The 41784-nt window shown below is 70.8% G+C and carries 36 protein-coding genes and 1 tRNA gene (1 of these 37 running past the window's edge); 18 read left to right on the top strand and 19 right to left on the bottom strand.

Annotation, left to right across the window (positions count from 1 at the left end):
- Both VGK78_RS08080 and VGK78_RS08085 read right to left on the bottom strand, forming a co-directional pair.
- Positions 1-495, bottom strand: the 5' end (the start) of a protein-coding gene (locus VGK78_RS08080) for a glutamine synthetase family protein (protein ID WP_331527080.1). It extends 894 nt beyond the left edge of the window; the window shows 495 of its 1389 coding nt (coding positions 1-495); it begins with the start codon at positions 493-495; its stop codon lies off the left edge, out of view.
- A 25-nt stretch (positions 496-520) separates the two neighbouring features.
- On the bottom strand, positions 521-1252 hold the full coding sequence (locus VGK78_RS08085) for a FadR/GntR family transcriptional regulator (protein ID WP_331527082.1): 732 nt from the start codon (positions 1250-1252) through the stop codon (positions 521-523).
- 127 nt (positions 1253-1379) lie between these two features.
- Here VGK78_RS08085 and VGK78_RS08090 point away from each other — a divergent pair, with 127 nt between their 5' ends.
- From VGK78_RS08090 to VGK78_RS08105, 4 genes are all read left to right on the top strand, one after another.
- Positions 1380-3008, top strand: coding sequence for an amino acid permease (locus tag VGK78_RS08090; protein ID WP_331527083.1), 1629 nt, complete (start codon positions 1380-1382; stop codon positions 3006-3008).
- Positions 3009-3024: 16 nt separating this feature from the next.
- Entirely contained in the window at positions 3025-3984 is a 960-nt protein-coding gene (locus VGK78_RS08095) for an LPS biosynthesis choline kinase (RefSeq protein ID WP_331527084.1), read from the top strand.
- Positions 3977-6466, top strand: a complete 2490-nt coding sequence (locus tag VGK78_RS08100; RefSeq protein WP_331527086.1) for an FAD-dependent oxidoreductase — start codon at positions 3977-3979, stop codon at positions 6464-6466. Before VGK78_RS08095 ends, VGK78_RS08100 begins: the two co-directional genes overlap by 8 nt.
- Positions 6467-6608: 142 nt before the next feature.
- On the top strand, positions 6609-8054 hold the full coding sequence (locus VGK78_RS08105) for a glycosyltransferase (protein ID WP_331527088.1): 1446 nt from the start codon (positions 6609-6611) through the stop codon (positions 8052-8054).
- Here the strand turns inward: VGK78_RS08105 and VGK78_RS08110 are convergent.
- The gene (locus VGK78_RS08110; RefSeq protein WP_331527089.1) at positions 8039-8989 is read right to left on the bottom strand and encodes an ABC transporter ATP-binding protein; all 951 of its coding nucleotides are present in this window, start codon (positions 8987-8989) and stop codon (positions 8039-8041) included. The genes VGK78_RS08105 and VGK78_RS08110 overlap by 16 nt on opposite strands.
- 123 nt (positions 8990-9112) lie before the next feature.
- Here VGK78_RS08110 and VGK78_RS08115 point away from each other — a divergent pair, with 123 nt between their 5' ends.
- A complete protein-coding gene (locus VGK78_RS08115; RefSeq protein WP_331527090.1) occupies positions 9113-9658 on the top strand; it encodes a TetR/AcrR family transcriptional regulator in 546 nt (181 codons plus the stop codon).
- 6 nt (positions 9659-9664) lie between these two features.
- On the opposite strand, the gene VGK78_RS08120 is transcribed toward VGK78_RS08115, so the two are convergent.
- The 3 genes from VGK78_RS08120 to VGK78_RS08130 all read right to left on the bottom strand — a co-directional run bounded on the left by VGK78_RS08120 (position 9665) and on the right by VGK78_RS08130 (position 12144).
- Positions 9665-10504 (bottom strand): ABC transporter permease, encoded by an 840-nt coding sequence (locus VGK78_RS08120; RefSeq protein WP_331527091.1) that lies wholly within the window; start codon positions 10502-10504, stop codon positions 9665-9667.
- Positions 10497-11294, bottom strand: a complete 798-nt coding sequence (locus VGK78_RS08125) for an ABC transporter permease (RefSeq protein ID WP_331527092.1) — start codon at positions 11292-11294, stop codon at positions 10497-10499. The genes VGK78_RS08120 and VGK78_RS08125 overlap by 8 nt, the downstream gene beginning before the upstream one ends.
- Positions 11295-11604: 310 nt before the next feature.
- A complete protein-coding gene (locus tag VGK78_RS08130; protein ID WP_331527093.1) occupies positions 11605-12144 on the bottom strand; it encodes a YbhB/YbcL family Raf kinase inhibitor-like protein in 540 nt (179 codons plus the stop codon).
- Between the two features lie 92 nt (positions 12145-12236).
- On the opposite strand from VGK78_RS08130, the gene cobA reads away from it, so the two are divergent.
- Together cobA and VGK78_RS08140 are read left to right on the top strand one after the other, a co-directional pair.
- A complete protein-coding gene (gene cobA, locus VGK78_RS08135) occupies positions 12237-13505 on the top strand; it encodes a uroporphyrinogen-III C-methyltransferase (protein ID WP_331527094.1) in 1269 nt (422 codons plus the stop codon).
- On the top strand, positions 13493-14296 hold the full coding sequence (locus VGK78_RS08140; RefSeq protein WP_331527095.1) for an RNA methyltransferase: 804 nt from the start codon (positions 13493-13495) through the stop codon (positions 14294-14296). Before cobA ends, VGK78_RS08140 begins: the two co-directional genes overlap by 13 nt.
- Positions 14297-14328: 32 nt before the next feature.
- On the opposite strand, the gene VGK78_RS08145 is transcribed toward VGK78_RS08140, so the two are convergent.
- Positions 14329-16023 (bottom strand): APC family permease, encoded by a 1695-nt coding sequence (locus VGK78_RS08145; RefSeq protein WP_331527096.1) that lies wholly within the window; start codon positions 16021-16023, stop codon positions 14329-14331.
- A gap of 297 nt (positions 16024-16320) precedes the next feature.
- Between VGK78_RS08145 and VGK78_RS08150 the strand changes: the two genes are divergently transcribed.
- Positions 16321-17994, top strand: coding sequence for an APC family permease (locus tag VGK78_RS08150; RefSeq protein WP_331527097.1), 1674 nt, complete (start codon positions 16321-16323; stop codon positions 17992-17994).
- 20 nt (positions 17995-18014) lie between these two features.
- Here VGK78_RS08150 and def read toward each other — a convergent pair whose 3' ends face one another.
- Positions 18015-18641 carry a peptide deformylase gene (gene def / locus VGK78_RS08155; RefSeq protein ID WP_331527098.1) on the bottom strand — a complete coding sequence of 209 codons (627 nt, stop codon included), beginning with the start codon at positions 18639-18641 and terminating at the stop codon, positions 18015-18017.
- A 114-nt stretch (positions 18642-18755) separates the two neighbouring features.
- On the opposite strand from def, the gene VGK78_RS08160 reads away from it, so the two are divergent.
- On the top strand, positions 18756-20159 hold the full coding sequence (locus VGK78_RS08160; RefSeq protein ID WP_331527099.1) for an acyl-CoA dehydrogenase family protein: 1404 nt from the start codon (positions 18756-18758) through the stop codon (positions 20157-20159).
- Positions 20159-21385, top strand: coding sequence for an acyl-CoA dehydrogenase family protein (locus VGK78_RS08165; protein WP_331527100.1), 1227 nt, complete (start codon positions 20159-20161; stop codon positions 21383-21385). The genes VGK78_RS08160 and VGK78_RS08165 overlap by 1 nt, the downstream gene beginning before the upstream one ends.
- A 95-nt stretch (positions 21386-21480) precedes the next feature.
- Here the strand turns inward: VGK78_RS08165 and galK are convergent, their stop codons facing one another.
- From galK to VGK78_RS08195, 6 genes are all read right to left on the bottom strand, one after another.
- Positions 21481-22575 (bottom strand): galactokinase, encoded by a 1095-nt coding sequence (galK, locus tag VGK78_RS08170; RefSeq protein WP_331527101.1) that lies wholly within the window; start codon positions 22573-22575, stop codon positions 21481-21483.
- Between the two features lie 30 nt (positions 22576-22605).
- Positions 22606-23187, bottom strand: a complete 582-nt coding sequence (locus VGK78_RS08175; RefSeq protein ID WP_331527102.1) for a LysR family transcriptional regulator substrate-binding protein — start codon at positions 23185-23187, stop codon at positions 22606-22608.
- On the bottom strand, positions 23180-23731 hold the full coding sequence (locus tag VGK78_RS08180) for an isochorismatase family cysteine hydrolase (RefSeq protein WP_331527103.1): 552 nt from the start codon (positions 23729-23731) through the stop codon (positions 23180-23182). Before VGK78_RS08180 ends, VGK78_RS08175 begins: the two co-directional genes overlap by 8 nt.
- 12 nt (positions 23732-23743) lie before the next feature.
- Entirely contained in the window at positions 23744-25054 is a 1311-nt protein-coding gene (locus tag VGK78_RS08185; protein WP_331527105.1) for an OmpA family protein, read from the bottom strand.
- Between the two features lie 193 nt (positions 25055-25247).
- Positions 25248-26306 carry a TRM11 family SAM-dependent methyltransferase gene (locus VGK78_RS08190; RefSeq protein WP_331527106.1) on the bottom strand — a complete coding sequence of 353 codons (1059 nt, stop codon included), beginning with the start codon at positions 26304-26306 and terminating at the stop codon, positions 25248-25250.
- A gap of 21 nt (positions 26307-26327) precedes the next feature.
- Positions 26328-26416 (bottom strand) — tRNA-Leu (locus tag VGK78_RS08195).
- Positions 26417-26658: 242 nt separating this feature from the next.
- On the opposite strand from VGK78_RS08195, the gene VGK78_RS08200 reads away from it, so the two are divergent.
- Positions 26659-28005 (top strand): M20/M25/M40 family metallo-hydrolase, encoded by a 1347-nt coding sequence (locus tag VGK78_RS08200; RefSeq protein ID WP_331527108.1) that lies wholly within the window; start codon positions 26659-26661, stop codon positions 28003-28005.
- A 3-nt stretch (positions 28006-28008) separates the two neighbouring features.
- Here the strand turns inward: VGK78_RS08200 and VGK78_RS08205 are convergent, their stop codons facing one another.
- On the bottom strand, positions 28009-28239 hold the full coding sequence (locus VGK78_RS08205) for a DUF5703 family protein (RefSeq protein WP_331527109.1): 231 nt from the start codon (positions 28237-28239) through the stop codon (positions 28009-28011).
- A gap of 3 nt (positions 28240-28242) precedes the next feature.
- Positions 28243-29190, bottom strand: a complete 948-nt coding sequence (locus VGK78_RS08210) for an aldo/keto reductase (RefSeq protein ID WP_331527111.1) — start codon at positions 29188-29190, stop codon at positions 28243-28245.
- Positions 29191-29302: 112 nt separating this feature from the next.
- Between VGK78_RS08210 and VGK78_RS08215 the strand changes: the two genes are divergently transcribed.
- Positions 29303-30130, top strand: coding sequence for an undecaprenyl-diphosphate phosphatase (locus tag VGK78_RS08215; protein ID WP_331527112.1), 828 nt, complete (start codon positions 29303-29305; stop codon positions 30128-30130).
- A 6-nt stretch (positions 30131-30136) separates the two neighbouring features.
- Here the strand turns inward: VGK78_RS08215 and corA are convergent, their stop codons facing one another.
- Positions 30137-31117 (bottom strand): magnesium/cobalt transporter CorA, encoded by a 981-nt coding sequence (gene corA / locus VGK78_RS08220; protein WP_331527113.1) that lies wholly within the window; start codon positions 31115-31117, stop codon positions 30137-30139.
- Positions 31118-31196: 79 nt separating this feature from the next.
- On the opposite strand from corA, the gene VGK78_RS08225 reads away from it, so the two are divergent.
- The 4 genes from VGK78_RS08225 to mshC are packed head-to-tail and all read left to right on the top strand — an operon-like array spanning position 31197 to position 34591.
- Entirely contained in the window at positions 31197-31928 is a 732-nt protein-coding gene (locus VGK78_RS08225) for an MSMEG_4193 family putative phosphomutase (RefSeq protein WP_331527114.1), read from the top strand.
- A gap of 43 nt (positions 31929-31971) precedes the next feature.
- A complete protein-coding gene (locus VGK78_RS08230) occupies positions 31972-32526 on the top strand; it encodes a DUF3090 domain-containing protein (RefSeq protein ID WP_331527115.1) in 555 nt (184 codons plus the stop codon).
- 13 nt (positions 32527-32539) lie between these two features.
- Complete coding sequence (locus tag VGK78_RS08235; protein ID WP_331527116.1) at positions 32540-33313, top strand: SCO1664 family protein; 774 nt, start codon at positions 32540-32542, stop codon at positions 33311-33313.
- A gap of 42 nt (positions 33314-33355) precedes the next feature.
- Positions 33356-34591, top strand: coding sequence for a cysteine--1-D-myo-inosityl 2-amino-2-deoxy-alpha-D-glucopyranoside ligase (mshC, locus tag VGK78_RS08240; protein WP_331527117.1), 1236 nt, complete (start codon positions 33356-33358; stop codon positions 34589-34591).
- Between the two features lie 72 nt (positions 34592-34663).
- Here the strand turns inward: mshC and VGK78_RS08245 are convergent, their stop codons facing one another.
- On the bottom strand, positions 34664-35512 hold the full coding sequence (locus tag VGK78_RS08245) for a PAC2 family protein (protein WP_331527118.1): 849 nt from the start codon (positions 35510-35512) through the stop codon (positions 34664-34666).
- 46 nt (positions 35513-35558) lie between these two features.
- Positions 35559-36932 (bottom strand): aspartate aminotransferase family protein, encoded by a 1374-nt coding sequence (locus VGK78_RS08250; RefSeq protein ID WP_331527119.1) that lies wholly within the window; start codon positions 36930-36932, stop codon positions 35559-35561.
- Between the two features lie 174 nt (positions 36933-37106).
- Between VGK78_RS08250 and VGK78_RS08255 the strand changes: the two genes are divergently transcribed.
- Both VGK78_RS08255 and metH read left to right on the top strand, forming a co-directional pair.
- A complete protein-coding gene (locus tag VGK78_RS08255) occupies positions 37107-38117 on the top strand; it encodes a hypothetical protein (RefSeq protein ID WP_331527120.1) in 1011 nt (336 codons plus the stop codon).
- A 149-nt stretch (positions 38118-38266) separates the two neighbouring features.
- On the top strand, positions 38267-41784 hold a 3518-nt coding region (metH, locus tag VGK78_RS08260; RefSeq protein ID WP_331527121.1), incomplete at its 3' end, for a methionine synthase.

Below are 41784 nucleotides of genomic sequence, written 5' to 3' on the forward strand. Positions count from 1 at the left end.
GCGGTAGCGCAGCCGACCCGCGTCCTCGTACGACGTGTTGAACGCGATGAACTCCAGCTCGGTACCGGCCAGGGCGACCAGGTCGCGCTGCGCCAGTGCGTCGAGCTGCGCCTTGAGGATCGACCGCGGCGACTGCACGACGGGCGTGTGGTCGAGCCAGACCAGGTCGCACTGCACCAGGGCCGTCGCGGGCAGGTGGGGGAGCAACCGGATCGTGTCCCAGTCGGGGACGAACTCCATGTCGCCGTACCCCCGATCCCACGAGGAGATCGCATAGCCGTCGACGGTGTTCATGTCGATGTCGACCGCGAGCAGGTAGTTGCAGCCCTCGGTGCCGTGCTCGACGACCACGTCGAGGAAGTACTGGCCGTGCAGTCGCTTGCCCTGGAGGCGCCCCTGCATGTCGGTGAACGCCAGGATCACGGTGTCGATCTCGCCGTTCTCGATCCGCTTGCGCAGCGCCTCGAGGGTCAGGTAACGGTCGTTGGGTGGCATCGGGTCTCCCCCTGTCTGTGGTGCTTCAGCCGAGCAGGCCGCGCAGCAGCGCGGCCGTGTCGTCGCAGTGTTCTTCCATGGTCCGGCGCGCCTTCTCGGCCTTCCCCTCCAGGACGGCGCGGACGAGCGTCGCGTGCTGGGCGTCGGAGTGCGCGATGTTGGTCCTCATGACGGGGATGGCGCTGAGCATCTCGTGGAGGCTGACCTGGACCGAGGTCACCGCCTCCACCATCCGTGGCGAGCCGGTGATCGCCGCGAGGGTCAGGTGCAGCCGCGAGTCGGCCTGGCGGTGGCGTGCGCGGCTACTCGCCTTCGCGACCGCATCGTGCGCCGCCTCCAGCCGGCTTCGCGCCTGGGGCCCGAGCTCGCTCGACGCGGCCTGGTAGGCCGCGCCGGGCTCGACGACGCGACGGAACTCGAGGGCGTCGAGCCAGGCGGCGCGCTGCTCGGGTGTCGTGCGGGCGGCCCGGCGCGCGGACGGCGTCTGCGGCTTCATCGTCACCACCGTCCCGCCTCCCCGCCCCCGCCGCGTCTCGACGAGGTCGGCTGCCCGGAGCGCGGCCATCGCCTCGCGCAAGGTGGCCCGGGACACGTTCATCCGGTCCGCGAGATCTCGCTCGGAGGGCAGCGTGCTGCCCAGGGGGTAGACCCCGAGCCGGATCGCGGTGGCGAGCTGTTCGACGCACGACTCGAAGGCGTGACCGCGCACCGGTCGCAGCACGACGTGCGCCAGGTCGGGCAGCTGCTCCGCGGTCACGCCGGTCAGCGTAGGGCAACTGTCAATGGTCTGGCTTCATACCGAATTTCGGTCTCACTCTTTACGACCGATTCCGCGCGGGTCTAGCCTCCCGCCCAACCGGTTCAGCTTCCGAAAGGGACAACTCATGGCCGAAGCGTTCGAGGCAGCCCCCGGGCCAGCCACCGGACTCAGCGACGACGAGGCGCATCTGGCCAAGCTCGGGTACCGCCAGGACCTGCACCGCTCGTGGTCCGGTTTCTCCAACTTCGCGATCTCGTTCTCGATCATCTCGATCCTCGCCGGCTGCTTCACCAACTACGGCGCCGGCTTCAACAACGGCGGGCCGATCTCGATCTCGTGGTCGTGGCCGATCCTCAGCGTCTTCATCCTGATCATCGGCTTCACGATGAGTGAGCTCGTCTCGGCGTACCCGACCTCGGGTGGCATCTACTGGTGGGCCTCCAAGCTCGGCGGCCCCAAGGCCGGGTTCTTCACCGGCTGGCTGAACCTGATCGGGCTGGTCGCGGTGACGGCCGGCGTGGCGTACGGCTGCGCGACGTTCATCGACCTGACGATCAGCACCTGGTCGTCGTCGTACGAGAGCAGCTACTCGCTCACGCGCGTCTTCATCACGTTCCTGATCGTGCTGTTCCTGGCCGGTCTGCTGAACATCTTCAGCGGTCACCTGATGGCCCTGATGAACAACGTGTCGGTGTGGTGGCACGTGGTGGGCGCCAGCGCGATCGTGCTGATCCTGGTGCTGGTGCCCGACCAGCACCAGTCGTTCAGCTACGTGTTCTCCCATCGGTTCAACAACTCGGGGTTCAACGGCGGAACGTCCAGCTTCGGCTTCTGGTTCGCGATCATTCCCTTCGGCTTCCTGCTGACGCAGTACACGATCACCGGGTTCGACGCGTCCGCGCACCTCTCCGAGGAGACCTCCTCGGCCGCCAAGGCCGCAGCCAAGGGGATCTGGCGCTCGATCTTCTACTCGGCGCTGGGCGGCTACATCCTCCTGCTCGCCGTGACCTTCGCGATCCCGAACGCCTCGAACGGGCAGCCGGACGACGCGGGCGTCGGCGCCGGCGGAGTCGCCTACATCTTCACCCAGGCCATGGGCACGAACTGGGGCGGTTTCGTACTCTTCATCTCCGCGTCCGCCCAGTTCTTCTGTGCCACGTCGTGCATGACCTCCGCGTCGCGGATGACCTTCGCGTTCAGCCGGGACGGGGCGATCCCGGGCTCGAAGCGCTGGTCCGCCCTCACCCCCAGCCGGGTGCCGGCGAACGCGGTGATGCTGGTCGGGGTCGTGGCGGCGATCGTCACGCTGCCGGCCTTGATCAAGGTCAACATCGGGACGGCGGACTCGCCCCTGATCGTGCCGGTGGCGTTCTACGCCGTCACCTCGATCGCGGTGATCGGGCTCTACCTCGCGTTCGCCATCCCGATCTGGCTCAGGTTCCGGCACGGCGAGAACTTCGACGTCGGCTCCTGGAACAACGGCAGCAAGTACAAGTGGATGAACCCGATCGCGGTCGCCGAGATCATCATCGTGTCCATCTACCTGATGCTTCCCTTCGTGCCGGGTGCCGTGCCCTTCCACGACGGCTTCGCGTGGAAGTTCGTCAACTACGCACCCATCGTCACGCTGGGGGCGCTCCTCCTGCTGTTCATCTGGTGGTCGACCTCGGCCAAGCACTGGTTCACCGGGCCGAAGCACACGATCGACGAGGCTGTGCTCGCGGCCTTCGACGACAAGCTGACGGCAGACTGAGCCGCCACCCGAGGGAGTGACCGACGAGCACACGGACGAGCACACCGTCCCGGACCGCCCCGGGCTGGACAGGCTGGCCTGTCTGGCGGGGCGGTCCTGGCGTGTGTCCGCGCTGCCGGGCGGACTGACCAACACCAACTTCCGGGTGCAGGTCGACGACGACCTCGGGCGACGAGACCTCGTCGTCCGGTGGGGTCATGCCGACGTGACGCTGCTGGGCATCGACCGGGACGCCGAGCACGCCAACACGGTGGCGGCGTACCGGGCGGGGGTCGGAGCCGAGGTGGTCGAATACCGCCCCGACCTGTCGATGCTGGTGATCGGCTTCCTGCCCGGGACCGCGCTGGTCGACAGGGACTTCGCCGACCCCGCCGTGATGCGGAGAGCCGCCGACGCCGTACGCCGGCTCCACAGGGGCCCGCGCTTCACCGGCGACTTCGACATGTTCGCGCGCCAGGCCGGATACCTCGAGGTGGTGCGCGAGAAGGGGATCAGGCTGCCCTCCGGGTACGCCGACCATGCCACCGCCTGGGAGGACGTACGCCGTGCCCTCGCCGCCGCGCCGCGGCCGACGGTGCCGTGCAACAACGACCTGCTGGCCGCGAACTTCATCGACGACGCCACCTGGAACGGTGAAGGCCAGGTGTGGCTGATCGACTACGAGTACTCCGGGAACAACGACGCCTGCTTCGAGCTCGGCAACACGACGACGGAGTGCAACTTCTCCGAGGACCAGGTCGACGCGTGGTGCGAGGCGTACTTCGGCGACCCCACCCCGGCCGACCGGGCGCGCGTACGCGTGCAGGCGCTGTGCAGCGAGTACGGGTGGTCGCTGTGGGGCTTCATCCAGGAGGCGACCAGCTCGATCGACTTCGACTTCCACGCCTGGGGGATGGAGCGGTACGAGAAGGCGGCGGCGACGTTCCGCGGCGGCGGGCTGCCGAGACTCCTGGAGCAGGTGGCCTCCGGTGGTTGACCTCCCCTCCCGCGCGCAGGTCGTGGTCGTCGGCGGGGGAGTGATCGGCTGCTCGGTCGCCTACCACCTGACCAAGCTCGGCCGAACCGACGTCCTGCTGCTCGAGCAGGGCCGGCTGTCGGGCGGTACGACGTGGCACGCGGCCGGGCTGGTCGGCCCCCTGCGTGCGACCGAGGCGGGCACCCGGCTGGTGCAGTACTCGGCGGAGCTCTACGCAGCCCTCGAGGCGGAGACCGGCCTGTCGACCGGGTACCGCAACGTCGGCGGCGTGATCGTCGCACGGACCGAGGACCGGATGACCCAGCTCCGGCGTACCGCCGCCAACGCCGTCGCCTACGACCTCGACTGCGAGCTGGTCAGCCCGGGCCGGGCGCAGGAGCTGTGGCCGCCGATGCAGGTCGACGACCTGCTCGGCGCGATCTGGCTGCCGGGGGACGGCAAGGTCAACCCCGCTGACCTCACCCAGTCGCTGGCCCGCGGGGCGCGGCAGGGGGGCGCCCGCGTCGTCGAGGGGGTCCGGGTCACCGGGTTCGACGTGGCGGACGGTCCCGCCGGTCGCCGCGTGACCGGGGTCCGGACGGACGGTGCCGGCGGTGCGGGTGGTGAGCAGCGCGTCGAGTGCGAAGTGGTCGTGAACTGCGCCGGCCAGTGGGCCAAGGCGCTCGGCGACCTGGCCGGCGTCACCGTGCCGCTGCACTCAGCCGAGCACTTCTACGTCGTCACCGAGCGCGTCGAGGGCACTCACCCGGACCTGCCGATCATGCGCGACCCGGACGGCTGGACCTACTTCAAGGAGGAGGTCGGCGGCCTGGTCGTGGGCGGGTTCGAGCCGAACGCCAAGCCGTGGCGTGCCCCGTCCGACCTTCCCCACCCGTTCGAGTTCCAGCTGCTCGAGGAGGACTGGGAGCACTTCTCGATCCTGATGGAGCAGGCGATCGTCCGGATCCCGGCGCTCGCCGAGACCGGCGTCCGGAAGTTCTACAACGGTCCGGAGTCCTTCACGCCCGACAACCAGTTCCTGCTCGGCCAGGCGCCCGGCCTGCTCGGGTACTTCGTCGGCGCCGGCTTCAACTCGGTCGGCATCGCCTCAGCGGGCGGCGCCGGGCGTGCCCTCGCGGAATGGGTCGTCGAGGGCGAGCCGACCAGCGACCTGGTGGCGGTCGACGTACGCCGGTTCGCGCCGTTCCACGGCGACGAGACGTGGCTGCGCTCCCGGGTCGCGGAGATCCTGGGCCTGCACTACGAGGTGCCGTGGCCGCTGCGGGAGCCCGAGACCGCCCGGCCGCAGCGCACCTCACCGCTCCACGAGCGGTTGGCCGAGCGCGGGGCGTGGTTCGGCACGAAGATGGGCTGGGAGCGGCCCAACGTCTTCACGTCGCATCGCCGGACCGACACCTGGGGCAGGCCCGGCTGGCTCGACCACTGCCTGCGCGAGCAGCAGGCGTGCCGCACCGACGTCGCGCTCTTCGACCAGACGTCGTTCTCGAAGTACGTCGTGTCCGGGGCGGACGCGCTGACCACCCTGCAGTGGGTGTGTGCCGCGGAGGTGGACGTGCCGGTCGGCGGCACCGTCTACACACCCTGGCTGAACACCCGCGGCACGTACGAGGCGGATGTCACCGTGACCCGCACGGGCAACGAGGAGTTCTGGATCGTGTCCAGCTCCGCCACCACCGTCCGTGACGTGGACTGGCTGTGCCGCCACGCGCAGCCGGGGACCCAGGTCCGCGACGTCACCGAGGACCACGTGGTGCTCGGGGTGATGGGGCCCCGGTCGCGGGATCTCCTCACCGGAATGTCGACCGGCGGGGCCGACTGGTCGGACGAGTCGTTCCCGTTCGCGACCAGCCAGGTCGTGGAGGTCGCCGGGCGGCGGGTCCGGGCGACCCGGATGACCTACGTCGGCGAGCTGGGCTGGGAGCTGACGATCGCGGCGCAGGACGCCCCGGCGGTGTACGACGTACTGGCGTCCGGTGGGGGGCATGAGGGCGGGCGACCGCCCGCCGATGCCGGCTACTACGCGATCGAGGCACTCCGGCTGGAGAAGGGGTACCGCGCATTTCCGCGGGACCTGAACCCGGACCTCACCCCGGTCGAGGCGGGCCTGGTGTTCGCCACCAGCCTCGGCAAGCCCGGGTCGGAGGGCGAGCCGGGAAAGGACTTCCTCGGCCGCGAGGCCCTCGCGGAGCACCGCAACCGCCTCCGCGACTCCGGGACGGAGCGGCGCCGGCTCGTCTCGTTCGTGCTGGACGACGCCGGCCCGATGGTCTGGGGCGGTGAGCTCGTGCTGCGCGACGGTGAGCCCGTCGGCTACGTCACCAGCGCGGCGTACGGCGCCACCGTCGGCGCCGGCGTGGGCCTCGCGCTGATCCGCACCGACCGCCCGGTCCGTCAGGACGACCTGGACGCGTCGTCGTTCGGGATCGACCTGGCGGGGGACAGGCACAGCGCCCGGCTCACCCTGGGCGCCCCGATCCGCTGAGTGCCACGCTCCGATGAGTGCCCCGCTCCGCTGAGTGCGACTCGGTCTTCGATGCCCGCAGGCGCGGTACTCCACCCCGGATCGGGGTAAGGACCTGGCGGGCCCGGATGTCGCGTGCGGGCATGGTCAGGGAGGAAGGCTCATGCAGGAAGTCGAGGTCGGCACCGTCCCGCTCGACCGGCTCGCAGGGATCCTCAGCCCGGAGCGGGCCGAACGCATGGCGGCGAGTGCTGCACGAGCACGCGACAGGTTGGGCGACCACGTCGTCTGGCACGTTAACGCCACGGCCCACGGCGGTGGCGTGGCGGAGATGCTCAAGGTGCTCCTCGCGTACGGGAGGGACGCGAAGATCGAGAACCGCTGGCTCGTGCTCGACGGCGACCCCGAGTTCTTCGACATCACCAAGCGCGTGCACAACCGGATCCACGGCGAGGCGGGGGACGGCGGCCCCCTCGGCGACGCGGAGCACCACCACTACCGGCGGGTGCTCACCGACAACCTCCGCGAGCTGGTCTCGCGCGTCTCCGCCGGTGACGTCGTGGTGCTCCACGACCCGCAGCCCGCGGGTCTGTGCCACGGTCTCCGCGATGCGGGGGTCCATGTCGTGTGGCGCTGCCACATCGGCAGCGACGACTCCAACGACCGCAGCGACGAGGGGTGGGGATTCCTGCGTGGCTACGTCGAGGGGGCCGACGCCTTCGTGTTCTCGCGGCGCGTGTACGCACCTTCCTGGGTCGACGGTGCTCGCTTGGTGGTGATTCCGCCGTCGATCGACCCTTTCTCGAACAAGAACGTCGAGCTGACGGCCTCCGAGGTGAGGAGCGTGCTCGCCGGCGTGGGGTTGGTGGCCGACGAGGGTCCCGCGGATTCGGTGCGGTTCAAGCGGCGCGACGGCACGGACGGCTGGGTGCGCACCCACCGCGAGAGCGGCGGCCTGGTGCTCGACGGACCGCCGCCACCGCACGACGCCCGGCTGGTGGTCCAGGTCAGCCGCTGGGACCGGTTGAAGGACATGGCCGGGGTCATGGACGGCTTCGCCGAGCTGGTGGCGGACGGGACGCACGACGGGGCGCACCTCCTGCTCGCCGGGCCGTCGGTCACCGGGGTCACCGACGACCCGGAGGGCGCCGAGGTGCTGGAGGCCTGCCGCGCGCAGTGGCGGCAGCTGCCGGACCCGATCCGCGACCGTGTGCATCTGGCCTCGATCCCGATGGACGACCTCGACGAGAACGCGATCATCGTGAACGCCGTGCAGCGGCATGCGTACGCGGTCGTGCAGAAGAGCCTGATGGAGGGGTTCGGACTGACGGTCACCGAGGCGATGTGGAAGGAGCGCCCGGTGGTCGCGAGCCGGGTCGGTGGCATCCAGGACCAGATCGTCGACGGACGCGACGGTCTCCTCCTGGACGACCCGACCGACCCCCAGGCGTTCGCCGCCACGCTGGGCAGACTCCTCGTCGACCCAGCCCTCGCCGACCGGCTGGGCGCCGCCGGACGCGAGCGGGTGCTGGAGGAGTTCCTCGGCGACCGCCACCTCGAGCAGTACGTCGACCTCTTCAGTCGGCTGGTCGATCAGACGCCGGCGTAGATCTCGCGGATCACGTCCTCGATGACCGGCTCCTGGATGGACAGGTCGGCGACGTCGTACGACGCGGCGACCGCGGCCACGATCGGGGCCGCGCTGGCATCCGCGGGGAAGCTCAGCCACTGCCGCGGCCCCTCCACCCGATGAGTCTCCGCGCCCGGCACCGAGATGGCCGGCGCCTCGTCGACCAGGTCGACCACGAGCGTGCGACGCGACTCGCCGCGGCGGTGCAGGTCGGCCAGCGGTCCGTCGAACACCGCGGTGCCGTGGTCGATCACGATCACCCGGTCGCAGAGCGCCTCGATGTCCTGCAGGTCGTGGGTGGTCAGCATCAGGGTAGTGCCGCGCTCGGCGTTCAGCGTGCGCAGGAACTCGCGCAGCCTGCCCTTGCTGACCACGTCCAGCCCGATCGTCGGCTCGTCGAGGTACAGGATCTCGGGGTCGTGGAGCAGCGCGGCGGTGATGTCCCCGCGCATCCGCTGGCCGAGGCTGAGCTGTCGCACCGGGGTGTCGAGCAGGTCGCCGAGGTCGAGGAGGTCGACGTACTCCTCGAGGTTGCGGCGGTGCCGCGCCGGCTCCACCCGGTAGATCTTCTGCAGCAGCTCGAAGCTGTCCCGCAGCGGCAGGTCCCACCACAGGGTGGTGCGCTGCCCGAAGACGACCCCGATCCGGCGAGCGAGGTCGGTGCGCTGCCGGCTCGGCACGAGCCCGGCGACCCGGAGGTGTCCCGACGACGGCACCAGGATGCCGGTGAGCATCTTGATCGTGGTCGACTTCCCGGCCCCGTTCGGGCCGATGTAGCCGACCATCTCGCCGGCCTCGACCGCGAACGTCAGGTCGTGGACGGCGTGCACCTCGCTACGCGTGCGCGTCATCCTGCCTGCCCGCTTGCGGACGACGAAGGTGCGCCCGAGGTCGTGTACGTCGATCAGGCTCATCGGGTTCTCCAGTGGGGGGAGGTGCGCGTAGTACGGACGTTCGTACTAGGCACGGGAAGGGGGGTCGGGGAAGCCTGTGGAGAGTGTGCGACGCTGGCCGGCGAATCCTGGTCGGATGGGGCCGTGCCCAGATTCATCGACACGGACCAGCGGGTCGCAGACATGGTGACCGGGGTCAACCGGGTGGTGGTGGCCCGCGGGATCCCCGGCCTGACGATGCGCGAGATCGCCCGGCAGAGCGGGATCAGCACGGGTTCGCTGATGCAGCACTTCGAGTCCAAGGAGCGGATGCTCCTCATCGCCGCACACCGCACCGGGCGGGCTCTCATCGGAGCCGCCCAGTCGGACTCGTTGTGGGTCGGCGTCGAGGCGTTCCTCCCCACTGATGGGGAGACGCTCCGGCTCACACGGGCGTGGGTGGCGTGGTGCGAGCTCGCGCGGAGCGGCGGATATCTCGCCGAGACCGTCGAGGAGCTGCGCGGGAGCGAGCGTGAGGCTCTCGCTGTGCTGCACGAGGGCCGGTTGTCGGTGGACAGCGAGGACACACTGGTGGCACTGCTCGACGGCTTGCGCGGCGCCGTCTGCGCGGCGCGCTCACCTCTGGACCGTGAACGGGCAAGAAGCCTGCTGCGTGCCGCCTGGGACTCCGCGCTGACGCGCGCTGCGTGACCCATTTCAGCTCCCGGTGGAGGTGTAGTGGCGGACGCCGGCGCGCCAGGCGAGACCCGCGACGGTGAGGGTCAGGGCAGCGACGACGGGGGACAGGACGGCGAACCAGGACGGCATGCCGAAGGGGTCGGGGCGGTCGAGGAGGTAGAGGCAGGGGTACCAGTTCACGAAGGCGACCGGCACCAGGAAGGTCAGTCCCGCGAGGACTTCACGCGGGAAGATCGTCATCGGGTACTGGGTCATCGTGTTGCCGCCGTAGGTGAAGGCGTTGGCGAACTCGGTGGAGTCGAGCGTCCAGAACTGGATGCACGAGAACGCGACGAAGAACGAGAAGAAGATCAGGCACGACGCCAGCAGCATGACCCCGGCGAGGCCGACCTTGGCGGGCGTCCAGTCGACCCACCACGCGCCGTACCCGAAGACCGCGAGCGCCTGGGTGATCCGCCCGAGCCGGCGGATCGCGAACCGGTCGGCGCACACCTGCACCAGCAGCGGCACGGGGCGCGTCAGCATCGAGTCCAGGGTGCCGGTGCGGACGTGCATGCCGATCTGCTCGACGCTGCCGATCACCAGGTCCCCGACTCCGATGCCGATCCCGCTGGCGCCGTACAGGAGCGCCACCTCACGCAGGTCGAAGCCGCCCAGCGCCGGCACCGTGTGGAACATCAGCGCCAGCCCGACGAAGTCGAGCAGGGTGATCAGCGCGCTGGACACCGTGAGCATCCAGAACGACATCGGATAGGCGAGCGAGGACCGCACCCACATCCGGGCGATCCAGGCGTACTCGCGCGGAGCCGACCACGGGCCGGTCGAGCCGCCCCCTCCGCCGGTCGAGACCTCAGCCACCCTGCACCACCACCTTTCGGGTCGCGGCCCCGAGCACGAGCCGGCACAGGCCGAGCAGCACGGCGATCCAGAGCACCTGGACGGCGAGCCCCGACACGATCCCGGCCCCGGCGCGATGGCCCAGCCAGATGTCGGCGGGTGTCTGGAGGTACGAGGCCCACGGCAGCGCCAGCGCGATGCTGCGGAGTGGCTCGGGGAAGATCACCAGCGGGAGCGTCATCCCGCTCAGGAAGATCGCCAGGACGCCGGACAGCATCCGCATGCCGGTCTGGTCGAGCAACCAGAACGCCGTGCAGGCGACCAGGAACCGGATCGCGAAGCTGGTCACCACGGCGAGCACCAGGCTGACCACGAAGCCGGCCGCCGCAGCGGGCGTCCCGGGCAGTGAGATCGAGAAGAGCAGCAGTCCGAAGACGGTGGGTGCGACGCCCCGCGTCAGCACGTGGTACGCCGCGCGGCCCAGGTCGCCGGCGAGGTACCAGCCGACCAGGCTGACCGGACGGTAGAGATCGATCGCGACGTCACCGGTCCGGATGCGCTCCGCGAGGTCGTCGGTGGTGCCGCCGCCCCAGAGCGCCACCGTCATCAGCAGCGCCTGCCCGATCCAGACGTAGGTGACAGCGTCGGTGGCGTCGTACCCGCCGGCGTCTGGGCGTTGGTGCCACAGCGCGAGGTAGGCGTAGCTGTAGATCACTCCGAAGACGGAGTTGGTGAAGATGCCGGCCAGGGTGGCCGTGCGGTAGGTGCTGTAACGCCGGAACGACCGCGCGGCGACGGCGGCGTACAGCACGTGATCTCCTCCGGACGAACCTCTGGGCGCACGCCAAGTGACCCCGCCTCGCGAAAAGGCGGGGGTGTCGGATCGTGCGCACTGTGGGGCAAGTGGACTGTGTGGTTGTGGGCCGCCCAGTCTGACCCGAGGCGCCGGGCTTGGCAAGCCAGGCCGGTGGTTGAGGAGGCGCCCTAGCGCCGTCTCGAAACCTGGCGACGGTGCCTGAGGCCCCAGGCACCGTCGCCGGGTTTCGTCTCGCCAGTCACGTCTTCGCAGGCTCAGCCGTGGGCTCGCTCAACCTGCGTTCGCCACGCCACGCGTTCGTTCCTCACGCGCGGCTGCTCACTTGGTAGGTGCCCGTGATGATGGCGCGGCCGGCGGTCTTGAACGCGAGGTTGAAGCTCATCACCGCGTTGGAGGCGCTGTCGTCGATGCCGAGGCTGTCCTCGGTGACGGCGTGGACGACGAAGTAGTACCGGTGTACCTGGTCACCCTCCGGAGGTGCCGCTCCCATGAACCCCTGGGTGCCGCCGTCGTTGCGCAGCATGAACGCGCTGCCCGGAAGGCTCGCGCCCTCGGCGCCTGCTCCGGCGTCGAGCGAGGTCACGTCGGCGGGGAGGTCGACCAGCGCCCAGTGCCAGAAGCCGCTCGGGGTCGGCGCGTCCGGGTCGAAGCACGTGACCGTGTAGCTCCTGGTGCCCTCAGGGGCGTCGCTCCAGGAGAGCTGCGGCGAGGTGTTGCCGTGCTCGGCGACCTGGTCGTCCTTGAGCGGCTGGCCGTCGGTGACGTCGTCGCTGGTGACGGTGAACGAGGCAACCTTCGGGAGGAGCTCGTAGGGGTCGGGCTTCACGGGACGATCGAGACTCATGCCCCGAACCTACTCCCGGCGCTCGAGACCCACCCCGTCCGAGGGCTGGGCGACCACATCCCCGGACGGTCGGTCACCGGATCATGGGGCTCATGGACGACCACCCGCCGTACCCCTCGGGTCTGCGGCTCTCCGGCCGTCGGGTGGTGGTCGTGGGCGGGGGCCAGGTGGCCCAACGCCGCATCCCGGCGCTGCTCGCCGCCGGCGCGAGGGTCGTCGTCGTCTCGCCGCACGTGACGCCGGCGATCGAGGGGCAGGTGCTGGCCGGTGAGGTCACCTGGGTCGAGCGCGGCTTCGCCGGCGAGGACCTGGCCGACACCTGGTACGTGATCGCAGCCACGAACGACACCTCGGTGAACGAGCAGGTGAGCAAGGCGGCCGAGGTGGAGCGGGTCTTCTGCGTGCGGTCCGACGACGCCACGGGTGCGACGGCGTGGACGCCCGCCTCGGGACGGTACGACGGGCTGACCGTCGCGGTGCTCGGTCGCCGCGAACCACGCCGCACCGCCGCCGTGCGCGACGCGATCGTGACCGCCCTCCACGAGGGCACGATCGCCGCCGGCGAGCGCCGGCCGTCCGTGCCGGGGGTGACTCTGGTGGGCGGCGGCCCCGGACATCCGGAGCTGATCTCGGTCGCGGGGCGCAAGGCGCTGATGGAGGCCGACGTCGTCGTCGCCGACCGGCTCGCGCCGCGCGAGCTGCTCGGCGACCTGCCGGCGACGACGGAGGTGGTCGACGTCGCGAAGCTGCCCCGCGGCAGCGCCGCGCGCCAGGAGGAGATCAACCGGCTGATCGTGGAGCGCGCGCTGGCGGGCCAACGGGTGGCCCGGTTCAAGGGCGGGGACAGCTTCGTGTTCGGGCGCGGCTTCGAGGAGATCGAGGCCTGCCGGGACGCGGGCGTGCCCGTGCACGTGATCCCCGGTCTGTCGAGCCCGCTGGCGGTCCCGGCCGTGGCGGGCATCCCGGTCACCCATCGGCACGTGGCCCACGAGTTCACGGTGGTGTCCGGTCACCTGCCTCCGGGTCACCCGGACTCACTCGTCGACTGGGACGCGCTCGGCCGCCTGCGTGGCACCCTGGTGCTGATGATGGCCGTGGAGAACGCGCCGGCGATCGCCGAGTCGCTCGTCTCGGCGGGCCGCGACGCGAGTACACCGGTGGCCGTCGTCTGCGACGGTTCGATGCCGGGGGAGCGGACCGTGCTGACGACGCTCGCCGAGCTCGGCGCGGACCTCGACCGGCACGCCGTACGCCCGCCGGCGATCGTCGTCGTCGGCGAGGTGGTCGCGGTCGCCCGTCCCGACGTGTTCGGCGGTCGAGGTGCGAGCGACGCGAACGTCTCGAGACCGTGGCCGAGCTGATCGAGGTCACCGACGCCGCCGACCCGCGGCTCGCCGACTACCGCGACCTGCGCGACGTACAGCTCCGCACCCACCTCGAGGCCGAGCACGGGCTGTTCCTGGCCGAGGGCGAGAAGGTGGTACGCCGGGCGGTCGAGGCAGGCCACACCCCGCGTTCGTTCCTGATGGCGCCGCGCTGGCTGGAGGGTCTGGCGGACGTGCTCGCCACCACCACGACGCCCTGCTACGTCGTGTCCGAGGCAATGGCCGAGCAGGTGACCGGGTTCCACGTCCACCGCGGGGCGCTTGCGTCCCTCGAGCGCCGACCGCTGCCCACCCTCGACGAGGTGGTCGACGGCGCCCGCACCCTGCTCGTGCTCGAGGACGTCGTCGACCACACGAACGTCGGGGCGATCTTCCGCTGCGGGGCCGCGTTCGGGTTCGACGCCGTCCTCCTCGCGCCGCGTTGCGCCGACCCGCTCTACCGCCGCTCGATCAAGGTCGGGATGGGCGCGGTGTTCGCGACGCCCTGGACCCGCCTGCCCGAGTGGTACGACGCGCTGCCGAGCCTCGACGCGCGCGGCTTCACCACCGTCGCACTCACCCTCGCCGAGGGCGCCCGCCCGATCGAGAAGGCCGTGTCCGGCCTCGACCGGGTCGCGCTGGTGCTCGGCTCGGAGGGGCACGGCCTCTCCCCACGCTGGGAGAGGACCGCCGCCCGACGGGCGGTCATCCCGATGCGCGAGGGGATCGACTCCCTCAACGTGGCCGCAGCAGCCGCGGTGGCCTGCTACGTGACCACCCGCCGCTGACGGGCAGACGTCACGGGGCCGTCACAGGCCCGTCACAGCGTGGCCGGCGGCGCGATCTCCTCCCTGTCGGACTCCTCGAGGATCTCCTGCACCCGGTGGGACGGCAGCTGGCAGTACCAGGCGACCGCGAGCACGATGATCGTCAGGATCACGTTGGCGATGATGCCGCCGTTGAACCCGTAGACGTTGGCCTGACCGGCATCGGTCTTCTCGGCGCCGGAGTAGCTGCCGAGATAGCTGACCACGAGGATGCCGACGAACCACAACAGCACCCACCAGCCGTGCCGGAAGTCGAGCCGCGGAGCCCGCTTCTGGGTGTCGGTCGCCTGGAAGAACGCCAGCAGGACGTAGCCGATCGCGACCGCGACCATCATCTTCCAGACCTGGTCCCAGCCGGCCCAGTACATGATCAGGTTCGTCGACAGCAGGGCCAGCGGAGCGATGATCCAGGCCCCGCCCTGGCGGTAGGGCCGCTCCTGGTCGGGGATCTGCTTGCGGAAGGTGAGCAGGGCGATGGATCCGCTGCCGAACGAGAGCACGGTCAGCGAGGTGACGATGCCGACCAGGGCCTGCCAGCTCGGGAACGGCAGGAAGAAGATGCACCCGACGACCCAGGCGAGGATCAGGCTCGGCCACGGGACGCCGTTGTCGTTGACGTGGGCCAGCACGGCCGGGGCATTGCGGTTGCGGCCCATCGCGTAGGACATCCGGGCGGTGACGCTGGTGTAGATCAGGCCCGTGTCGCCGGGGGAGATGAAGGCGTCGGCGTACAGCAGGTTCGCCAGCCAGGTCATGCCGAGAACGGTGGCGAGGGTGGCCAACGGGCTGAAGTTGCCCGCGCTGGTGCCGACCTGGATCAGGCTGCCGACGTCGTGCCAGCCGTGCTGGCTGAGCTTGGAAGGATCCTGAGCGGCGATGAAGGCGACCTGCAGCAGGATGTACAGGATCCCGCAGATGATCACTGAGCCGATCAGCGTCAGCGGGACGTTGCGGCGCGGGTTGTCGGTCTCACCGGCCAGCTCGATGCCTTGACGCCAGCCGAGGAAGGAGAACGCGATGCCGGCCGCCGGGATGGCTTCGAAGGCGCTCTTGAGCCCGTACGGCGCGAACCCGTTGCCGTCGGAGGTGTCGAGGCTGAAGTTCGAGCTGTGGAACGCGCTGACCATCACCGCGACGATCACCAGCACGATCATGCCCAGCTTCCACCAGACCAGCACGTTGTTGATCCGGGCGAACCAGCGCACGCCGAAGTAGTTGACCACGACGAAGAGCGCCATCAGCCCGATCGCGATCAACAGGCCCAAGCCGGTCAGGGTCGCATTGTCGTTCTCGAGCCAGCCCGCGTAAGACGTGGCGTAGGTGAGCACGGCGGAGACCTCGACCGAGGCCACGGCGGCACAGGCCAGCCAGGTCACCCAGCCCATGGAGTAGCTGGCGAACGAGCCCCACGCGTAGTGCGGGTAGCGGGCGACGCCGCCGCTACGGGGGAACATCACGCCCAGCTCGGCGTAGCTGAGCCCGATCAGGAGGAACATGATCGTGCCGGTGACCCACGAGATGATTGCTGCAGGCCCGGCCTGTTCGGAGGCGTGCAGCGAGCTGAACAGCCAGCCGGAGCCGATGATGGACCCGATGGCCGTGAACAGGAGACCGATGGTCCCGAAGTCCTTCTTCAGCCGCGGGTCGTCGTCGGAGTAGCGCTCGATCTGCGGTGCCTCTGCCGTCATCCCAGTTCTCCACCTCTCAGTCGCGAAGACGTACAACCGCGACCCGGGGGCCTCGGACCGAGCGGGACGTATGCCGGTTGCAGCCTCACGCTAGCCCTGATCACATCGGATGACGAGATTTCCCATGCGGGCCTGGCGTGTCGGCCTCTACGACCTGTCCCTCCCGAGCGCCGATCGGGGTGTGGACAGGGGTGCATGGCGCCTCTTCGGCAGGGGTACGACTTCGGGGCTGGACGCGGGTTTGTCCGGTGCCGGTCCGTCGGTGCCAGCCGCTCGGCCAGTCGGAAGGGGAACGTCGTGACTCAATCCACCGTTCCAGATCGGACAACTGATCGCTCCCACCATCTCCGCCGCGACGTCGGCCTGATCGGACTGCTCTTCGCCAGCGTCGGGTCGATCATCGGGTCGGGATGGCTGTTCGGCGCGATGAACGCCGCCATCACCGCAGGACCGGCGGCGATGATCTCGTGGGCGATCGGGATGGTGATGATCCTCCTGATCGCTCTCACGTACTCGGAGCTCGGCACCATCTTCCCGGTCTCCGGAGGTGTCGTGCGATTCCCGCACGTCACGTTCGGGTCGTTCGCGAGCTTCCTGTCCGGCTGGATCCTGTGGATCGCGTGCGCGACCGTGGCACCGATCGAGGTGGAGGGCGCGCTCCAGTACGCCACGAAGTACGCGGCCTTCACCAAGGAGCACTGCCTCTCCGCCTGCTCGTCCAGCGCGCCCGAGACGGTGCACACCCTGACCGCCCTCGGCTACATCCTCGCGGTGGTCCTGATGGCTGTCTTCGTCGCGATCAACTACGTCGGCGTCGCCTGGTTCGCGCGCGTGAACACCGTGATCGTCTGGTGGAAGCTCGCGATCATCACGCTGGTCGTGATCGCGTTCCTGCTCACCCAGTTCCACAGCTCCAACTTCACCTCGCAGGACTTCATGCCCTTCGGCTGGCGCGGCGTCGCCACCGCCATCGCCACCTCCGGGATCGTCTTCTCCTACCTCGGGTTCAGGCAGGGGATCGAGCTGGCCGGCGAGACCAGCAACCCACGCAAGTACGTCCCCATCGCGGTCGTCGGGTCGGTGGTCATCACCGGGATCATCTACGTCGGTCTCCAGGTGGCCTTCATCGGCGCCCTGAACCCGTCCGACTTCGCCCAGGGCTGGGGCAAGCTCAGCTTCGCCAACGACTTCGGGCCGCTGGCAGCCATCTCGAGCGCCCTCGGTCTGGCCTGGCTCGCCGGCCTGCTGTACGCCGACGCCATCATCAGTCCGGCCGACACCGGTCTGATCTACACGACCGTCACGTCCCGGGTCTCCTACGCGACTGCGCGCAACGGGAACGCGCCGATGGCCCTGGCCCGGACCAACCGCCACGGCGTACCCGTGATCAGCCTGGTCCTGGCCTTCATCGTCGGCCTGATCGTGTTCCTGCCGTTCCCGAGCTGGCAGCAGCTGGTCGGCTTCATCACCTCGGCGACGGTGCTGTCCTTCGCTCCCGGAGCCGCCGTGGTGCCGGCTCTCCGCCGCACCAAGCCCGACATCGTGCGACCGTTCCGCTGCCCGGGCGGCGACGTCATCCCGCTGCTCGCGTTCATCTCCTCCGACCTGATCGTGATCTGGTCGACGTGGACGGTGAACTGGAAGCTCTTCGTGACCGTCCTGGTCGGGATCGCGCTGCTGGTCGTCTTCCACCTCGTGCGCCGGAACACCCCGCCGCTCGAGCTGAAGGCGGGCGGCTGGCTGGTCGTGTGGTTGGCCGGACTGGCGCTGCTGTCCTACCTCGCCGGTGATCTCGACGACGCCGCGAAGATGGGCTTCTGGACGGCGGTGGTGATCACGACCGTCTTCAGCGTGGTGATCTTCTACGTGGGGATCGCGTTGCGCCTGGGCCGCGAGACGACCGAGGAGCACATGCGGACGATCACCGCGGAGGCGGCCGCCGAGGACGAGGCCCTCGGCCGGGTCGACTGAGCCGCGTCGACCGAGCCGCGTCAGTCGACCGACGCGGGCATCGCCGGCCACTCCACCGGGTAGTGGTCGGCGACCCGCTCGTGGTTCTTCTGCAGCCGCTTGCGCCACCGGGTCGAGAGCCGGTCGCCGAACACCGTCCCGAACGTGTGGTCGGTCTCGTGCTGCAGGCAGCGGGCGAGCATGCCGTCGCCGCCGAACGTCACCGCGCCGCCGTCGAGTCCCGTCCCGTGCACGGTGGCGGTGTCCGGCCGCGCCAGCGGCACGTAGCCGCCGGGCAGCGAGAGGCAGCCCTCGTCGTCCTCGTCCAGCCTGCGGTCGCTGCCCTCCGGCAGGGTGACCTCGGGGTTGCAGACGACGCCGACGGTCCGCTCACCCGAGGAGTCGTGGCAGTCGAAGACGAACACCCTCAGGTCCACCCCGATCTGGCACGCAGCCAGCCCGACACCGTCCGCCGCATACATCGTCGCCACCAGGTCGGCGACGAGCGTGCGCAGGGCCTCGTCGTACGCCGTCACGTCGGCCTGGCGGCGGTGCATCACCGGCGTGCCCCAGCGCACAACCGGCCGCACGGTGCCACCTTCCGGAAGGGGCCCGTACGGCGCGCGGGTCGGCCGGGACCCCGAGAGTCCGGGGGTGTCGTGGGGCATTCCCAGATCCTAAGGATCTGCGGGGAGGCGCCGGGAATCCTGCGCCCCCGCCTGTGACCGGGAGCACCCGTCCGGTGGTGGCCGCGAAATGTAACTCGGAGTTACATTGGGCCCATGCTGCTGCTCAGGAACCTTCGACCCGGGCGTCCCGGTGGCCGACACGGCATCGCCTCGAGCGAGTCCCGCGACCCGATCGGCCACGCCGTCGCGGCGCTCAGCCGGCTGGCGCAGAGCGACCTGCTCGACCGTCTGGGGCTGCGCAGGCAGGCCGAACGGGCCGTGTTCACGGTGACGCGCGGCGGCTTCCGGACCGCCACCGCGGCCGGACGGACGTTCGCCCGGGCGGGCCGGCGCGACAGCCCCGGGCGACGCGCCGCGCACGCCACGACGCGCGGCGTCTTCGACCTCACCCCGACCGAGGACGAGCAGATGCTCGTCGACGTCGTCACCGAGCTCGCGACGGAGGTGCTCCGCCCGGCCGCCGCCGATGCCGACACGGCCTGCGCCGCCCCCGAGGAGGTGCTGGCGGCCGGAGACGAGATCGGATTGCCGCTGCTCGGCGTACCCGAGTCCTTGGGCGGCATCTCCGACGAGCGCTCCGTGGTGGCCGGCGTACTCGTGGCCGAGGCGCTCGCGAAGGGCGATCTGGGACTGGCCGTCGCCACCCTCGCGCCCGGAGCGGTCGCAACCGCCATCGCCACGTGGGGCAGCGACGAGCAGCAGCAGACCTATCTGCCGGCGTTCACCGGCGAGCCCTCGTCCGGCGGCTCGGTCGCGGCCGCGGCGCTCGCGCTCACCGAACCGCGGCCGCTGTTCGACGCGCTCGACCCGCGGACGACGGCCCGGCGCGACGGCGACGACCTGGTGCTCGACGGCGTGAAGTCGCTGGTGCCACGGGGCGCCGACGCCGAGCTCTTCGTGGTCGGGGCCGCACTGGACGGGCACCCCGTGCTCGTGATCGTCGAGTCGGGTGCGGCCGGTCTGTCGGTGGAGGCCGATCCCGGGATGGGCGTGCGGGCTGCTTCACTCACCACCCTGACCCTGGACGGCGTGCGCGTCCCGGCGAGCAACATCCTCGGCGCAGCAGACGGCGCGACATACTCCCAGGACGCCTACCGCCAGTGCGTGCGGCTGTCGCGCCTCGCGTGGTGTGCCCTGTCCGTCGGTGTGGGCCAGGCGGTGCTCGACCACGTCACGCCGTACGTCAAGGAGCGCACGGCGTTCGGCGAGCCGATCGCGCACCGCCAGTCGGTGGCGTTCATGGTGGCCGACATCGCGATCGAGCTGCAGTCGATGCGGTTGCTCACCTGGAAGGCCGCGTCGCGCGCGGCGGCCGGCCAGGACTTCTCGCGCGAGGTCGCGCTGGCCCGGAAGCTCTGCGCCGACAAGGGGATGCGGATCGGCCTGGACGGCGTCCAGCTGCTCGGAGGCCACGGCTTCGTCAAGGAGCACCCGGTGGAGCGGTGGTACCGCGATCTCCGGGCCATCTCGATCATGGAAGGTGGGGTGCTCGTCTGATGCCCATCTCTCTGGACGACCCCGAGAAGCTCACCAGCCTCCGCGACCAGGCGCACCAGGTCGCGATGAACATGCTCCGGCCGATCAGCCGGAAGTACGACCGGTCGGAGCACGAGTACCCGCAGGAGCTCGACCTCCTCGCCGCCATGATCGACGGGCTCTCGGAGTCGGGCGCGAGCAACGGCGCGGGCGCAGCCGGCGTGAAGCGGGATGACCGCGAGGACGACGCCGCGGCCGCGCAGGGCGTGCGCAACGGCACCAACCTGGCCTCCGTGCTCGGCATCGCCGCGATGTGCTGGGGCGACGTCGGGCTGCTGCTGTCGCTGCCGCGTCAGGGGCTGGGCAACTCCGCCATCGCCTCGGTCGGCTCGCCCGAGCAGCAGGAGCGGTTCGCCGGTGTCTGGGCCTCGATGGCGATCACGGAGCCGGACACCGGGTCCGACTCGGCGCGCATCCGCACCACTGCCGTCCTCGACGGCGATGCCTACGTCCTCAACGGGGAGAAGATCTTCGTCACCTCCGGCGAGCGCTCCGACGCGGTGGTGGTCTGGGCGACCCTCGACCGGGATCTCGGACGTGCGGCCATCAAGTCGTTCGTCGTCCCCAAGGGGACGCCCGGGATGACCGTCGAGCGGCTGGAGCACAAGCTCGGGATCAAGGCCTCCGACACCGCCACCGTCCGGCTGGAGAACTGCCGGGTCCCCGTCGAGAACCTCCTCGGCTCGCCCGACATCGACACCAGCCAGGGCTTCGCGGGCGCGATGGCGACGTTCGACAACACGCGGCCGCTGGTCGCCGCGATGGCCGTGGGCTGTGCCCAGGCGGCGCTCGACCTGACCCGCGACCTCCTCGAGCAGGCGGGCGTCACGATCGACTACGACCGACCGGCGGTCGTGCAGAGCGCCGCCGCCACGAAGTTCCTGCAGATGGAGGCCGACTGGGAAGCGGCGCGCCTGCTGATGCTCCAGGCCGCGTGGATGGCCGACAACCGGAGGGCGAACGCGATGGAGGCGTCGATGGCCAAGGCCAAGGCCGGCCGGATGGCCTCCGACGTCACGCTGTCGTGCGTCGAGCTCTGCGGGTCGGTCGGCTACTCCGAGGGCGAGCTGCTGGAGAAGTGGGCGCGCGACTCGAAGATCCTCGACATCTTCGAGGGCACCCAGCAGATCCAACAGCTGATCGTGGCCCGGCGGGTGCTGGGGCTGTCCAGCGCCGAGCTCAAGTAGCCCCGGCCGCCCGGCCGCCCCGGCAGCGGTGGGCCGGCCACGTTCCTGAGGACGCGGGAGGTGGCTCCTCCACCGCCGGTCACTGCCGCTCAGGCTCAGCTCACGCTCTCCACCCGGGCGGCGGCATCGGGGGTCGCCAGGAGGTACGCCGGCTCCGCGAAGCCGGCGTACCGGAACTCCACGGTCACCGCCGACTGCACCGCCTCGACATCGCCACGGGGGACCAGGGCCAGTGCGGACCCGCCGAAGCCGCCACCGGTCATCCGGGCGCCCAGCGCGCCGGCCGACCGGGCCGTCTCGACCGCGAGGTCGAGCTCCCGGGAGGAGATCTCGAAGTCGTCGCGCATCGACGTGTGCGACTCGTCGAGCGCCCGGGCCAGCGCCCGCCAGTCGCGGTCGCCGATCGCGCCGACGGCTGCGAGGACCCTCAGGTTCTCGCTGAGGACATGGCGCGCCCGACGGCGCAGGACGTCGTCCGCGAGCTCCTCGATCCGCCCGGCGTCGGCATTCCGGAGACTCTCGATCCCGAGCGCGCGAGCCGCGTCGGCGCTCTCGCGTCGGCGGTCGCCGTAGCTGCCGTCAGTCAGGTCGTGGCTCACCCGCGTGTCGATCACCAGCACCACCAGCCCGGCGTCCTCGAGCGGGAGCTCGACGGGGGTGGCGCTGCCGTCGGCGAAGTCGAGCAGCAGCGCGTGACCGGGCTGCGCGAGCATCGCGACCGACTGGTCCATCCCACCGGTCGGCGCACCCACGTAGTCGTTCTCCGCCCGGATGCAGGCGTCGGCGAGCCGGCGGCGTACGGAACGGTCGGCGAGGTCGAGCCCGAGCAGCGCGGCCACCGCCGTCGCCACGGCGCACTCCAGCGCTGCCGAGCTGGAGAGCCCTGCCCCGACGGGAACGTCGGAGTCGATCGACGCCTCGAAGCCCGGGACGTCGTGGCCGTCCTCCCTGAGCGCCTGCACCACACCGGCGACGTACGCCGCCCAGCCACCGGGACGGTCCTCGACGGCGCCCTCCCAGTCGTCGTCCTCCTGGGCGCTCGACAGCTTCAGGTCCGGGTCGCTGCGCGGGGACAGCGTGACCGTGGTGCGCTGGGGCAGTGCGAGCGGAAGGCACAGGCCGCCGTTGTAGTCGGTGTGCTCGCCGATCAGGTTGACCCGGCCGGGAGCCGAGGCCACCACCGCTGGCATGCGCTCACCCTAGCTGCCGCTGACGACCGGTCAGCTGCGTGAGGATCGCGCGGTACGGCCCCGGACGACACCCACGAACGCCTGCGTCAGGTCGTCGTCGCGGTCGCGGAGCCACACCAGCGCAATGGTGGTCGGAGGGAGGTCCGTCACCTCGCGGCTCACGACATCCTTGCGCTGGAACAGCCGCGCGACCGACATCGGCACGATCACCACGCCGGTGCCGGCCGCGACGGTCTCGATCGCCCGGCGCTCCGAGATGGCGGGCCAGTCGAGCTGCTCGACGGCCGGCCGCCACCCGGAGACGTGCGGCCGCACCAGCTGCTCGTCGGCGAGGTCGTCCAGGGTCACGGATTCGGCGGCTGCGACCAGGTGCTCGCGGCCCGCCACCACGACCGGCAGCTCGTCGTACAGCCGGACGCAGTGCAGGCCGGCGGTGTCGACCGGCAACCGGACCAGGGCCATGTCGACCTCGCCACGGCGTACGACCTCCTCCTGCTCCTCCTCGGTGACCGGGACCAGCGTCAGCGCGCCGCGCCCCTGCTCGCGCCAGGCCCGCGCCCACTTGTCGGGGGTCGTCCCGGTCACGAACCCGACGCGCAGCCCGTCAGCCAAGACCGGCGGCCCACTCGGCCACGGTGACGACGTCGGCCTGACGCGGGAACACCTTCTCGGTCAGGACCCGGTGCACCTCCGGGTCGCGGTCGAGGCACGCGTCGCTGAGCACCGTGAGCTGGTAGTCGCGGTCGGCGGCCTCGCGGAGCGTGGAGAGGACGACGCCACTGGTCGCGATCCCGGCGAGGACCAAGTGGTCGACGTCCGCCGAGCGCAGGACGACCTCCAGGTCGCTGCCCGTGAACGCGCTGACCCGCCGCTTGACCACCACGACGTCTGAGCCGAGCGGCTCGAGCTCCGGCACGACCTGGGTGGCGGGGGAGCCCTGACCCATGCCGCCCTCTGCCCCGAGCGCCGAGAAGGACTTGTTGCGCGGGCTGACCTCGGGCGCGCCGTCGCGGAATCCGACGCGGACGAAGACCACCGGGAAGCCCCTGGCGCGCGCGGCGTCGACCGCCTCCCGTGCCTTCCGGACCACCTCGGTCGACCCGAACCGCTCGACCACGCCGGTCTGGAAGTCCATCACCAGCAGGGCAGAGGGCACGGCGTCCTCAGGTCAGGAGTTGGGCAGGGTGATGGTGACCCGTCGGTTGGCCTGACGGCCCGCGGCGGTCGAGTTGCTCTTGACCGGGTCGGCCTCCCCGTGGCCGATGGACACGATCGAGATCCCGGACACCCCGACCAGCTGCGAGCGCAGATAGTTGGAGACCGCGTTCGCCCGCTTCTGCGAGAGGTCCAGGCCGTACGTCGCGGAGCCGAGGTTGTCGGTGTAGCCGTCCACGTAGATCTTGCCGGTGAGCCTGTTCTTCCGGACCTGCTGCGCGACGTCCGCGATGGCCGCCTTCGCCTTCTGGGACAGCTCGGCGCTGTTGAAGCCGAAGGCCAGGTCGGACCTGAGGGTCACATTCGGCTTGTGCGACGGCGTCTTCGACGGCTGCTCGTGGGTGACCTTGGGCTTCGCGGAGGACGTCGCCTGCGCGGACGGTGAGGGCGAGGGCGAGGGCGTCGGCGTCGGAGACGGCGTGTGCGACACCACCGGCGTACCGGCTGTGTCCGTGGCGCCCGGCCCGGCGACGGCATACCAGGCGCCGCCCGCCACGACGGCGATGAGCGCGATCAGCAACGGGATCAGCACCCGACCTCGCCTGCGCCGCGGCGGCTCGTCCTCGACCACCTCGGGCTCGACCTCCGGAGGCGCCGGCGGCACCAGGGAGAGCTCCGGGCGTGCCAGCTCGTACGTCGTGAAGCCGGCGCCCACGGGCGCGATGAAGGCCGACTGGACCTCGCTCAGCGACATCTCGAACGGGTCGACGCGCATGCCCAGGGCCCGCTTGAGCAGCGCGGCCGGGAAGCTGAGGGTCACGTCGTGGACCTGCAGGTCGTCGTGACGCACGGTCACCCGGACCGGCATGTTCAGACGCGTCGGGGGCTGCATCTCGTCGGACCGGTCGCGCCACAGCGACATCACGTTCCGCTTCTCGGTGACGGGCTCGTCCCACATCGGGTGGACGCTCGGGTCCGGAACCGAGACCTCGTCATCGGCTGCCCCGTCGGTCCCGTCGGTCGCGTCAGGCTCGGCGTCGCTCTCGAAGAGCTCGTCCTGCACCCGCGCCTCGTCGATGACCAGGCCGAAACCGATGTGCCTGGTCCGCGACTCGAAGGTCAGTCCCGGGAAACGCTGGTGTGCCTCCGCCAGCATCCGATGGATCTCGTCGCGGCCGCGACACGACCACGACATGTTCTCCGCCGACACCGTCGTCAGGTCGCCGCAGACAGCCAGGACGCCGAGCTCGTCACCCGCCTGCAACGCATCCAGCAGGCGGATCGCCGGGCTGTCACCCTGCGGCTCCCTGTGCCGTGGTGCCACGTCTTCAGTCTCTTCCGATGACGCTACGAGCGCGCCTTCCCCCATTTTTCGCTCCCCCCGCGAAAGTTTCCCCGTGCCAAGAGTGACGGGAGGGCCTGCGGAATACAACGACCAACCCGTACACCGGTCACACGTGTGACCGGTGTGGCCTGTGTTGAGCCAAATTTACCCTCTGATCGGGCGGCCGTCCGGCTCAGGGCGCAATTGGGCGGCGCGATCGCCGGCGCGCCTGACCGCGGGAGCGGACCACGACGTACGCCGTGGGGTGGCCGCCGCCGCTGCCGAAGGTGGCCTCCTTGACGATGCGGAGCCCTCGGGTCCGCTGCACGGTGTCCACGAGCAGCCTCTTGTCCTCGGTCAGCAGGACCGCGCGTCCGTCACCGGTCAGGACCCGGTCGAGCTCGCGGAGGAAGCCGGGGTAGAGCGTCCGGTTGGCGCCGTGCGAGCCGACCCGCTTGCCGAACGGGAGGTTGGCGATCACGCGCTGCACCGACGCGTCCGGCCAGGGCTGGCGGACTGCGTCGGCACGCACGACGTGGAGCGGTGCGGTCCGATACGACGCGTTCTGCCGTGCCTGACGCACCGCATCGGCGCGCAGGTCACTGCCCAGGATCAGCCCCGGCGCTGCCATGGCGTGGGCGAGCAGGAGGTTCGTGCCCGCACCGCAGAACGGGTCGAGCAGCGAGACGCCGTCGGGGATCTTGGCCAGCCGCACCAGGGCCGCCGCGAGGACCGGGGTGGTGGAGGCGGGCAGGCGTTCGAGCCGGCCCTGGCGGCGGGTCAGGTGCAGGTCGCCCAGGGTGACGAGGAGCCGGCCCTCGACCAGGTCGAGGTTGACCTGCCAGTGGCGCGGCGAGTTCACCCAGCCCCAGGCGTCGGTCAGCCGGTCACGCACCTGCCAGCGGGCGTCCCCGAGATCTCCCACCCGGAAGCGGAGCTCCGGAGCACCGTCCATCGCCGACAGCGCGCCGCTGCTCAGCGAGTGCCGTAGTCGATCGGCCAGGGGTCCGGCCGACAGGTCGCCGGCATCCGTCAGGACGCCGAGGTCGACGGCGCACTCGGAGTAGAAGTGGAGGCCGCGGAGCGCCGAGAGCGGGCCGGACAGCTCGACGTCCAAGCGGTCGTGGTGACGCCGCAGCACGTTGATCCGGGCACCGCCGGAGACGTCCCGGAGCTCCTCGGCGAGGTAGTCCACGGCACCGCGCAGGGAGCGGAGCACGAGGTGGTCTGTGACCGCGGTGTCCCAGTCCATCACCGGTCCCGCCTCGATCTGTGGTGTCCGAGGGGGGACTTGAACCCCCACGCCCTAATACGGGCACTAGCACCTCAAGCTAGCGCGTCTGCCAATTCCGCCACCCGGACGAGTGCGCAGGGAACTCTAGCAACGGTGCCCCCTGTTCCTCACATCGGCAACAAGCCTGGATCCACCGATTTGCGGCGTCGCGAGCGTCAGAAGATGGGCGCGCTGGCAAGGCCCGGGCGCGAGCGTCGTACTGGTTGTCCGTTGAGCGCCCGCAACGCCGCAAGTGCCCCATGTGTTGACGCGCAGCAGTCGGTAATCGGTGGATCCAGGCTTCTGCGCCTCGGGTGTCAGGATGGGAGGCATGGCAGAGGACCGCGAGCGGACGTCGTACGACCCTTCCTACGACCCGGGAGGCGAGGTCGTGGAGCTGTGCCGGGACCTGATCCGGATCGACACCTCGAACTACGGCGACGACTCCGGGCCGGGGGAACGCAAGGCCGCCGAGCACGTCGCGGCCCTGCTCGACGAGGTCGGCATCGGGTCCGAGCTTTTCGAGTCCGAGCCGGGACGGACCTCGCTCATCGCGCAGTGGGGCGGCGCGGGGAGCGGGCCGGGCTCTGACCGGGGAGCGCTGCTGGTGCACGGCCACCTTGACGTCGTCCCCGCGGCGGCCGAGGACTGGCAGGTCCATCCCTTCTCGGGAGAGATCCGGGACGGCTACCTCTGGGGCCGCGGTGCGGTGGACATGAAGGACTTCGACGCGATGCTGCTCTCCGTGGTGCGCGCACGGACCCGGGCCGGCGCCGTCCCGGAGCGGCCGGTCGTGCTCTGCTTCACCGCCGACGAGGAGGCGGGCGGACACCGCGGCGCACAGGTGCTGGTGGACGACCACGCCGACCACCTGGCGCACTGCACCGAGGCCATCGGGGAGGTCGGTGGGTTCAGCACGAGCATCAGGGGGCAGCGGCTGTACCTGATCGAGGCCGCCGAGAAGGGCATGGCCTGGATGAGGCTGACCGCCCGCGGCCGCGCGGGCCACGGGTCGATGATCAACGACGAGAACGCGGTCAGCCGGCTCGCGGAGGCGGTGGCCCGGATCGGGACGTACGAGTGGCCGGTCCGGCTCACGCCCGCCATGGAGACCCTGCTCGCCGCAGTCGGCGAGATCGCCGGCACCGCGGCCAACCCCGAGAACGCCGAGGCACTGGTGGAGGAGTTCGGAGGCGCCGCCCGGATGATGGGAGCGGTCATCCGCAACACCGCCAACCCGACGATGCTGCAGGCGGGATACAAGGTGAACGTCATCCCCACGGAGGCGACGGCGCACGTCGACGGCCGTTTCCTCCCCGGTTACGAGGACGAGTTCTTCGACACCGTCGCCGAGCTGTGCGGGGAGGGCATCGAGCGGTCCTACCTGTCCCACCAGCAGCCGTGGGAGACGCCGTACGACGGGGACCTCGTCGACGCGATGACCCGGTGCCTGCTCGCGGAGGACCCGGAGGGGCGGGTCGCGCCCTTCCTGATGAGCGGCGGGACCGACGCCAAGCACTTCCGCAAGCTCGGGCTGCGCAGCTACGGCTTCACCCCGCTGCGACTGCCCCCCGACCTCGACTTCACCGCGCTGTTCCACGGTGTCGACGAGCGCGTGCCGGTCGACGCGCTCACCTTCGGGGCGCGGGTCCTCGACCGCTTCCTGGACGAGATCTAGGCCCTAGTCCGCGGCGTACAGGGTGGGCCGCATCCGGATGATCTTGCGACGCAGCACCACCCGTCGCGTGCCGTCCGGGGCGACCCGCACCCGGTCGAGCTCCCAGCCTCCGTGCTCGGCCCGGTCGACCAGCATCTTGGCCACGACGTTGCGCGAGAAGTCGCGCGCGATCGTGAGCTTCTCGAACTCCCACTCCACCCCGCGCGACGGCGCACGTCGGAGCGTGGCGGGCACGGCTCAGTCCTCCGAGACATCGTCGAGGGCGGCGACGATCTCCGGTGGCAGGGTCAGCTCCTCGACGCCGAGGGCACCGAGGAGCTGCTTCGCGGTGCGGGCACCCACGATCGGTGCGGTCACGCCCGGCCGGTCGCGGACCCACGCAAGCGCGACCTCGGTCATCGACCAGCCCAGGCCGTCGGCAGCCTTGGCGACGGCCTCGATGACTCCCTGGCACCGGGTGTCGAGGTAGCGCTCGATGAGCCGGCCGTAGGACTCCGACGCGCCGCGGGAGTCGGACGGGATGCCGTTGCGGTACTTCCCGGTGAGGACGCCGTGACCGAGCGGCGACCAGGGCAGGATCCCCAGTCCCAGCGCCGCGGCCGCAGGTACGACGTCGGACTCGATCCGGCGGTTGACCAGGGAGTACTCCATCTGGGTCGAGGCGAGGACCGCCCGGCCGGGAACGGCGCGCTGCCAGGTGGCGGCCTGGGCGGTCTGCCAGCCCGTGTAGTTGGAGACGCCGACGTACGACGCCCTGCCGGTTGCGACGGCGTGGTCGAGGACGGTCATCGTCTCCTCGATGGGCACGCCGTCGACCCACGTGTGCACCTGCCAGAGGTCGACGTGGTCGACGCCGAGTCGGCGTAGAGATGCGTCGAGGTCGGCGAGCAGCCGACCTCGGGAGGCGTAGGTCTCGCGCTCGCCGCGGCGACGCGAGATCCCGCCCTTCGTCGCGATCACGATCTCGTCCCGCGCGACGACGTCACCGATCAGCCGGCCGACCATCTCCTCCGACGCGCCGTCGGCGTACCCGGCCGCCGTGTCGACGAGCGTGCCGCCCGCCTCGGCGAAGGCGATCAACTGGTCACGGGCCTCGTGCTCGTCGGTCTCCCGACCCCACGACATGGTCCCCAGGCCGAGCCGCGAGACCGTGAGGCCCGTGGCGCCGACCGCCCGCTGTTGCATGCGGACAAACCTAACCCCTCGGGGGGGGTGGGCGGCGTGCCCACGACCCGGAGGTCCGCCGGGCCCCTAGCCTTGGCTCCGCCCGACATCCCTCGACGCCGGAAAGCTGCCGATGAACTACTTCGACGCGATCGTCCTCGGCATCGTGGAGGGGCTGACCGAGTTCCTGCCCGTCTCGAGCACGGGTCACCTGACGATCGCCGAGAAGATCCTCGGGCTCGAGGTCGACGACCCGGCGGTGACCGGCTTCACCGCGGTGATCCAGATGGGCGCCATCATGGCGGTGATCGTCTACTTCGTGCGGGACATCGCGAACATCGTGCGGACGTGGGTGCTCGGCCTGGTCAAGCCGGAGTACCGGGGCCATCGGGACTTCCGGATGGGGTGGTACGTCATCGTCGGCACGATCCCGGTCGGCATCGTCGGGCTGGCGTTCAAGGACGTGATCAAGAACGACCTGCGGTCGCTGTGGGTGGTGGCGATCGCCCTGATCGCCTGGAGCGCCGTGATGTGGGCGGCCGAGCGGTCGGCCGCCCAGACGCGGTCGGAGAAGCAGCTCAACCTGACCGACGCGCTGGTGGTCGGGGTCGTCCAGTGCGTCTCCCTGATCCCCGGCGTCTCGCGCTCGGGTGCGACGATCTCGGCCGGGCTGTTCCGGGGGCTGGACCGGGTCACGGCCACCCGGCTCTCGTTCTTCCTGTCCATCCCGGCGCTGCTCGCCGCCGGCCTCTTCGAGCTGAAGGACGCGCTCGGTGGTGACATCGGCGTGGGGGAGACCGTGGCCGGGACCGTGGTCGCGTTCGTCGTGGCCTACGCCTCGATCGCCTGGCTGTTGCGCTTCGTCGCCCACCACCCGATCACGTGGTTCGTGCCGTACCGGGTCGGGCTGGGTGCGCTGTTGCTCGCCCTGCTGGCCAGCGGGGTCATGTCGGCGACGTGACCTGGGTCAGAGCCACCCGGAGCGCTTGAACCAGAGCCAGAGCACGGCGCACGAGGCCGCCATGAGGGCGATGGCGTAGGGGTAGCCGTATCGCCAGGACAGCTCGGGCATGTGCTGGAAGTTCATCCCGTAGACCCCGGCGATCAGGGTCGGCACCACGACGATCGCGGCAGCAGCGGAGATCTTGCGCATGTCCTCGTTCTGCTGGACCGAGATCTGCGCCAGGTGGGCGTCGAACGCCGTGGAGAGCAACTGGTCGAGGCCGTCGACGGTCTCGGCGACCCGGTTCAGGTGGTCGAGCACGTCGCGGAAGAACGGCGCGGACTCCTCGTCGATGCCCGGGACGGCGCCGGTGGCGAAGCGGCGCATCGGCTCGCGAAGGGGGAGCACGGCGCGGCGGGCCTCCGCGATCTCGCGCTTGAGGGTGTAGATGCGCGCGGAGTCGTTGGTGCGCTGCGGGGAGAAGACCGAGGTCTCGACCTCGTCGACGTCCTCCTCCAGCGAGCTCATCACCGACAGGTAGCCGTCCACCACCCGGTCGCACACGGCGTACACGACCGCCGACGGACCGTGCGTGAGCACCGCCGACTTGCCCTCCAGGTCGCGGCGCGCGCTGTGCAGCTCGGAGCCGGAGCCGTGCCGGACCGTGATCACGAAGTCGTCCCCGACGAACATGTTGATCTCTCCGGTCTCGACCGCGTCCTCGGCGTCGACGTACCAGAGCGACTTCACGGTCAGGAACAGTGTGTGCTCGTAGCGCTCGAGCTTCGGGCGCTGGTGGGCGGTGAAGGCGTCCTCGACGGCCAGCGGATGCAGCCCGAACTCCTTCTCGACCGTCGACAGCTCCTGCTCGCTCGGCTCGTGCAGCCCGACCCACACGAAGTCGCCGGGCTCGGTGGCCAGCTGGCGCACCCGGCCGAGCTCTTCGGCCGGGACGTCATCCACGATCCGCTTGCCCTGGCGGTAGACGGCGCTGTCCACGATCACGGCTCCACGCTAGTGGTCGTGGTACGCCGCGGCGCGCTGCCGCGCACAGCCTCTCTGCCTCACCTCCTAGTCTCTGTGCATGGCCACCGTGATCCTGCTGCGGCACGGGCGGACCGAGGCGAACGCCTCCGGCACGCTCGCCGGCCGAACTGCCGGCGTCCATCTCGACGACCTCGGCCGCACCCAGGCGACGCGGGCGGGCGACCGGCTGGCGGTCGTCCCTCTCGCCGAGCTCGTCTCGAGCCCGCTCGAGCGGTGCAAGGAGACGGCTCGGGTCGTGGCCGCCCGGCAGGCCCGCCACGACTCGGTGCGGCCCCGCGTCCACAGCGACAAGGGCCTCACCGAGTGCGACTACGGCGAGTGGCAGGGGCGCAAGCTGCGCGAGCTCGCCCGGTCGGCGCTGTGGAAGACCGTGCAGACGAACCCCTCGGCCGCGACGTTCCCGGGTGGCGAGTCGTTGCCGCAGATGCAGGCGCGCGCCGTCGACGCCGTACGTCGTCGCGACGCTGCGGTCGGCAGCGCCCACGGCTCGGACGCGGTCTGGCTGGCGGTCAGCCACGGCGACGTGATCAAGTCCGTCATCGCCGACGCGCTCGGCATGCACCTCGACCTCTTCCAGCGGATCCAGGTAGACCCGGCCTCCATCTCGGTGATCCGCTACACCGACGCCCGGCCGTACGTCCTGGCCACCAACTCTCACGAGGGCGACCTCTCCTGGCTCGCCCCGAAGCACCGCAGGAAGCGGACCCGCAGCCGGGCCGACCAGGATGCCCCCGTCGGCGGGGGAGCAGGGCCGGGCACCCCGGCCTGAGCGGCTCAGCCTCGTCTTCCCAGCGCTGCATAAGGTGGTCCTCATGCCGGTGATCCACGAGTTCGACCCGCCCGAGCGTTTCGTGGCGGGCACCGTCGGCGAGCCGGGTGGACGGACGTTCTTCCTGCAGGCCCGCTCGGGGCAGCGGGTGGTCAGCGTGGCCCTGGAGAAGCAGCAGGTCGCGGTGCTCGCCGAGCGCATCGACGAGCTGCTCGACGAGGTGATGGCCAGCACCGGCAACGAGACGTTGATCCCCGCTGTCGCCCCCGTCGGCCTCGACGACTCCGAACCGCTGGAGCAGCCCATCGACGAGCAGTTCCGGGCGGGCACGATGACGCTGTCGTGGGATCCGGGCATCGCCCGCGTGGTGATCGAGGTGTTCCCGCTGACCGACGCCGCCGACGAGGAGGAGGACACCGAGCCGGAGGAGGTCTTCCTGGTCCGGATCGAGGCCGGCCACGCGCGCGCGTTCGTCAAGCGCGCCGCGCTGGTGCTCGACGCCGGTCGGCCGGACTGCCCGTTCTGCGGCAACCCGATCGACCCCGACGGTCATCTCTGCGTCCGGGCGAACGGCTTCCGCCGTCGCGACCCGTCCTGATGGGGTCACCCCGATGGGCGCCCTGATGGAACGCGGACTCCTCACCGGCGCCCTCACCCTGCACGGCCGGGTGATGCCGGCCTCGAACGCCACCTTCGTCGGAGAGATCGAGGGGCGCCGTGTCGTCTACAAGCCGGTCGCGGGGGAGCGGCCGCTGTGGGACTTCCCCGACGGCACGCTCGCGGAGCGCGAGGAGGCGGCGTACGTCGTCTCCGAGGCGCTCGGCTGGGGCATCGTCCCGCTGACGTTCCGCCGCGACGGCCCGCACGGGCCCGGGATGGTGCAGCTGTGGCAGGAGCCCGACCCGGTCCAGGAGGCGGTGACCCTGGTCCGCGACACCGACGTGCCCGAGGGCTTCCGGTACGTGTTCGAGGGCCTCGACGACCGCGACCAGGTCGTGTCGCTGGTGCACGAGGACACCCCCGAGCTCCGCCGGATGGCGGTCTTCGACGCCGTGATCAACAACGCCGACCGCAAGGGTGGGCATGTGCTCGCGATGACCGGCGGCCACCGGTACGGCGTCGACCACGGCTTGACGTTCCACGTCGAGCACAAGCTCCGGACGGTCCTGTGGGGGTGGGCGGGAGAGCTGCTCACCGACCAGGACCGGGCCAGCCTGGAGCTGCTGTCCGGCCGCCTCGAGGGCGATCTCGGCGACTGCCTGCTCGAGCTGCTCACTCCGCACGAGGTGGAGGCGACCCGGCGCCGGGTCAAGCGGCTCCTGCGCGTCGGCACCCTCCCGGAGCCGGGCCAGGGCTGGCGGGCCATCCCCTGGCCACCGTTCTGACACCCGGCCGAGGCCTCCGCGGGCTGCCGTAGTCTCGCGCGTATGCGCGCCTGGCCCGCCCCGGACCTGCCTGCCCTGCCCGTGACGGCACCGCAGGTGCGGGTGCACGACACCGCCACCGGCGGCCTCGTCGAGACGCGTCCGGACGGTCCGGCGCGCCTCTATGTCTGCGGCATCACGCCGTACGACGCCACCCACATGGGGCACGCCGCCACCTTCGTCGGCTTCGACCTGCTCAACCGGGCGTGGCGCAACGCCGGCCACGACGTGGTGTACGTGCAGAACGTGACCGACGTCGACGACCCCCTCTTCGAGCGGGCCGCCAAGGTGGGGATCGACTGGCGCGAGCTGGCCGCGCGCGAGACCGAGCTGCTCCGGGAGGACCTGACCGCGCTGCGGATCCTGCCGGCCGACCACTTCCCGGGCGCCGAGGAGTCCCTGGACCGGATCGTCGACCTGATCCGGCGGCTCCAGGACGCCGGCGCGATCTACCAGGTGGACGACGACCTCTACTTCTCGGTGGCCGCCGACCCGGCCTTCGGCGACGAGTCCGGGTGGACCCGCGACCAGATGCTGGCGGTGTTCGCCGACCGCGGCGGCGACCCGGACCGGCCCGGCAAGAAGGACCCGCTCGACTGTCTGGTCTGGCGCGCCGAGCGACCCGGCGAGCCGGCCCTGGACAGCGCCCTCGGCCGTGGACGGCCGGGTTGGCACGTCGAGTGCACCGCGATGGCCCTCGACCTCCTCGGCGAGCGCTTCGACGTGCAGGGCGGCGGGACCGACCTCGTCTTCCCGCACCACGAGATGTGTGCATCGGAGGCGCAGGTGCTGACGGGTACGCCGTACGCCCAGGCCTACGTGCACGCCGGGATGGTCGCCTACGACGGCGAGAAGATGTCGAAGTCCAAGGGCAACCTGGTCTTCGTGTCAGCGCTGCGGAACAGCGACGTCGACCCGATGGCGATCCGGCTGACGCTGCTGCGTCACCACTACCGCTCCGACTGGGAGTGGACCGACTCCCAGCTCTGGGAGTCGGTCGACCTGCTGGAGAAGTGGCGCCGGGCCGTCGCCGTCGGCAGCGGGGCACCGGCCGTGCCGGTCGTGGAGCGCGTGCTCGCCGCGCTGGCTGAGGACCTCGACGCGCCGGCGGCGGTGGCTGCTGTGGATGCCTGGGCGGACGCGACGCTCGGCACCACCGGCCTCGCCGACACCAGCGACGGCGAGGCCGGCGCCACCGTCAGGACCCTGCTGGACGCCGCGCTCGGACTGGCGCTGTGACCGCTCTTCCCGGTCGTCCGCTTCACAGGCCTCCGGGGGTGCCGCTCAGGCGGACGACCCCAAGGGTGCGGATCAGCCGTCCTCCGTACGACGCTTGAGGTACCGCTCGAACTCCCGCGCGATCGCCTCGCCGCTCGCCTCGGGAAGGTCGGCGGTGTCGCGGGTCTCCTCCAGGGCACGGACGTAGTCCGCGACGTCCTCGTCCTCCTCGGCGAGCTCGTCGACGCCGCGTTCCCACGCGCGGGCATCCTCGGGCAGCTCGCCGAGCGGGATGCTGCACTCGAGCAGCTCCTCCAGCTGTCCGATCAGTGCCAAGGTCGCCTTGGGGCATGGTGGTTGAGCCACGTAGTGCGGCACCGCCGCCCAGTACGACACCGCCGGTACGTCGAGCCGCACGCAGGCGTCCTGGAAGACGCCGACGATGCCGGTCGGGCCCTCGTAGGTCGACTGCTCGAGCTTCAGCCGGTCGACCAGGTCGGGTTCTGTGGCGGTGCCCGACACCGGGATCGGGCGGGTGTGCGGGGTGTCGGCCAGGAGCGCCCCGAGCGTCACCACGAGCTCGCCGCCGAGGTCGTCGCACGCGGCGAGCAGCTCGGCGCAGAACTGGCGCCAGCGCATGTTCGGCTCGATGCCCCGGATCAGGATCACGTCGCGGTCGAGCTCGGGCGGGGAGGCGACGGCGATCTGGGTGCTGGGCCAGGTGATCCGACGGTGTCCGAGCTCGTCGCTGCCGACGACCGGGCGGTTCACCTGGAAGTCGTAGAACTCCTCGGGATCGATCGCACCGATCACCCGCGCGTCCCAGACCCTGATCAGGTGGTCGATCACCGCCGAGGCCGCGTCCGCCGCGTCGTTCCAGCCCTCGAAGGCCGCGATCACCACGGGTTCGACCAGGTCGTCGATCTCCTCGATCTCGATCACCCGGCAACCCTACGCGGGAACGGGAAGTCCTCGCGCCGGTGAGCCGTCACCCGGTCACGGCCCGCTGCGCCAGCCGCCGGCCGAAGTCCCAGACCCACCCGCTGCTGCGGTTCGCCTGCTCGATCACGTCGGCGAGCGCGTCGACGAACACGTCGACCTCGGCCTCGCCGATGGTGAGCGGAGGCAGCAGCTTGAGGACCTCCATGTGGTCACCCGCGACCTGGGTGAGGATCCGGTGCCGGTGGTAGAGCGCACCGACGACCATCTGGGTGAAGAGGCCACGACGGACCGCGCGGAGCATCGTCCACTGGCTCCGCAGCCGCAGGGCTCGCGGCTGGCCGAACTCGATGCCGACCATCAGGCCCCGCCCGCGTACGTCGCAGATCAGGTCCTCCTGTGTGGCCAGCTCCTGCAGCCGCTGGGTCAGCAGGCGTCCGGTGCGGTCGGCGTTCGCCACCAGCTGCTCCTCGTCCAGCACCGCCAGCGTGGCCAGCCCGGCCGCCATGGCCAGGGCGTTGCCCGCGAACGTGGACGCGTGGACGAACGCCCGGTCCATGGAGGAGTACACCCGGTCGAAGATCCAGGCCCGGGCGAGCGTCGCGGCCACCGGCACGAACCCTCCGGACAACGCCTTCGCGACGGTCACGATGTCGGGCTGTACGTCGTCCTGCTCGTAGGCGAGGAACGTGCCGGTGCGGCCGACCCCGGTCTGCACCTCGTCGCAGATCAGCAGCGCGCCGTACCGGTGCAGCAGCTCGCGCGCGGCAGCGAGGTAGCCGGGAGGCACCACGTGCACCCCCTTGCCCTGCACCGGCTCCACCACCAGCGCGGCGACCTCCCGGCTCCGCAGCTCGCGCTCGAGGGCGTCGAGGTCCCCGAACGGCACGGAGACGTCCGGCAGCAGGGGATCGAACCCAGCCCGGAACTCGCGGCCGCCGTTGACGGAGAGGGAGCCCACGGTGACTCCGTGGTAGGCGTGCTCGCAGTAGGCGATCCGGGTCCTGCCCGTGGCCGCCCGCGCGAACTTCAGTGCCGCCTCGACGGCCTCGGTGCCGCTGTTGCAGAAGAAGACCCGGTCCATGCCCGGGGAGCGCGCGACCAGCTCCCGGGCGAGGAGCCCCGGCAGCAGCGGGGCGTCCATCTGGACGAGATCCGCGAACCCGGCGTCGAGCGCCTGTTGCAGGGCGTGGCGGACCACCGGATGGTTCCGCCCGATGCCGTAGACCCCGAAGCCCGCCAGCAGGTCCAGGTATCGGACGCCGTCGTCCGCGGTGACCCAGCACCCCTCGCCGTGCTGGTAGACGGTGTCGAAGCCGATCGTGTGCAGCATGCGGGGCACCTGCCGGTTGAGGTGCTGACCGTGCAGCTCGTAGCCCTCACCGCTGTGCGCGGCCACCAGACCGGCCAGGTCGAACGCCACGCCAACCTCCTACGGACGCGATGCGCCTGCCGGGACGTTACGCCCCCTCGTTCCCCGATACCCGAACCGGGCCGAGCCAAGCGGTCGATCGGACGGCGCATGAATTTCCTTATCACCGGAAACCTGACCAGAACCTGACGACGGTTTGCCGGCAGCGGGGAGGGAGGTGCCGCGATGAGCTGGTTGTCCGGGAACGCCCTGGAGCTCCGCCCACGCACCGTGGTGGCCCTGCTGCTCGTGATGCTGGGTCTCCAGCTGGCCGCCGGGATCGGCCTGGCGTGGGTGGCCGGCTTCGACGCGGTGCGCGGCGCGCTGGGTCACGTCAGCTGGCCGTGGCTCGGCGTGCTGGTGGGCGCCCTGGGCGCCTCCCTCCTCGGATACCACCAGGCCTACCGCGGGACGCTGTTCGACCATCCGGGATGGTCGCTGCCCAGGAAGCAGACGTGGCCGGTCGTGCTCGCGGGGTTCGGCGGCTTCGTCGCCCACGGGGCCACCCAGGTCGACGTCGCCGCCGCGCGCGCCGCCGGCGCCGACTCGCGTCAGGCCGCGGTCCGTGCCTCCGCCCTCGGTGGGCTCGAGTACGGCGTCCTCGCGCTCGGGGGGTGCGGAGCGGCCATCGCCGTCCTGGTGCTCGGCTTCCCTGAGCCGACACCCGACTTCACGATGCCGTGGGCGGTCATCCCCGTCCCGGGCTTCCTGGTCGGGTTCTGGATCGCGCACCGGTACGCCGAGCGTCTGGCGGGGAGGGCGGGCTGGCGCGACAGGCTCGCCGTCTTCCTCGACTCGATCACCGTCGTACGCCGTCTCTTCGCCCGCCCCATCCGTCGTCCCGCCGCCGTCATGGGGATGGCGTTGTTCTGGGCCGGTGACGGCCTCGCAGCATGGGCCGGGCTCGCGATGTTCGGGGCGACGATGCGCATTGCGCCGTTCGTCGTCGGCTTCGCCACCGGGCTGGTGTTCACCCGACGGACAGGCCCACTCGCCGGTGCCGGCATCGTGGCCGTCGTGCTGCCCCTGACGCTCTGGTACAGCGGGGCTCCGTTGGCGGTCGCGGTGCCCGGCATCTTCGTCTACCACCTGCTCACCCTGTGGTTGCCGCTCCCGGCCTCGCTGGTGACCTGGCCCACCCTGCGGCAGATGGTGCGTGCGAACGCGTCGCAGCCGCCGGAGCGGATCAGCGCGTGACGTCGTCCGAGCCCCGCCGGTCGGGATTTCGCCGGGCGCGCTCGCCGGTGTCACGATGCGGGAACCGGGTCCGCCAGGCGGACGGCCTTTCCTAGGCTGGTGGCCCACGAGAGCGAGGGACGACAGTGCGGGAGTCACAGGGGCCAGCAGTGACGCAGCACCGTCCCGACGCGACCGCAACGCTCACCGACCTGCTGCACGAGCGGATCCTCGTGCTCGACGGGGCGATGGGCACGATGATCCAGGCGCACCGTCTCGACGAGGCCGCCTACCGCGGCGAGCGCTTCGCGTCGTCCGACGACCACCCGGGCGACCTGGGTGGCGACAACGACCTCCTCTCGCTCAGCAACCCCGACGTCATCCGGGCGATCCACGGCGCGTACCTCGAAGCCGGCGCGGACATCATCTGCACGAACACCTTCAACGGGACCCGCATCTCGCAGGCCGACTACGGCCTGGAGGAACTCTGCTACGAGATGAACGTCGCGGCCGCGGCGCTGGCTCGCGAGGCGGCCGACGCGGCGTCCACGGGCGACCGGCCGCGCTTCGTCGCGGGGTCGCTCGGACCGACGTCCAAGACCGCGTCGATCTCGCCCGACGTCAACGATCCCGGCGCCCGGAACGTGACCTTCGACGACCTGGTGGCGGCGTACCTCGAGGAGGCGCGCGGCCTCGTCGACGGGGGCGCGGACATACTGCTGATCGAGACGATCTTCGACACGCTGAACGCCAAGGCCGCGATCTTCGCCGTCGAGACGCTGTTCGAGGAGCACGACCGCCGGTGGCCGGTGATCGTCTCGGGCACGATCACCGACGCCAGTGGGCGCACGCTGTCCGGCCAGGTCACCGAGGCGTTCTGGAACTCGATCCGCCACGTGCGGCCCCTCGCGGTCGGGCTCAACTGCGCGCTCGGCGCGGAGGACCTGCGGCCGTACGTCGCCGAACTCTCGCGGGTCGCGGACTGCTTCGTCTCCGCCCATCCCAACGCCGGCCTTCCCAACGCCTTCGGGGAGTACGACCAGACGCCGGAGCACATGGCCGAGGTGCTGGGGGAGTTCGCCACCAGCGGGCTGCTCAACATCGTCGGCGGCTGCTGCGGCACAACGGCCGACCACATCGCCGCGATCGCCGACTCGGCCAAGGGCGTCTCGCCGCGGTCGGTCCCGACCATCGCGCCGGCGATGAGGCTCTCGGGGCTCGAGCCGGTGACGATCACCGAGGACAGCCTGTTCGTCAACGTCGGCGAGCGCACGAACATCACCGGGTCGGCGCGCTTCCGGAAGCTGATCAAGGACGGCGACTACGACACGGCCCTCTCGGTCGCCGCCCAGCAGGTCGAGGCCGGTGCGCAGGTCATCGACGTGAACATGGACGAGGGGATGATCGACGGGGTCGCGGCGATGGACCGCTTCCTCAAGCTGATCGCCTCCGAGCCCGACATCTCACGCGTCCCGGTGATGGTCGACTCCTCGAAGTGGGAGGTGATCGAGGCCGGCCTGAAGTGCGTGCAGGGCAAGGCCATCGTCAACTCGATCTCGATGAAGGAGGGGGAGGACTCCTTCCGCGAGCAGGCCCGGCTCTGTCGCAAGTACGGCGCCGCGGTCGTCGTGATGGCGTTCGACGAGGAGGGTCAGGCCGACAACCTCGAGCGACGTACGGCGGTGTGCGAGCGGGCGTATCGGATCCTCACCGAGCAGGTGGGCTTCCCGCCCGAGGACATCATCTTCGACCCCAACGTGTTCGCGATCGCAACCGGCATCGAGGAGCACGCGTCGTACGGCCGCGACTTCATCGAGGCGACCCGCTGGATCAAGCAGCACCTGCCCGGCGCCCTGGTGTCGGGCGGCATCTCCAACGTCAGCTTCTCGTTCCGCGGCAACAACCCGGTGCGGGAGGCGATCCACGCGGTGTTCCTGTACCACGCGATCGAGGCCGGTCTCGACATGGGCATCGTCAACGCCGGCGCCCTCGTCGTCTACGACCAGGTGGACCCCGAGCTGCGCGAGCGGATCGAGGACGTCGTCCTCAACCGCCGCCCCGACGCCGGCGAACGGCTGCTCGAGATCGCCGAGCGGTTCAACGTCGCCGCAGGCGAGACCGAGGAGGCCGCCGAGGAGTGGCGCGAGCTGCCGCTCCGGGAGCGGATCACGCACTCCCTGGTGAAAGGCATCGACACCTGGATCGAGGGCGACACCGAGGCCCTGCGCCAGGAGATCGCGAGCGACGGCGGCCGCCCGATCGAGGTGATCGAGGGGCCGTTGATGGACGGCATGAACGTCGTCGGCGACCTGTTCGGCGCCGGCAAGATGTTCCTGCCCCAGGTCGTGAAGAGCGCCCGGGTGATGAAGAAGGCCGTGGCCCACCTCATCCCGTTCATCGAGGAGGAGAAGGCCAAGGACCCGGAGCTGGCCAAGCAGAAGGACACCAACGGCACCATCGTCACCGCCACGGTCAAGGGCGACGTCCACGACATCGGGAAGAACATCGTCGGCGTCGTGCTGCAGTGCAACAACTACGAGGTGATCGACCTCGGGGTGATGGTGCCGGCGCAGAAGATCCTCGACACCGCACGCGAGGTCGGTGCCGACGCGATCGGCCTGTCCGGGCTGATCACGCCGAGCCTGGACGAGATGGTCAACGTCGCCGGCGAGATGCAGCGCCAGGGCTTCACCCTGCCGCTGCTCATCGGCGGCGCGACCACGTCGCGGGCGCACACGGCGGTCAAGGTCGACCCGAAGTACGACGGCCCGGTGGTCTGGGTGAAGGACGCCTCACGGTCGGTCCCGGTGACGGCCGCGCTCCTGCACGAGACCAACCGGGACAAGCTGCTGGCCGACGTCAAGGCCGACTACGACTCGCTGCGGGCCCGCCACGCCGCCAAGAACGACCGGCCGCTGGCGACCTTGGAGGACGCCCGCGCCGCGCGCACCCCGATCGAGTGGCAGGGGTATCGCCCGCCGCGGCCACACCTGTTGCTCCAGCAGGACCACGACATCTCGCCGATCACCGGCCGGCGGGGCGCGACCCAGCACGTCAGGGTGTTCCGCAACGCCGACCTGTCCGACATCCGTCGCTACATCGACTGGCAGCCGTTCTTCAACGCCTGGGAGATGAAGGGCTCGTTCCCCGAGATCCTGGAGGACACCGACGACGGCTCGGACTCCGGCGAGACCGCCCGCAAGCTGTACGACGACGCGCAGCGGATGCTCGACCGGCTGATCGACGAGAAGTGGCTGACCGCGCACGGCGTGGTCGGGCTGTTCCCGGCCAACTCCGTCGGCGACGACATCGAGGTGTACCTCGACGAGTCGCGCGGCGACCCGCACGCCGTACTCCACCAGCTGCGGCAGCAGGGCGCCCACCGGGCCGGCGTACCCAACCGTTCGCTGGCCGACTACGTCGCGCCGAAGGAGACCGGCCTCAAGGACTACGTCGGGCTGTTCGCGGTGACCGCGGGTCTGGGCAGCCAGGAGAAGATCCTGGAGTTCAAACAAGACCTCGACGACTACTCCGGGATCCTGCTCGAGTCACTGGCCGACCGGCTCGCCGAGGCGTTCGCCGAGCGGATGCACGAGCGGGTGCGTCGCGAGCTCTGGGGCTACGCCCCCGACGAGCACCTCGACAACCGGCAGCTGATCAAGGAGCAGTACGCCGGCATCCGGCCCGC

The sequence above is a fragment of the Nocardioides sp. genome, from assembly GCF_036503465.1.
Classification (GTDB): Bacteria; Actinomycetota; Actinomycetes; order Propionibacteriales; family Nocardioidaceae; genus Nocardioides.

Bases quoted from the DNA above. Each gene is read 5' to 3' on its own strand.
- VGK78_RS08090 (WP_331527083.1), top strand. From the start codon at position 1,380: ATGGCCGAAGCGTTCGAGGCAGCCCCCGGGCCAGCCACCGGACTCAGC.
- VGK78_RS08105 (WP_331527088.1), top strand. From the start codon at position 6,609: ATGCAGGAAGTCGAGGTCGGCACCGTCCCGCTCGACCGGCTCGCAGGG.
- VGK78_RS08110 (WP_331527089.1), bottom strand. From the start codon at position 8,989: ATGAGCCTGATCGACGTACACGACCTCGGGCGCACCTTCGTCGTCCGC.
- VGK78_RS08130 (WP_331527093.1), bottom strand. From the start codon at position 12,144: ATGAGTCTCGATCGTCCCGTGAAGCCCGACCCCTACGAGCTCCTCCCG.
- cobA (WP_331527094.1), top strand. From the start codon at position 12,237: ATGGACGACCACCCGCCGTACCCCTCGGGTCTGCGGCTCTCCGGCCGT.
- VGK78_RS08145 (WP_331527096.1), bottom strand. From the start codon at position 16,023: ATGACGGCAGAGGCACCGCAGATCGAGCGCTACTCCGACGACGACCCG.
- def (WP_331527098.1), bottom strand. From the start codon at position 18,641: ATGCCCCACGACACCCCCGGACTCTCGGGGTCCCGGCCGACCCGCGCG.
- VGK78_RS08160 (WP_331527099.1), top strand. From the start codon at position 18,756: ATGCTGCTGCTCAGGAACCTTCGACCCGGGCGTCCCGGTGGCCGACAC.
- VGK78_RS08165 (WP_331527100.1), top strand. From the start codon at position 20,159: ATGCCCATCTCTCTGGACGACCCCGAGAAGCTCACCAGCCTCCGCGAC.
- galK (WP_331527101.1), bottom strand. From the start codon at position 22,575: ATGCCAGCGGTGGTGGCCTCGGCTCCCGGCCGGGTCAACCTGATCGGC.
- VGK78_RS08190 (WP_331527106.1), bottom strand. From the start codon at position 26,306: ATGGACTGGGACACCGCGGTCACAGACCACCTCGTGCTCCGCTCCCTG.
- VGK78_RS08200 (WP_331527108.1), top strand. From the start codon at position 26,659: ATGGCAGAGGACCGCGAGCGGACGTCGTACGACCCTTCCTACGACCCG.
- VGK78_RS08210 (WP_331527111.1), bottom strand. From the start codon at position 29,190: ATGCAACAGCGGGCGGTCGGCGCCACGGGCCTCACGGTCTCGCGGCTC.
- VGK78_RS08215 (WP_331527112.1), top strand. From the start codon at position 29,303: ATGAACTACTTCGACGCGATCGTCCTCGGCATCGTGGAGGGGCTGACC.
- VGK78_RS08225 (WP_331527114.1), top strand. From the start codon at position 31,197: ATGGCCACCGTGATCCTGCTGCGGCACGGGCGGACCGAGGCGAACGCC.
- VGK78_RS08230 (WP_331527115.1), top strand. From the start codon at position 31,972: ATGCCGGTGATCCACGAGTTCGACCCGCCCGAGCGTTTCGTGGCGGGC.
- VGK78_RS08235 (WP_331527116.1), top strand. From the start codon at position 32,540: ATGGGCGCCCTGATGGAACGCGGACTCCTCACCGGCGCCCTCACCCTG.
- mshC (WP_331527117.1), top strand. From the start codon at position 33,356: ATGCGCGCCTGGCCCGCCCCGGACCTGCCTGCCCTGCCCGTGACGGCA.
- VGK78_RS08255 (WP_331527120.1), top strand. From the start codon at position 37,107: ATGAGCTGGTTGTCCGGGAACGCCCTGGAGCTCCGCCCACGCACCGTG.